Source organism: Tamlana sp. s12 (genome assembly GCF_016767215.1).
Lineage (GTDB): Bacteria > Bacteroidota > Bacteroidia > Flavobacteriales > Flavobacteriaceae > Pseudotamlana > Pseudotamlana agarivorans.
Map to the genome: position 1 here is coordinate 3,460,287 of NZ_CP068547.1, position 57,671 is coordinate 3,517,957.

At 34.7% G+C, this 57,671-nt stretch carries 45 protein-coding genes and 1 tRNA gene (1 of these 46 only partly in view); 5 read left to right on the plus strand and 41 right to left on the minus strand.

The features are described 5' to 3' along the window. Positions 1-211: 211 nt before the first annotated feature. Positions 212-1,450: an NAD(P)/FAD-dependent oxidoreductase gene (locus tag JJL45_RS14990; RefSeq protein WP_068603853.1), complete on the plus strand. Its 1,239-nt coding sequence runs from the start codon at positions 212-214 to the stop codon at positions 1,448-1,450. A gap of 24 nt (positions 1,451-1,474) precedes the next feature. Here JJL45_RS14990 and JJL45_RS14995 read toward each other — a convergent pair whose 3' ends face one another. Continuing rightward, positions 1,475-2,548 carry a putative zinc-binding metallopeptidase gene (locus tag JJL45_RS14995; RefSeq protein ID WP_068603854.1) on the minus strand — a complete coding sequence of 358 codons (1,074 nt, stop codon included), beginning with the start codon at positions 2,546-2,548 and terminating at the stop codon, positions 1,475-1,477. Between the two features lie 98 nt (positions 2,549-2,646). After that, positions 2,647-3,498 (minus strand): zinc-dependent peptidase, encoded by an 852-nt coding sequence (locus JJL45_RS15000; protein WP_068603856.1) that lies wholly within the window; start codon positions 3,496-3,498, stop codon positions 2,647-2,649. Positions 3,499-4,631: 1,133 nt separating this feature from the next. Here JJL45_RS15000 and JJL45_RS15005 point away from each other — a divergent pair. Genes JJL45_RS15005 through JJL45_RS15020 form a run of 4 tightly spaced genes read left to right on the plus strand, consistent with a single transcriptional unit; the run spans position 4,632 to position 6,277 of the window. Continuing rightward, the gene (locus JJL45_RS15005; protein WP_068603860.1) at positions 4,632-5,387 is read left to right on the plus strand and encodes a hypothetical protein; all 756 of its coding nucleotides are present in this window, start codon (positions 4,632-4,634) and stop codon (positions 5,385-5,387) included. Continuing rightward, positions 5,388-5,783: a DUF5675 family protein gene (locus tag JJL45_RS15010; RefSeq protein WP_068603861.1), complete on the plus strand. Its 396-nt coding sequence runs from the start codon at positions 5,388-5,390 to the stop codon at positions 5,781-5,783. It abuts the gene before it with no gap. A gap of 4 nt (positions 5,784-5,787) precedes the next feature. Beyond that, positions 5,788-6,036, plus strand: coding sequence for a hypothetical protein (locus JJL45_RS15015; RefSeq protein WP_068603863.1), 249 nt, complete (start codon positions 5,788-5,790; stop codon positions 6,034-6,036). A gap of 28 nt (positions 6,037-6,064) precedes the next feature. Continuing rightward, positions 6,065-6,277, plus strand: a complete 213-nt coding sequence (locus JJL45_RS15020) for a hypothetical protein (RefSeq protein ID WP_068603865.1) — start codon at positions 6,065-6,067, stop codon at positions 6,275-6,277. A gap of 21 nt (positions 6,278-6,298) precedes the next feature. Here JJL45_RS15020 and JJL45_RS16325 read toward each other — a convergent pair whose 3' ends face one another. From JJL45_RS16325 to JJL45_RS15205, 39 genes are all read right to left on the minus strand, one after another. Further along, complete coding sequence (locus JJL45_RS16325) at positions 6,299-6,718, minus strand: DUF6943 family protein (protein WP_068603867.1); 420 nt, start codon at positions 6,716-6,718, stop codon at positions 6,299-6,301. A gap of 1,214 nt (positions 6,719-7,932) precedes the next feature. Beyond that, a complete protein-coding gene (locus tag JJL45_RS15025; RefSeq protein ID WP_068603872.1) occupies positions 7,933-8,370 on the minus strand; it encodes a heavy-metal-associated domain-containing protein in 438 nt (145 codons plus the stop codon). Positions 8,371-8,403: 33 nt separating this feature from the next. Further along, the gene (locus tag JJL45_RS15030) at positions 8,404-10,179 is read right to left on the minus strand and encodes an efflux RND transporter periplasmic adaptor subunit (RefSeq protein WP_068603874.1); all 1,776 of its coding nucleotides are present in this window, start codon (positions 10,177-10,179) and stop codon (positions 8,404-8,406) included. After that, positions 10,169-10,651 (minus strand): DUF305 domain-containing protein, encoded by a 483-nt coding sequence (locus JJL45_RS15035; protein WP_068603875.1) that lies wholly within the window; start codon positions 10,649-10,651, stop codon positions 10,169-10,171. Before JJL45_RS15035 ends, JJL45_RS15030 begins: the two co-directional genes overlap by 11 nt. Positions 10,652-10,669: 18 nt before the next feature. Further along, positions 10,670-13,168, minus strand: a complete 2,499-nt coding sequence (locus JJL45_RS15040) for a heavy metal translocating P-type ATPase (RefSeq protein ID WP_068603877.1) — start codon at positions 13,166-13,168, stop codon at positions 10,670-10,672. 15 nt (positions 13,169-13,183) lie between these two features. Then, positions 13,184-15,526 carry a multicopper oxidase domain-containing protein gene (locus JJL45_RS15045; RefSeq protein WP_068603878.1) on the minus strand — a complete coding sequence of 781 codons (2,343 nt, stop codon included), beginning with the start codon at positions 15,524-15,526 and terminating at the stop codon, positions 13,184-13,186. Between the two features lie 3 nt (positions 15,527-15,529). Then, complete coding sequence (locus JJL45_RS15050) at positions 15,530-16,747, minus strand: TolC family protein (protein ID WP_068603881.1); 1,218 nt, start codon at positions 16,745-16,747, stop codon at positions 15,530-15,532. Then, entirely contained in the window at positions 16,744-20,472 is a 3,729-nt protein-coding gene (locus JJL45_RS15055; protein WP_068603883.1) for an efflux RND transporter permease subunit, read from the minus strand. The genes JJL45_RS15050 and JJL45_RS15055 overlap by 4 nt, the downstream gene beginning before the upstream one ends. Positions 20,473-20,580: 108 nt before the next feature. After that, positions 20,581-20,994: an HYC_CC_PP family protein gene (locus tag JJL45_RS15060; protein WP_082935956.1), complete on the minus strand. Its 414-nt coding sequence runs from the start codon at positions 20,992-20,994 to the stop codon at positions 20,581-20,583. 61 nt (positions 20,995-21,055) lie between these two features. Then, positions 21,056-23,008, minus strand: coding sequence for a heavy metal translocating P-type ATPase (locus tag JJL45_RS15065; protein WP_068603885.1), 1,953 nt, complete (start codon positions 23,006-23,008; stop codon positions 21,056-21,058). Continuing rightward, positions 23,005-23,367 (minus strand): DUF3703 domain-containing protein, encoded by a 363-nt coding sequence (locus tag JJL45_RS15070; RefSeq protein WP_068603887.1) that lies wholly within the window; start codon positions 23,365-23,367, stop codon positions 23,005-23,007. The genes JJL45_RS15065 and JJL45_RS15070 overlap by 4 nt, the downstream gene beginning before the upstream one ends. Positions 23,368-23,421: 54 nt before the next feature. After that, a complete protein-coding gene (locus JJL45_RS15075; RefSeq protein WP_068603888.1) occupies positions 23,422-23,838 on the minus strand; it encodes a Fur family transcriptional regulator in 417 nt (138 codons plus the stop codon). 2 nt (positions 23,839-23,840) lie between these two features. Beyond that, entirely contained in the window at positions 23,841-25,043 is a 1,203-nt protein-coding gene (locus JJL45_RS15080) for an efflux RND transporter periplasmic adaptor subunit (RefSeq protein ID WP_068603890.1), read from the minus strand. A gap of 63 nt (positions 25,044-25,106) precedes the next feature. Continuing rightward, on the minus strand, positions 25,107-29,441 hold the full coding sequence (locus JJL45_RS15085; protein ID WP_068603892.1) for a CusA/CzcA family heavy metal efflux RND transporter: 4,335 nt from the start codon (positions 29,439-29,441) through the stop codon (positions 25,107-25,109). Positions 29,442-29,562: 121 nt separating this feature from the next. Next, positions 29,563-30,039, minus strand: coding sequence for a hypothetical protein (locus JJL45_RS15090; protein WP_228530366.1), 477 nt, complete (start codon positions 30,037-30,039; stop codon positions 29,563-29,565). Positions 30,040-30,228: 189 nt separating this feature from the next. Next, on the minus strand, positions 30,229-31,170 hold the full coding sequence (locus JJL45_RS15095) for an endonuclease I family protein (protein ID WP_068603896.1): 942 nt from the start codon (positions 31,168-31,170) through the stop codon (positions 30,229-30,231). 162 nt (positions 31,171-31,332) lie between these two features. Then, complete coding sequence (locus tag JJL45_RS15100) at positions 31,333-34,185, minus strand: type I restriction endonuclease subunit R (RefSeq protein ID WP_068603898.1); 2,853 nt, start codon at positions 34,183-34,185, stop codon at positions 31,333-31,335. 6 nt (positions 34,186-34,191) lie between these two features. Beyond that, positions 34,192-35,103, minus strand: a complete 912-nt coding sequence (locus tag JJL45_RS15105; RefSeq protein WP_068603900.1) for an Abi family protein — start codon at positions 35,101-35,103, stop codon at positions 34,192-34,194. Beyond that, complete coding sequence (locus JJL45_RS16250) at positions 35,096-35,227, minus strand: hypothetical protein (RefSeq protein WP_262895015.1); 132 nt, start codon at positions 35,225-35,227, stop codon at positions 35,096-35,098. Before JJL45_RS16250 ends, JJL45_RS15105 begins: the two co-directional genes overlap by 8 nt. A 213-nt stretch (positions 35,228-35,440) precedes the next feature. Continuing rightward, the gene (locus JJL45_RS15110; RefSeq protein ID WP_068603902.1) at positions 35,441-36,748 is read right to left on the minus strand and encodes a Fic family protein; all 1,308 of its coding nucleotides are present in this window, start codon (positions 36,746-36,748) and stop codon (positions 35,441-35,443) included. A 194-nt stretch (positions 36,749-36,942) separates the two neighbouring features. Then, complete coding sequence (locus JJL45_RS15115) at positions 36,943-38,169, minus strand: restriction endonuclease subunit S (RefSeq protein ID WP_202664192.1); 1,227 nt, start codon at positions 38,167-38,169, stop codon at positions 36,943-36,945. Then, positions 38,169-39,770 carry a type I restriction-modification system subunit M gene (locus tag JJL45_RS15120; protein WP_068603907.1) on the minus strand — a complete coding sequence of 534 codons (1,602 nt, stop codon included), beginning with the start codon at positions 39,768-39,770 and terminating at the stop codon, positions 38,169-38,171. Before JJL45_RS15120 ends, JJL45_RS15115 begins: the two co-directional genes overlap by 1 nt. Before the next feature lie 222 nt (positions 39,771-39,992). Beyond that, positions 39,993-40,706 (minus strand): ATPase, encoded by a 714-nt coding sequence (locus tag JJL45_RS15125; RefSeq protein ID WP_068603908.1) that lies wholly within the window; start codon positions 40,704-40,706, stop codon positions 39,993-39,995. Continuing rightward, a complete protein-coding gene (locus JJL45_RS15130) occupies positions 40,703-41,368 on the minus strand; it encodes a hypothetical protein (RefSeq protein WP_150937165.1) in 666 nt (221 codons plus the stop codon). The genes JJL45_RS15125 and JJL45_RS15130 overlap by 4 nt, the downstream gene beginning before the upstream one ends. 136 nt (positions 41,369-41,504) lie before the next feature. Further along, positions 41,505-41,780: a helix-turn-helix domain-containing protein gene (locus JJL45_RS15135; protein ID WP_068603910.1), complete on the minus strand. Its 276-nt coding sequence runs from the start codon at positions 41,778-41,780 to the stop codon at positions 41,505-41,507. Between the two features lie 606 nt (positions 41,781-42,386). Continuing rightward, positions 42,387-43,232, minus strand: a complete 846-nt coding sequence (locus tag JJL45_RS15140; RefSeq protein WP_068603912.1) for an RteC domain-containing protein — start codon at positions 43,230-43,232, stop codon at positions 42,387-42,389. Between the two features lie 139 nt (positions 43,233-43,371). Next, positions 43,372-44,631, minus strand: a complete 1,260-nt coding sequence (locus tag JJL45_RS15145; protein ID WP_068603913.1) for a site-specific integrase — start codon at positions 44,629-44,631, stop codon at positions 43,372-43,374. Positions 44,632-44,852: 221 nt separating this feature from the next. Then, a tRNA-Arg gene (locus JJL45_RS15150) sits at positions 44,853-44,926 on the minus strand. A gap of 124 nt (positions 44,927-45,050) precedes the next feature. Then, the gene (locus JJL45_RS15155) at positions 45,051-45,500 is read right to left on the minus strand and encodes a GatB/YqeY domain-containing protein (protein ID WP_068603915.1); all 450 of its coding nucleotides are present in this window, start codon (positions 45,498-45,500) and stop codon (positions 45,051-45,053) included. Positions 45,501-45,640: 140 nt separating this feature from the next. After that, positions 45,641-47,629 carry a cell division protein FtsZ gene (gene ftsZ, locus JJL45_RS15160; protein WP_068603917.1) on the minus strand — a complete coding sequence of 663 codons (1,989 nt, stop codon included), beginning with the start codon at positions 47,627-47,629 and terminating at the stop codon, positions 45,641-45,643. Positions 47,630-47,734: 105 nt separating this feature from the next. Then, entirely contained in the window at positions 47,735-49,063 is a 1,329-nt protein-coding gene (ftsA, locus tag JJL45_RS15165; RefSeq protein WP_068603919.1) for a cell division protein FtsA, read from the minus strand. Between the two features lie 3 nt (positions 49,064-49,066). Beyond that, positions 49,067-49,759, minus strand: a complete 693-nt coding sequence (locus tag JJL45_RS15170; protein ID WP_317191965.1) for a cell division protein FtsQ/DivIB — start codon at positions 49,757-49,759, stop codon at positions 49,067-49,069. A 16-nt stretch (positions 49,760-49,775) separates the two neighbouring features. Further along, positions 49,776-51,128, minus strand: coding sequence for a UDP-N-acetylmuramate--L-alanine ligase (gene murC, locus JJL45_RS15175; protein WP_068603923.1), 1,353 nt, complete (start codon positions 51,126-51,128; stop codon positions 49,776-49,778). Continuing rightward, positions 51,129-52,217 (minus strand): undecaprenyldiphospho-muramoylpentapeptide beta-N-acetylglucosaminyltransferase, encoded by a 1,089-nt coding sequence (gene murG, locus JJL45_RS15180; RefSeq protein ID WP_068603924.1) that lies wholly within the window; start codon positions 52,215-52,217, stop codon positions 51,129-51,131. A 6-nt stretch (positions 52,218-52,223) separates the two neighbouring features. After that, positions 52,224-53,417 (minus strand): FtsW/RodA/SpoVE family cell cycle protein, encoded by a 1,194-nt coding sequence (locus JJL45_RS15185; protein WP_067150073.1) that lies wholly within the window; start codon positions 53,415-53,417, stop codon positions 52,224-52,226. Positions 53,418-53,428: 11 nt separating this feature from the next. Beyond that, entirely contained in the window at positions 53,429-54,820 is a 1,392-nt protein-coding gene (murD, locus tag JJL45_RS15190; protein ID WP_082935959.1) for a UDP-N-acetylmuramoyl-L-alanine--D-glutamate ligase, read from the minus strand. Positions 54,821-54,858: 38 nt separating this feature from the next. Then, complete coding sequence (gene mraY, locus JJL45_RS15195) at positions 54,859-56,100, minus strand: phospho-N-acetylmuramoyl-pentapeptide-transferase (RefSeq protein ID WP_068603925.1); 1,242 nt, start codon at positions 56,098-56,100, stop codon at positions 54,859-54,861. Between the two features lie 41 nt (positions 56,101-56,141). Then, positions 56,142-57,605, minus strand: a complete 1,464-nt coding sequence (locus JJL45_RS15200) for a UDP-N-acetylmuramoyl-L-alanyl-D-glutamate--2,6-diaminopimelate ligase (RefSeq protein WP_068603927.1) — start codon at positions 57,603-57,605, stop codon at positions 56,142-56,144. Continuing rightward, positions 57,602-57,671, minus strand: the end of a protein-coding gene (locus tag JJL45_RS15205; protein ID WP_068603928.1) for a penicillin-binding protein. The gene runs 1,949 nt beyond the window's last position; the window shows 70 of its 2,019 coding nt (coding positions 1,950-2,019); the start codon falls outside the window, past its right edge; the stop codon is at positions 57,602-57,604. The genes JJL45_RS15200 and JJL45_RS15205 overlap by 4 nt, the downstream gene beginning before the upstream one ends.

Sequence of the window (57,671 nt, forward strand, 5' to 3'; positions counted from 1 at the left end):
TTTAACACTATAATTATTCGTAGAGGGAGAGTTAGTAAATATAACAACTAATTATTTAACAACCTCAAAACCAAAGCTTTTAACTTCAATATTTAACACAAAATAAAATGACCCAACCAATTTATTTTCAATAATAGCCGATAGCTCGAATTCTATTGCTAAATTTCGCTTAATTTTGAGTTCTCATACAATGCTCACATAATTTTATAATATGAAATTAAATCAAATCGCCGTTGATGTTTTAGTTATAGGCGCAGGACCTTCAGGCTGTGTAGCCTCAGCTTACCTTAACAAGAAAGGCATTAAAGTTAAAGTTGTAGAAAAAAGCAAGTTCCCCCGTTTTGTAATTGGTGAAAGTTTACTTCCTAAATGCATGGAACATTTTGAAGAGGCTGGATTACTGCAAGTGTTAACAGACCACGGATTTGAGATTAAAAGAGGAGCGCGATTTTTAAGCAATGACATTGTATGTAACTTTGATTTCAGTAAAAAACACACACCTGGTTGGGATTGGACATGGCAAGTACCTCGTGCTGATTTTGATCAATTATTAGCAGATGAAATTCAAAAACAAGGTGTTGATTTGAGTTTTGAGCATGAAGTTGTAGATACAAAGTTTAATGATGAAGGCATTTCGATAACCACCATAAAAGACGAAAACGGTCAGCCGTATGAGGTTAAAGCAAAATACATTATTGACTCGAGTGGTTATGGGCGTGTATTACCGCGATTATTAGGCCTTGACAAACCTTCGTCTATTCCAGAACACTCCTCTATATTTACCCATGTTAAGGACATCAATAGACCTGAAGGAAAAGAAGGCACTTTAATTACTTTTGATGTTTTAGACCGCGATACCTGGTTTTGGGTGATACCTTTCTCTAACGGTGATACTAGTATTGGTTTTGTTGGAAAAACGGAACTCATTGAATCGTATGAAGGCGATATGGAAAACATGCTGAAGCTTTCAAAATACTACCATAAGCGTTTTGAGAATGTCGATTTTAAGTTTAAGCCCATCAGTATAAAAAACTATGCTAAATCGGTGACTCAACTGTTTGGAAAAGGCTATGTTTTAACCGGAAATAGTGCCGAATTTTTAGACCCTGTTTTTTCTTCGGGTGTTACTTTCGCTACCGAATCGGCTTTAAAATCGGCAAAATTAATTGTTACCGAACTCACTGAACGTCCTGTAAATTGGCAAACGGAATACAGCGATTATATCATGAAAGGCGTAAATGTTTTTGCCACATACGTTAAAGAATGGTACACCGGAAATCTGCAAACTTTATTTTTTCACCGACCAGAGAACCCTGAAATTAAAAAGCAAATTTGTGCTGTTTTAGCAGGCTATGTTTGGGATGAGACTAATCCGTTTGTAAAAAAACACGATAGATTAGTGAAAAATTTAGCGCATATCATTCACATGAATGAAGAACAAGAAAAGTAAGATTAAAGCTTAGGAAGCCACATATCATACCAACATTTTATTTTGACTTTTAAAACGTTGTAAAATGTTATGAATAAATTCTAGTTTTTCTTTCACCTTATCGGAAATCACAAAAGGATACACATCCTTAATTCCCATAGATCGATTAATACTATTTACCGCATAAAACAGTGGGGTTGTTTTTGCTAAAATGGTTTTAAAAGCTAAATTACCTTCATACGGATTAACCACCGAGAGCTTCATATGTGAAGCATTTCTAAAATTAGGATCTGCTTCTAAACCAAAATAAAAAGCGGTTTCCATAGTATCCATGATATGTAAATAGTGCGACCAAGTTTCGGCCCAATCCTCCCAAGGGTGGGAAGAAGCGTATTCACTTATAAAATTAGATTTCCAATTTTTTGACGCACCATTTTGGTAGTGATTAGACAAGGCCTGACCATAGTCGACCCGTTCATCACCAAACAGCTTTCTAAAATCTACAGTAAAATCTTCGTTATTTTTAAAAATAAGATCCCAATAATAATGCCCCACCTCATGCCTAAAATGCCCAATTAGCGTGCGATATTTTTCATTTAGAGACACTCTCATTTTTTCTCGACTTACAGCATCGGCTTCCGCTAGAAGAATGGTTACCACACCATTGGTATGACCCGTCATGACCTTGTCCCCATTCACATAAGTGTTGTTGGGTAAAAAATCGAAGAACAAACCAGTATCAGGACTTGTAAACTGGCTAACAACAGGAAGACCTAAACGCTCTAAAGCATACACTAGCCTATGTTTAGCGACTTCCATATTTTTAAAACGACTTGAATATTCTGGAACAGAAAGATCTGGAATAGTTCTGTTTAAATGACAAGAATTACAGAAAGTAGAATCACCTTCTGTTGCAACCAACCAATTACATACCTCTAATTCGTGGTTCTCACAATACTTATATGACTCCCCTTTTATTTCCCAAGATACATTTTCAGCTTGCTTAGCAAAAATTTCATTTTCAGCATCCAAATACCCCAAAACAGCATTACAATTTTCGCAAGAAGTATTTTCAAAAAACACAGGGAAATCGCAAGAACTACATTGAAAAACTTTCATAACAGAATGGTTTATAAATGAAAAACTTAAATCAGGGATTTAAAAATTGTATTATCAAATATAAACTAAATATCAATCAGAAAAACAGCACGTTAACTTTAATATCCCGCAAAATGAAAGTTGAGCATTTGTTTGGTTTTTCCGTAAACTTCGGGGAACTTGGCTTTAAACTCGGTAGGCGTTTCAATAAAAGTTTCCATAATGACCGCTAAGAATTCAAACTGATTGGTAAAGGCATATTTTCTAAAATAATGTGAATTAACCAACGCCTCTCTTAGATTAGGCTCATTAAGTAAGAGCTCGGTAAGTTCTTTAAAGGTATCACTAAAAATAGTGGAACTGATGTCACGTTCTTTCATACTATTTATATGAATCGCATGTGTAAACTCATGAATACCTAAATTTAGATTATCATTATCGACATCCAAACCCAATTTAAAATCTTTCCAACACAGCACAAGGGTGTTTAACCGTGGATTAAATTCCCCCTTATGATAGGTGTTATTCAGTTTTGAATAATAGACATCGGGATACACGATAATTTTTGATATGATACCAATGTAAAAATCCCTAAATCCGAAAGTTAGCATCACGGCTGTCGCCGAAATTAAAACCTCAACTTCATCGGTGATTTTAAACTGATCTCTACCAATGAAATCCTTATCTTTTATAAAACAAGCCACCCGATGCTCGAAATAACTTTGATGTTTTTTACTTAATCGATTATAAAAAGGAAAGCTCTTTTTTAGAATGTTTTTCTGATCCCTATTTAATTTTTTCTGAAAGAAATAAAAATGGGTATACCAAGGACGCATATTTCTTAACACATACCCCATTTCTAAGGTTTTAACCAAAAAATGCAAAATCATGTAAAACAATATGGCAAATAAAATACCTAATATAATTTGGCCACCTAGGGCTTCGTTTTGGATGATTATGGGGTAATGCATAAAACTTACTAAAACTCAATATTAAGCTATTTTTATGAAAAGAACTAATGGCAGGTACAATTCCGCCCTTAACTTTGAAAATTCGAATAAAACAAGAAGCTATACATCCCTCAACACTCCGTGTTGAAAATAAAAAAGCTTCACGTACAAATTCAAGTAAACTTGATTTGACAAAGGGATTGCATATCCCTCAACACTCCGTGTTGAAAAACAAAAAGTCTCACTTACAAATTCAAGTAAACTTGATTTGAATACAAGGGATTACATATCCCTCAACACGCCGTGTTGAAAATAAAAAAGTCTCACTTACAAATTCAAGTAAACTTGATTTGAATACAAGGGATTACATATCCCTCAACACTCCGTGTTGAAAATAAAAAAGTCTCACTTACAAATTCAAGTAAACTTGATTTGACTAAAAGGGATTGCATATCCCTCAACACTCCGTGTTGAAAATAAAAAAGCTTCACTTACAAATTCAAATAAACTTGATTTGACAAAGGGATTGCATATCCCTCAACACTCCGTGTTGAAAATAAAAAAGTCTCACTTACAAATTCAAGTAAACTTGATTTGCCGTGAGACTTTTTTATTTATCCGTGACCGCGAAGGGATTGTACCCCTTGTTGTAAGCCCTTTATAGCGCTAGGTTTATTTTTATACTAATAAAAAGGTAACCGAATAGCACACATATACTTTGTAATAGATTAGAAGTATTTTGAACTTCAATACTCAATAAAGATACGAAACAAAAGGCACTAGAATCATACAAACTGTATTAAAGTTGTTATAAATACTCTTTAACTATCTCTTTAGTTATGCCTGTGTAGTCTGCGAATTCTTCTACGGTAATGAATTGATGTTGGTCTTTGCCCAGGTAAATTTTTATGTCGTTTAATAACTTGCGTCCGTAGCGTTCACTTCTGCCTGTGATACGCTGAATGTCCTTTGGATATATGCAAGCTCTAATTATCTTCATTGGTACTTTATCTATGCTTTATCCGTACTGTTAGGTTGAGGAATCCATATTCTTTTTCGGAAGAAGTATTCACTAACGGCATGGGTGACGTCACTTTTTTGATTTGTTCTATAAATCTACTGTGTTTTGTTGAGAATTTAAAATATTAAATATTATGGCAAAACAAACAGGTATTATTAAATTAAAGGGAACTATCGGAGATATTTCCTTTTACAAAAGTGCAGACGGGCATTTAGCTCGTGCTAAAGGAGGTGTTGATGCGAGTAGAATTGCTACTGACCCCGCATTTCAAAGAACTCGTGAAAACGGTTCGGAGTTTGGTCGCGCAGGAAAAGGCGGCAAGGTTATTAGAAATGCCATCCGTATTCTTTTACAGAATGCTAAAGACAAACAAGTGGTAAGCCGTTTGACAAAAAACTTATTAGCCGTTGTTAAAACAGACCCAACTAATCCACGTGGTTCACGTACTATTCAAGATGGTAACATGACTGTTTTGGAGGGGTTCAATTTTAACGCCAACGCCAAACTTGGTGCTACCCTTTTTGCTCCATTTGTTACTGCTTTTGATCGTGTGACGGGTACCGCGACCACCGATTTAGCACCCTTCGCTCCTACTATTCGAATTGCTGCTCCTAATGGAACTACACATTTTAAAGTGGTTTCTGGTGCTGCTGAATTAGATTTCGTTAATGAAACTTCAACTTTCGAAAGTGATGAAACGGCTATTTTACCGTATGATGGTGCTGATACAGCTGCTATTAATTTGAGCGCCGATATTACAGAAAACTCCCTTCTACCTGTTTTACAGGTTGTTGGTGTTGAGTTTTTTCAAGAGGTAAACGGGCAAATGTACCCTCTAAAAAACGGTTCGTATAATGCCCTTATGGTGGCTACTATGGACACTGTATAGATTATGCTAATCTTGCACCGAACCTATTTTGAAGAGGGCACCAATGGTGCGCTCTTCTATAATAACACATTTCTAGGATTTACTATTGAGCTGCCTTGGCATGATAACAAAAGAAATATATCGTGCATAAAGGAAGGAACTTACACGGTTAAAAAAAGGTATTCTTCCAAATTCAAACATCACTTACAACTTATTGATGTCTATAATAGGAAGCTCATATTAATCCATCCTGGTAATGATGCAAAGAAAGACCTTAGGGGTTGTATCGCTCCTGTTACGCAGTTATCTGGTATCGGAAAAGGTGCCTTATCAAGAGCATTACACACCAAATTAATTTCGTTGTGTTATCAACACCTCGACCTCAACAATACATTAACACTCACTATAAAATCATAAAATCATGACTATTATTCAAAGATTAACAGGACCTACACCTAAATTTTTTAGAGTACTACGAAATATTGGCCTCGGCTTAGCTGCTGCAGGAGGAGCTATACTATCTGCCCCTATTTCACTACCTTCTTTAGTTGTAACTATTGCAACCTATCTAACAGTTGCAGGAACGGTTGCCACAGCTGTAAGTCAGACTGCGGTTACTGATACTTCAAACACAAATTTGAAAACTCAGAATTCAGATTCTAAAGTATAGAATTCGTTTAATTATTAATAGTAAAAAGGTGTCCTATTTCGATTTACATGCTAAACACACGATTATTGGTGGAACGGTTTTTTCGGCCTTACCTAATATAGGTTCCGATCAATTTTTAACCACATTTATCATGGCTGTGTTTGGTGCTGTGGTAAGTTTTATAGCATCTTTAATTTTGAAAAAATTATACCGAATTATTCAGATTAGATTGAAAAGTAAAACTAAAAAAGAGACTCCTTAAAAGTCTCTTTTTTTTTGCTATTTATATCATCTTTTTAAAAGCTCCCTTAATATAAGCCAATTTAAGTTGCTGGATTTTTTGAAGCAAAAACAGATACTCCGCTTCTTTTTGATTCAATATCTGCATTGTTTTAAGCTGTTTTTTAAGGATCAGGTTATTCATATTAAAGGCCTTGTTTATGATTTTTGAACAATCGTTTTTGGTTATAAAGGGTATCACACTCCCCTTTAGACAATATGAAAAATATTGCCCCAATTGAAGCATCATAGTTAAATGATACAGGTTGTTTTTAACTTCTTCTGAAGTTGTAATTATCACAAAACAATTTGGGCATGGCTGCTCTAACGGCTTTCCGCTATTTTGACCTTTATTCAAAATAAAAAAGTGTGGGTTTGAGTAGGTTCTTCCGATTTGGTGCGTCTTGATTTCAAAACTTAACATAGGTATACAATTTAAAATTAATTGCTTCGCTACGTTTGCTCAATCTTCTATTTGTTTCTTAACGGATTCGCGAATTCGCTTACGCTCATTTCGCGCCAATATTTTTTTAGAAAGAATAAAAAAGAAAGCCATGTCTGTTGTGGTGAGGATGAGGCTGTCAAGGTTTTTGGATCAAAGTTTTTTGAGTTTGAACATTAATTAAATAAAAGAAATCTATTAAAAAAATTTTTATTCAAAACCCGTAGGGCTTGACCTTTACAGCCTTGCGGGTTGGCTGATGGGATCCACATATATTTGCTTCCTTTTTTATTTTTATATACCTATTTACCTTAAATAATTATAATTTACTTAGACGTTGTATTACAACTAAAACTTCAAACTTTTCTGGGGAATTAACATTTAAAAAAACAGGTTTATTCGACTGGATTTAGAGATGGGTGGTACGAGAGTATAGGTGCCTTAATTATATGGTTAGGCCATAGCCTAGCTTATAATTAAGGTACTTGTACCGGACAACTTAAATGGCTTATTACTTTTTTAAACCTGACTGTTCTTTTTGATGAAGTGGTTGGTTAAAAAAGCAATGTGCCATAGTAAACGAAAGCTTCTTAAACCTGTTTTTTTATATCCTATTACTTGGGTGGTGGGGAAAAGTGGCCTTTAATATTTGTTAACGAAAAGAAACAAGCAAAGACTTGAGGTAAGGAATACCTGGACTTAACGATGGTTTTGTGCAGCTTGAATGAGATAACGAATATGATGTTCAATTATCGCAACTCTTGAAATGACCGACTGCTTAAAGCATGTTCAAAATATGGTTAAAAGTTCGGATGTGAGCGTGGGATAAGCGGCTATTTTACATAATGGCGTTATAACTACAGCTTTGGTAATGTGGTGGGTGTAGCGGCTGCTATTATAACTACCCGTTATGTAAATATAGCTTGGGGTTGTTTTTATGGCGCTGTATTTGTTTTGGTGTTTGGCAATAGCTTATTGCTTTTTTTAGCTCGACCTGGCGGCTCGAGACAGGTCGAGCTAAAAAAAGTAATGTGCTATTTGCGCGGTGGCTACAAATACCGTGATATAAAAACAACATGGCGGTGGCGCGGGGAACAACACAAAAGACAGAGGTGTTTTGCTTTTCGCAAAATGCTGGGTTTTGTGTTGTGGGGAATAAAAAAAGAGCCTTCCGAAAAAGACTCTTAAAATATAAATTAATGATCGTGATTTGAATGCCCTTCTTCCTTTTTATCTCCAGATTGATTCATCATCATTTCATGATCGTATTGACAACAACCTGGCAATTCCTTATAGGCTTCTTCACTACCTGCAACTTTTTCGGTGTCGTAACCTGAAGCTGCTATGGCCTTATGAATTGCCATGGCATCCGTTTTGCTTTCATCAAAAGAAACGTCAATTTTTTTCTTATCAACATCCCAGTTAGCACTTGCAACACCTTCTACACTATTGACCGCCTTTTCAATGGTATTTTTACACATACCACAATTACCTCTAACACCAAAGGATATGTCTGTATATGCCATTTCCTTTGACATTTCAGTAGTTGGAGTATCCATTTCTTTTTTGGTTTCGTTTTTACAACTTGTTAAACCTAATACTGCTATTACCGCTACGCTTAAAATTACTTTCATTGTTTTAAAATTTAATTATTACTACTTAATTTATTATTCTATGACTTGTTTTACTTCACCGCAAGTTATCATGGCACTACCAAAATATGGGTTAACTACTTTTTTTTCTCTACTCAACCAATATGCACCATTATTGTTATCTGCCATCGGACAAAATTCCACATAAACTTTCTCATTAACCCCAAACAGCTGTACTGCAGTTATTAGTTGTGTTGTGAGGTGTTTGAAATGGTTTCTTTGCTCATTTATATCTGAGGTTTTAGAAATGGACGTTGCAGAGGGTTTTATTTCTTTCATTAGTGACATCCAATGATTATGCGCCTCACCTTTAAGCAATTTCATATCTACCCGACTTAAACTAGATAATAATGAGGATGCTGTTTTGGAACTTCCTTCTGAGTCATCTTTTACTAACGCATCTTTTAATTTGATATAGTCGTTAAACACAGCTTTTAATTGTTCTTGAAATTTCTCTGAAACAGTTACACGTTTATTTATACCAGAACGCTCATTTTCGGTACTGGAATTATTTTTTTCCATTCCTGAATGTCCTTCATGACCTGTCATTGTTTTACCACCATGCTTATTCATCATAGATTTTTTACCTTGTAATTGTGCTGCTGCATCAACTGTAAATGTGCCATTGGTTACTATTTCATCACCACTACTCAACCCTTCTAGCACCTCATAATTAGCACCTATTTTACTACCTAAAGTCACTTCTTTCAATTCAAAAACAGGTTCATTAGGTGATGTTTTGATGTATACAACAGAGCGTTCGCCTGTCCAAAGCACTGCTGAAGCTGGAATGGTTATGGTTTCATTGGAATTGGCTTTACCACTTTTAATTTCTGCGGTTACAAACATACCTGGCTTAAAAAGGGCTTCCTTATTATTTAAAACTACTCGTAAATCTATAGTACGTGTATTAGTATTTAAAACAGGATCAATAAAGTCAACTTTTCCTTTAAAATCTTTATTAGGGTAAGCGTTTGAAATCACATTAATTTCTTGACCTTTTTTAAATTGTTGAATTTGATTTTCATACACATCAAAGTTTGCCCAAACCGTATTTAGGTTTGTTATATTAAACAAAGCTTGTCCTTGTTTAATATAATCGCCCTGTTCTACCAATTTTTTGGTAACTGTACCTGAAACCGTGGCGTGTACAGGGAAATTTTCAATGACTTTACCTGACGTTTCTATTTGGTTGATTTGGTTTTCAGAAAGTTTCCAAAGTTTTAATTTATTACGTACCGCTTTGTACAAGGTAGGTTGTGATTCTTTTAAGGAAGCTGCAGTAATCAATTCTTGTTGTGCTGCATACAGTTCTGGCGAATAAATAGAAGCCAACAATTGTCCTTTACGCACTTTTTCACCTGTAAAACTAATATTTAAGCGTTCTATTCTACCAGAAAAGTAACTGACCTGAACAACATTGGTTTCTTCGTTTTCGACTATTTTTCCTGATAGTTTAACGATTCCATCAGCTGTTAAATCTTTACCTACAACTGTAGTTTGAATATTAGCCAATGCCATCGCATTTTCAGTAAGTTTAAATTGATCTGCAAGTAAACCATCTGCTCCAGCTTCGGCAGGAATTAAATCCATACCACAAATAGGGCAATCGCCCGGTTCAGGTTGCATAATTTGTGGATGCATTGAGCAGGTCCACATTTGATTGGTTTCTGCAACCTCATCGTGATTATGAACTTTTTCTTGTTTAGACGAACCACTAAAAAGTAACCATCCCAACAAAAGGCCAGTGGCAACTAAGCCTATGTATATCACTATTTTATTATTTTTCATTTTCTAATCGTTTTATCATTCCTTTCATTTCTTCTATTTCTTTACGCTGTGCTTTAATGATATCTTCAGCCAATTTTTTAACTTCTGGGTCTTTTATATCTGCCCTTTCACTTGTTAAAATGGCTATAGAATGATGTGGAATCATGGCTTTCATCCAGAGTACATCACCAATTATTGGTGCTTGCGTTCTTACTAAACCTAATGCGCTTACAAACAGAATAAAACTTCCTGCAAGTATTGCTATATTCTTTTTTTTATCATTATACATTTTTCGCATAAAAAACCACATAATGACTGCCATTGTAGAAATCCCTAAACAGGTCATATAGAAACGTGTTAAGCTAAACCAAACATGATCTATTGCATACGTATTTAAATACATCGTTATATACATTGCTACAAAAGAGCAAGCCAACATTAAAAAGAAAGTTTTATAATTTCCCTTTTTATGATTATCCTTTGAATTTTTCATAATTATTTGATTTTATAGTTAAATTTTAATTGTTCTTAATCTTAAGGCATTGGCTATTACTGAAACCGAGCTGAAACTCATGGCTAATGCTGCAATCATTGGAGACAATAAAATGCCAAAAAATGGAAATAACACTCCCGCTGCAATAGGCACTCCTAAAGTGTTATAAATGAGGGCGAAAAATAAATTCTGTTTAATATTTCTCATAACAGCATGACTCAAGTTTTTTGCTTTCACAATACCATGTAAATCACCTTTAACTAATGTTATCATGGCACTTTCAATAGCTACAGATGTACCCGTTCCCATGGCAATACCAATGTCACTTTTAGCCAATGCTGGTGCATCATTAATACCATCACCTGCCATGGCAACTACTTTTCCTTTTTCTTGAAGTTTTTCTACTTCTTTAAGTTTATTTTCTGGAAGCATACTGGCTTTAAAATCTGCCAAATTAAGTTCTGCTGCTACAGCTTGTGCTGTATCGTAATTATCGCCTGTTAACATGATGACTTCAATACCATTACTTTGAAGTTCTTTAATGGCTTTTGCACTAGTTTCTTTAATTTTATCACCTATAACAACATACCCAATAACAGTTTCTCCCAATGATAAATATGACACTGTTTTACCTTGCTTTTGATAAGATTGAGCTTTGGCTTCCATTTTAGATGTGATGTCTGCCTTCGCATATTCCATCATTTTAGGGTTTCCTAATGCTACTTTTTTATCATTAATTATAGCTTCAACACCTTTTCCTGTGATGGCACTAAAATTATCTGATTTTAGTATTTCTACCTGATGCTCCTTTCCGTATTTTACAGTGGCTTCAGCTAAAGGATGTTCGCTATTCGTATTCAATGAAACCATGTATTGAAGTACTTCTTTCTCATTGACACCCTCTCCAAAAGCACCTATAGTTTCTACTGTTGGTTTACCTTCTGTGATCGTACCTGTTTTATCAACAATTAAAGTATCTACCTTATCCATTTTTTCAAGTGCTTCGGCATTTTTAATTAACACACCATTTTGAGCCCCTTTGCCTACACCAACCATTACAGACATTGGTGTTGCTAACCCTAAAGCACAAGGGCATGCAATAATTAGAACTGCTATGGCATTGACAAATGCGTATACATACACCGGCTCTGGCCCCCAAATGGCCCAAACAATACATGTAATTATAGAAATGAGTACGACCACTGGTACAAAAAATCCAGATACTTTATCTGCTAAATTTTGAATTGGAGCGCGACTTCTACTCGCATCGTTAACCATATGAATGATTTGTGAAAGTAACGTATCGCTTCCTACCTTTTCAGCTTTCATCAAAAAGGATTGATTGCCATTAATGGTTCCGCTACTAACTTTATCATCTTGTGATTTGTTCACAGGAATAGGTTCCCCTGTTATCATAGATTCATCGATGGTTGTTTCGCCTTCGGTAATCACACCATCAACAGGTATTTTATCACCAGGTTTTACTTTGAGAATATCATTTAATTCTATTTCATCGATACTGACTTCAATTTCTTCATCATCAACTATTTTTATAGCTTTATTAGGCGCTAACTTTAATAGTTCCTTAACTGCAGAATTGGTTTTACTATGAGCACGCGCTTCTAAAAGCTGGCCTAAAAGCACCAAGGTTAGAATTACTGTTGCTGCTTCAAAATAAACATGCACTGCACCCGATTCTGTTTTAAATTGCGCTGGAAATACATTTGGAAAAAACATACCAAAAACACTAAACAACCAAGCTACACCTGCTCCTATTCCAATAAGTGTAAACATATTTAGATTCCATGTTTTTATACTTTTGTAGGCACGCTCAAAAAACATCCATGTTGCATAAAACACGACTGGAATGGACAGAGCGAATTGCATCCAATTCCAATATTTTTGCTCCATAATGTCAAATAATGGATTATTGGTAAGCATCTCACTCATTGCAATAAGAAAAATTGGCAATGTAAAAGCAACGGCTATTTTAAACTTCTTCAATAACTTTTTATAGGCTTTCTCTTCTGCCGAACTATCGGCTTCCAAGGACACTAAATCCATTCCACATTTAGGACAAGCACCTGCTTCATCTTTTATAATTTCTGGATGCATAGGGCATGTCCATTGTTCTGAATTTAAAGTTGAAAGGTTTTGTTCTTCGACCAAATCCATGCCACAAACAGGACAGTCTCCTGGTTGGTCATAAGTTTTATCACCTTCGCAATGCATTGGACAATAAAATGTGCCTGTACCCTTACCTTTTGGCTTTGGCACTTTTTCCTCTTTGGTATGTTGGTATTCTCCTTGGTTATGAATACTGTAATTGCCGCCATCTTCCTCTAACGCTTTTTGAAACGTTTCTAAAGGAATATGAGAATCCATTTCGATGGTTGCTTCAGCCTTTTCTAAATTAACAGAAGCCTTTGACACACCTGAAACTTCTGATAGTGTTTTTTCTACGTGACCGCGACAACCGTTGCAGGTCATGCCGTGTATGTGATATGTATGTTTCATAATATTTTTTACAAATTAAAATCTTACTAAAAATCCTCCGCCCCAACCATATTGGTTGTTATAATTGCCTTGGATTGAAAAATTTCGTGATAGAATATAAGAGACTCCAACCAACCATTGGGTTTCACCTTCGTATGAACTATTATTTTCTAAATCATTTACCCATCCAAAATCTGCTCTGTATTCATACTCACCTTCAATAAATAGTTTTGGAAATAACAACAGTTCCCTGTCCAAACGTATTCTTGGGCGCAGTTGGTGGTCCAAACTAACATCTACATTAAATCTATAGGGAGTAAAATATTTAACACCTACCAATCCTACTGTATTAAATGTATCATAAGAATTAAGTGTTGTTGTTTCGGTATTTACCCCCGCATACACCCGTACCCAATCATTTAAGTATCGGTTATAATTCACCTCTACTTCAGCATTTTGGTCGTAATCAAACTCGGCACGTAAGCCAAATTCATTTCTAATATTACTGGAGATTAGATTTAATTCTGTAAAATTTGAACCAGCACGAGCACCTCCCCATGAATAATATTTGTCGGTTTCCATAATAGCTTTTTGAGCGGAATAGGGTTGCATTCTTTCATCCCTTGGTGTACCATAACTAACGACTCTTGCCATTCCACCCATCATATGATATAATACGTGACAATGAAAAAACCAATCGCCATTTTCTTCGTTCTGAAATTCAATAATTACTTTTTGCATTGGAGGTACATTAATCGTATGTTTCAATGGCGAACGTTCTCCGTTTTCATTAATAACCCTGAAGTAATGACCGTGAAGGTGCATTGGGTGATGCATCATTGTTAGGTTATTTAAGGTTACTCTAGTAACCTCTCCACCTTTAATTTTAATCTTATCCGTTTCAGATAATGGCACACCATTTAAACTCCAAACGTAGCGTTGCATATTACCCGTTAGATTGAGTAATATGTCATTTACAGGTAAATCTGATTTATAAGTTGTCGTTTCTTTTGCCTTCAAAAAATCATAGTTGAAATATGTTTTACGTGCATTGTAATCAAAGACCATACTATCTTTTGGCATCATGGATGTATCATGTTTCATAGGCATTGATTCTTTTTTTATGTCAATCTTATCCATATTATCCATCTTCATACTCGCTTGACCATCCATTTTCCGATCTTTCATCGACATCTTATTATTCATATCCATATTCATCTTGCCGTCTTTCATATTCATTTGCATTCCATACTTTTTCATTAAAGCTTCAGGCGTGTTTTTCTTTAAACTACCTACCATTGCAGGTGCACCCATTTTCATATCCATTTTTGCCATTTGCTTCATCATAGCAATTTTGTCTGGCCTATCTATTACAGTTGCTGGATAAAGTTTGCCGCTCCCCAAACGAATGGAGGTACTGCCGGAGCCATCTTGTACAGTTGCTGTAACCTCCAAAGTACCATCTGGAATAGTCACTATAATGTCATAGGTTTCTGCAATACCAAAGAGAAATCTACCTTTATGTACTGGTTCTACATCTATACCATCACTTGAAACGATTGTTGGATTACCAGCTCCAAAATCCATCCAATAATAACTCGATGCAGAAGCGTTGATAAAACGAAGTCTTACTTTTTCACCAGGCTTAAAATTTGGATACTCTGCTAGCTTTTTACCATTAGACAGAAAAGCAGGGTAATAAATATCTGCAATATCTGCACCTTCCATTCTATCACGCCAAAATTTAAATTGCGCGCCTAATGCACCTTCCTTTATCACTCTACCTAACGGTACAGCTGTTCCTTTTTTAACTTGATACCATTCGTTACCTCGTTTAAGGTTACGAAGCACATTCATTGGTTTTTCATTTGTCCAATCCGAAAGCACTACGACTAAATCTGTATCATATTCCAATGTTTTTTCTTTAGGCTGAATAACAATAGAGCCATATACTCCTTTCTGCTCTTGCAACATGGTGTGGGAATGATACCAATACGTACCAGATTGGTTGATAGGAATTCTATATTGAAATGTTGTACCAGGTTTTATTGGTGGCGTTGTTAAATAGGGAACGCCATCAAAAAAATTAGGAAGAATTAATCCGTGCCAATGCACAGAGGTTTCTTCATCCATTTTGTTGGTAACATTTATAACGGCGAGGTCTCCTTCATTAAATTCCAAAACTGGTCCAGGAATACTTCCATTGATAGTCATGGCTTTTGCAGTTACACCAGCAAGTGTCATTTCATTTTCTTCAATAGTGAGGTTATACTCTTTTATATTTCTTCCTTCTTCATTTCTGTCCTCGCCATTTGTCCCTACTTGGGCAAATGCAATTGATGTCAGAAATAAAAGAATAATCGTATTAAATGTTTTCATTGTTTACTGAATTAAATAATTAACTATTGTGCTTTGTACATAGTAACTTTTGATGGACTCTATTTGGTTCATTTGAAACTTGAGTTGTAGTTCTTGAATATCTAAAACATCATTAAAATCTATGGTTCCTGTTTCGTAACTTTTAATTAAAATATCCTCTGCGTCTTTAGCTTGTTTTAAATTCTTGGTTTGCGTTTCAAAACTTATTCTAGCAGAAATACGATCGTTAATCGCTTTGCTTAAAAGTGTTTCCAAGATGTTTAAACGTTCTTGCTTTTGAGTTTTTAATTCTTGCTGCGCTAACACATTTTGTTTCGTTTGAGACTTATATTTTTTATTAAAAATTGGAATTGAAAGTGTAACCATAGGCATTACAATATCTTTACCGTTATCGGAGAAATTCATGTCTGGTCTTGGCTCTACATTTATATAGTCCAAACCAAAACCAATCATTGGGCTACTTTCTTTTTGATTTAGTAACTCTGAGTGTTCTATGGATTGATATAGTTTATCATACTTCAACAATTCTGGGTGCAACTCTAGATTATTTGTACTCATTTCAAAGTCTTCTGAAGGCAACATTAAATTATCTACTACCACTACAGCGACATCACTTTTCCTATTCAAAAGCTTATTAAATTTAGTTTGTTCAGCTAAAAATTGTTGATGCAATACATCTTTTAATTGTTTCATTTCATTTTGACGCATTTGCAATCGCAATACATCTACAGCAGATGCTTTACCAACCTCAACAGCTGTTAATGCTAATGTTTCATAAGTTTCTAACAACTTGATATTTTCCTGTAACACTTCTTGCTTTGCTTTATTAGCATATAAATTATAATAAGATTGTGATACAGAAGCCATTAATTTTCGCTTAGCAATAACAATATCTTCAAATTTTGCATCAGCTAAAGCATTAACGTAATTTTCTCGTGAGGTAATTGAACCAAACCAGGGTATCATTTGTTTGGCCGACAATTTAAATCGCTGCGCCCCAGTACGTGTTTCTGGTTCACTTACAAAGTAACCTACCCCAAATTCTGTATTAGGAATGGTATTAACTTCATTGACTTTTTCTGAAACTATGCTGTATTGCAATTCAAACTTTTGTATTTCTGGATTGTTGTTCAATGCTTCATTAACAAGTGTTTCCAATTCCTGTGCATTAGAAATACTAAAAATGAATAAACCTAGTAGTGTATAAATTAGTCTTTTCATTTGTTTACTCTTTTTAACTTAAACTCTTCTCTCCAGCTATATAAAACAGGTACAATAAAATAAGAAGTAATATCAATTACCATACCTCCAAAAATTGGAATTGCCATAGGTATCATTATATCACTTCCTTTACCTGTGGATGTTAGTACAGGCAAAAGCGCCAAAATTGTAGTAACGGTTGTCATTAAACACGGGCGAATACGTTTTCCTGCTGCTTGCAAAGCAGCCATTCTAATATTCTTTTTATCAGTTGGTTTGTCTCGCTCAAAAGTTTGCGTGAGGTATGTTGCCATGACCACACCATCATCGGTAGCAATACCGAAAAGCGCAATAAACCCAACCCAAACAGCCACACTTAGATTGACCGTTTTCATATTAAATAGGTCCCTCATGTTTTCGCCAAACAAACTGAAGTTGAAAAACCAATCTTGACCATACAGCCATAGCATAATAAAACCACCAGCAAAAGCCACTGCTATTCCAGTAAATACCATTAATGAGGTGGTAACAGATTTAAATTGAAAATAAAGAATTAAGAAAATAATAATCAGGGCTAATGGAACAACGACAGACAATGTTTTTTCTGCTCTTAATTGATTTTCATAAGTTCCTGTGAATTTATAACTGATACCTTTTGGAACCGTCAATGCTCCTGAATCAATTTTCTGCTGAAATAAGGCTTGCGCATTTTCAACCACATCAACTTCTGCAAACCCATCTAATTTATCAAACAACACATACCCAACTAAAAAGGTATCTTCACTTTTTATGACTTGTGGACCTTGCTCATACCGGATGGTTGCCAATTCACTTAAAGGCACAGGACTTCCTTTTTCAACAGGAATATAAATACCTTTTATAGCTTCAGGGTTACTACGTAATTCTCTTGGATAACGTACACGAACAGCATAACGTTCTCTACCTTCAACAGTTTGGGTTAAAGCCATACCTCCTATGGCTACTTTTAGTACGTTTTGCACCGTTTCAATTGACACACCGTAGCGTGCTATTTTTTCTCTATCAATATCAATTAGCAAATACGGTTTTCCAACAATTCTATCTGCAAAAACAGCTTCAACTTTAACACCTTCTGCTTGTTTAAGAAGAGTTTCTAATTGCAAACCAAATGCTTCAATTTGTTTTAAATCTTGGCCTTTTACTTTTATGCCCATTGGTGCGCGCATACCTGTTTGAAGCATGACCAACCTGGTTTCTATGGGTTGTAATTTTGGTGCAGAAGTAACACCAGGTAGTTTGGTAACTCTAACAATTTCATTCCAAATATCGTCTGGTGATTGAATTTCTGGGCGCCAGTTTCTGTAGAACTCTCCGTTATCATCTTCAATTAATTGAGAACTTTTGATGTCACTTATATTGACATTTTTAGTGTTATTAGGATTTGCTATATAACCACCGGCTTGTAACTCAAATAATCCATCCTCATTTACTTTATAACGTTGTTTTTTTCCTTCGGAATCTCGCAGATATTCTGATTTGTATTGAATGATATTTTCATACATTGACAAAGGTGCAGGATCTAAAGCTGATTCGGTTCGACCAGCTTTTCCAACTACAGTTTCAATTTCTGGAATTGTAGCTACTGCCATATCTAATTGCTGAAGTACTCTTTTGTTTTCTTCCACCCCCGAATGAGGTAATGAGGTTGGCATTAACAAAAACGAACCTTCATTTAAAGACGGCATAAATTCCTTTCCTGTGTTATTCATTATCCAAATTCCAGAAATAAGCACCGTAGTTGGTATCATTAGAAACAAAATTTTATTAGCTAAAGCCCAGTTTAAAATCTGTTCGTAATACTTTCTAAAAATTGAAAATATCCCTAAAATTCCGAAGCAGATAATAGCTACAAAAATTAAGTTTATAAAGATACTTCTATCAAAACCTAGTGGTCTCCAATATTCTGCAAGAAGGAAAACAATAGCAGCACATGAAATAATAATATTTACAAGGTTGCTGTTTTTTTTGTTCAGTTTACCCAAAACACTCAATAATCCTGTAACCCCAAAAGCCACTAATATGGCACCTAACCAGTAACCAAATGCCATAAACACGATTCCTGCGACTATTAATACACCGTTTAAAATGTATTTATACGACTTTTTAAAGCTAGTTTTCCTGAATAAATAAGCTGCGAAAGGAGGGATTAAAAACAAAGCTATAACTAATGAGGCAGACAGCGCCATAGTTTTAGTAAAAGCAAGAGGTCTAAAGAGTTTCCCTTCTGCTCCAACCATAGTAAATACCGGAACAAAACTGATAATTGTAGTTAATACTGCAGTCAAAATAGCGCCAGATACTTCTGCTGTTGCATTATATATCACTTCATTTGTAGTTAACGCTGTACCGTCTTCTCTCAGGCGTAATTTATCATCATCAAGATGGCGAATCATATTCTCTGCAAGTATAACCCCTACATCTACCATGGTACCAATAGCGATAGCAATACCCGAAAGCGCCACAATATTAGCATCTACATGAAACAGTTTCATGGTAATAAAAACCATTAATACAGCAACAGGCAATAACCCAGAAATTAAAATGGATGCTCTTAAATTGAAAACCATTACAATAATAACCAGAATAGTAATTAATATTTCTAAGGTTAATGCTTCATTAAGAGTTCCTAAAGTTTCTTGAATCAATTCTGTTCGGTCATAAAATGGAACAATGGTTACTTGAGAAGTGCGGCCATCTGCCAGTACTTTTGTTGGCAACCCTCCTTTCAATTCTTCAATTTGTGATTTTACATTGTTAATGACTTCCATGGGATTAGCACCGTATCGTGCCACAACCACACCACCAACGACTTCTGCACCTTCCTTATCCAATAAACCTCTTCGGGTTGCTGGTCCCAATGATACTTTACCAATATCTTTAATTTTAATTGAAGTAAAATCTGCGGAAGTAACAACTGCATTTTCAATGTCTGAAATAGACTTTACATAGCCCAAGCCACGCACTAAATATTCGGCTTGATTGATTTCTAAAGTCTGCGCACCAATATCCTGATTACTACTTTTAACAGCTTTTACGATCTGATTTAAGCTTATGTTATATTGACGCATTAACTCCGGATTGACATCCACTTGATACTCCTGAACATACCCTCCAATAGAAGCTACTTCAGAAACGCCACTTGCTGAAGACAAAGCGTACTTTACATAGTAATCTTGAATACTACGCAATTCATGTAAATCCCAACCACCTGTAACTTTTCCGTTTTCATCACGTCCCTCCAGCGTATACCAAAATATTTGCCCTAAGCCAGTGGCATCTGGACCTAATGCAGGATTTACACCTTCGGGCAATAACCCACTTGGCAATGAATTGAGCTTTTCAAGTATGCGACTTCGACTCCAATAAAATTCTATATCTTCTTCAAATATGATATAGATGCTTGAAAAGCCAAACATTGAAGAACTACGAATGGTTTTTACTCCAGGAATACCAAGCAACGAAGTGGTTAATGGATAAGTAATTTGGTCTTCTATATCTTGGGGTGAACGACCATCCCACTTTGTAAATACTATTTGTTGATTTTCGCCAATATCTGGTATGGCATCAACAGCCACAGGATGACTTGGCAAAAATCCTGTATCCCAATTAAAAGGTGCATTTACCGTTCCCCAGCCCACAAAAAGGACGAGCAATAGCACGGCAACGAGTTTATTCTCGATAAGAAATTTGATTGCTTTATTAAGCATATTATTTGATTATTAAACAGTTAGACATTGGCATTGAGAAAACACCGAATACAACAAAATATCCTTATGACATACAGCCATAGGATAAAACAGTCTATTGTTTAAAAATCAAATTAAATAAGTCTCGTCGATTTTGAAGATTTCTTTTATGACGAGTGGCGGCTTGTATTCTTCAAAGGCAGATACATTACTATCTAAACCTTCAAAAAGATTAATGTATGTGTAAACGAAGGTGGCGATAAAAACTTGTTGCTCAAAAGTAATTTTGTCAAGTTGAAGTTGTAGTTCGTCTTGACCATCGACTACCAATTGCACATCATTACAGCAGTTCTTTTTAGTAATCGAACAACCTTCGGCTAATGGGTTTTGCATTTCCATTCCACAACCTTTCGCTTTATGGAATATAGCTGTTTCAACCAAATTACCCCCACAATAATGCATATTGAGCGTAAATGACAATGTAGAGAATAACACTACAAAAGCCATTAACACGGACATTATTTTATGGGTTACTTGCTTCATACTGAATGCGAAGTTACAAAATTTAATAATATGTTGATTTGATTAACAAAAGTTTAAACTATTAATCCCAATGCATGCGCTGCAACCTAACCGCATTCAAAATAGCCAATAATGCTACACCTACATCGGCAAAAACAGCTTCCCACATGGTAGCCAAACCACCTGCTCCTAAAATCATTACAATTACTTTTACCCCAAAAGCTAATACGATATTTTGCCAAACGATTTTACGTGTGGAACGACTAATTTTAATAGCCTTTACCACTTTTGAAGGTTGGTCTGTTTGAATAATAACATCTGCTGTTTCAATAGCGACATCGCTTCCTAAACCGCCCATTGCTATACCTATATCACTTGCTGCTAAAACTGGCGCATCATTAATACCATCACCAATAAATGCAATTTTGTTTTCGGGGTTTTGCTTTAAAAGTTCAACTTCATTTAATTTATCTTCTGGTAACAAACCACCTTTAGCCTTTTCAATATTTAATTCTCTTGCTACTTGTTGCGTAATGGAATCTTTATCTCCAGAGAGCATCATTATACTATTAATACCAACTTTATGTAAGGCTGTAATTGTTTCTTTTGCGTCTTCTTTTAATTGATCTGCAATAACCACATAACCTACGAATTTATTATCTATAGCAACTAATACAATGGACTCTACAATAGATTGGGTTTCGGTTGGTACATCGATTTTATTAGCAGTCATCAACGCTTTATTTCCAACTAAAACAATCTTACTATTTATGTTACCTTTTAATCCTTTTCCAGCTATTTCAGTAACGTCTGAAGCTTTATAAGCTGAACTTTCATCTTTATATTCTAAAATAGCCTTTGCGATGGGATGCGTGGATTGCTCCTCCATAGCCATTAGGTACTTCATAAATTCTTTTTCATCCCATCCAATAGCTTTGATTTCTTTTATTTTAAAAACACCTTTAGTAACCGTTCCTGTCTTGTCCATTACCAAAGTATTTACCTTGGTCATGACATCCAAGAACGAAGCGCCTTTAAATAAAATTCCATTTTTTGAAGCCGCTCCCAAGCCACCGAAATACCCCAAAGGAATAGAAATAACTAATGCACACGGACAAGAGATTACCAAGAATATTAAAGCTCTATATAACCAATCTCTAAAGACATAATCATCTACAAAAAAATACGGTAGTAACGTAACACCTATTGCTAAAAACACAACTATTGGGGTATATATTCTAGCAAATTTTCTAATGAACAATTCTGTTTTAGATTTACGAGATGTTGCATTCTGCACCATATCGAGAATACGGGCAATGGAACTATCCTTAAATTCTTTGGTGGTTTCTATTTCAATGACACCATCTAAATTGATGCTTCCTGCAAATACTTTTTCTCCTTTTAAAATCGTACTTGGTTTACTTTCTCCTGTTAATGCTGCTGTGTTGAATGAACCTTTGTCGGAAAGTAGAATACCATCTAAAGGGATTTTTTCGCCAACGCGTACTTGCACTTTTTCACCAATTTGAACCGTTTCTGGATTTACAGACACATAATCATTGTTTCGATATACTAAGGCTTCATTTGGTCTGACATCCAATAAAGCTTTTATATTTCCTTTTGCTCTGTTAACTGCTGCATTTTGAAATAACTCACCTACTGCGTAAAATAACATAACCGCAACACCTTCTGGGTATTCGCCAATAATGAATGCTCCAATAGTGGCTATAGACATTAATAAAAACTCTGTAAACACATCACCTTTTTTAATGCTCTCCCAACCCTCTTTAACTACAGGTAACCCCACTGGTAAATAAGCTATGCCATACCAAATAATACGCACCCAATCCTTGAAGAAGTTAACATCAAAATAATCTAAACCAATACCAATAATAAGCATTGAAAAACTTATGATTGCTGGAATATAGGCTTTAATATTACTTGAACTGCCACTATGATTGTGACCATCATCGTGACTATGTGGCTCTTCTGAATTTGGTTTTAAATCTCTTAAATTGACTTTCTTTTTTTTCATCTCATTTGCATTAAATTCTTAATATCATCAGGAATAGGCATAGGCTTTAATGGAGGCACATTGGCACCTCCGGTATTACCAAGAGGCACGTGGTTTATAAATGATTTCCAACCACCAACAAGCAACCTTAATATTTGTCCGAATACTTCTTTAGTATCTTTTTGCATCAAACCAAACTTTAGCATTAACCAATGCGAATTCATGTGCTGAACAGGGTAAGATTGGCCAATAATATGACTTCTTTCTAAATGATACCAAGCCTTGCTATACTGCTTAACTCTTAAATAGTAGCGATAATATTTCAATTCTTTATGGTAGACTCGTTTAAGATGTTTTGGAATTTTTACATTAAACTTCATGTCCTTATACTTTTGATTAAAAGTAGTTTAATAATTCGTGCAATGGAAGTGCAATTATTGTCCGCTACATTTATCACAAACACCTTTAACAACCAAGTTTACGTTTTCAGAAACGAAACCTTCAGGTACTTTAATTTGTGGAATTTTATGTTCTGTTAAACAAATGGTTTCACCACAGTTATTGCAATGAAAATGCAAATGTAAATCGGTTTCAATTTCGCAATTACATCCAATTTCACACAAAGCATATTTTGTAATTCCTGTTCCATCATCTATCTGATGTACAATAGCATTTTCCTCAAATGTTTTAATAGTTCTGTACAAGGTGGTTCTATCTGCTTTTTCAAAAGTATTTTCTATATCACTTAAGGTCACCGCTACTTGTTTATTTACAAGAAACTTATAAATTAATAAGCGCATTGCCGTAACGCGAATATTTTTTGACTCTAATAATTGTTCGATTGTTTGCATAATTAATGTGCGTGCTCTGCTTCTCCCTTTTTCATTTCTGCTATAAGGTAATAGGCATTATTATAAGCAAATTTTATATCTGGTTTAATTTCTTCCACAAATTGGATAGCTACCCAATCGCCATCTTTTGCGCCCAAAATCACTTCTACAGGTTTAAAAGCCCATGCTTCATTTTCCCTTTCAGCGGAAAACGCAAAAAATTTATTACCCTCTTTTACTATTGCACTTTCGGGCAAGGCCACTATTTCCGAATTTTCTATTAAGATTTTCCCTTGTATATACATTCCGGGAATAAGGCTATTTTTTTTATTTTCAATCTCTGCGTGCACATGTACCGCTTTAGGGTTGTCTTCAAATGTTTTACTTACCGAATAGATTTCTGCTGCTAGTTCTTCACCCTGCATTGTTTGGACATTAAAGATTACTTTTTGACCTTTTTTTACTTTATGCACATCTTTTTCAAACACCATTAAATCTGCATGAACGTGATCTGTATTTACGATTTCAAAAAGTTCGGTTTGGGGTTCTACAAATTGCCCTGTTTTGACTTCAACCTTTTGAACAAAACCATCTATTGGGCTTCGCAATGAAATACTTTGTACTATAGTTCCATTTCGTACAGCTAACGTATTAATATTTAATAGTTTCAACTGGGCCTCCAAACCATTTACCATAGCTTTGGAAGCCTCATATTCGGCTTCAGCTTTTTGAAAATTTGCACCAGAACCAACTCCTGCATCATATAATTTTTGCTGACGTTCGAAATTCTTCTTTAAAAAATTACTGTTGCTAAAAGCATTCAAATAATCGGTCTGTATTTTTATTATGTTAGGATGCGATAGATAGGCAACAACCTGACCTTTATTTACTTTATCACCTTCAATTACTTTTATTGATACGACATTTGCACCAACTACCGAAGTTATTGCCGCTTCACTTTGCGGAGGCACTTCTAATGTACCATTGGCTTCTACATAACCACTCATATTACGCATGGCTAGGGTGTCTATTTTCATTTTTAACGCATCAAACTGATTTTGAGATAGCATCACTTCTTCTTCATCATGGTGGTCATCATTTTCTGGCTTTGCATCTTCATTATGTGCATGACCATCACCGTCTTTATGGCTTTCTTTATTTCCGCACGCTGTTGCTATAATTGTTACTATAAAAAGTGTGAGGATTATATTTAGTATATTTTTCATTGTGTAAAATTTTGTAAGTGTATTGACCTTTATTTACAAATACCCATTATGGGCTTCATTTTCTTATTGATTAAAATATTGTAGTTGAAATATGCTTTCTAGATAGTTTACTAAAGCTATTTGTGCTTGCAGTTCTGATTGAATTGCTTCATTTATAAGTTGCGTGAAAGCTGAGTAATCAATTTCGCCTTCTCGATAAGCAAACAAAGCTCCTGTTTTTTGATCCTTAATAAGTGGTAATACCTCATTCTTATAGAACAGCCAGGTCGTTTCCCATTTTTTGTAATTCTCTTTGGCTTGATTAAATCTAGATTGCACTTCCTGTTGTTTAAACAGCATATTGGTTTCGGCAATTTGTTTATCGATTTGTGCAGTTCTAATCTGTGATTTAGTTGTACCAGATAAAAAAGGTATGGAGATACCTGCTTGATAGGTATAAAATCCAGAATTCCCATTAACTTTTTGCAAGCCACCTTGAATATTGAATTTTGGCAGGTTTTCAGCTTTAGCAGCTTTATAGTTTGCTTCGGCTTCTGCTACTTGAAGTTGCGAAAATGCATATAAAGGGTGCGCTTCTAAATTAAAGGTTTCTACATTTATTTCGCTCGCTATATCAATGTTATCTGATACCGTATAAAGTACATCTGAAACCAGCCAAAGGTTTAATTGCTGTAATGCCATAGTGTATTCACTTTTTGATTGCATTAACTTACTTCTTATCTGTAAGACTTGGTTTTTAGCAGCGGAATATTCCAATTTTGATATAGCTTCTACTTCATAATTTAATGCTACTGCATTTTCAAAGTTTACATAAATGGAATCCAGCTCTTTATATAGATTATAATTTCGCTTACTTTTAAAGGCATTTGCCCACATTTTTTTAACTTCCAACTCTAATTCCAACTCTGAAAGCTGAAAAGCTTTTTCTGCTAATTGAATACGTTGCTCAGATAATTTTTGTTTTGGTGCTATGCCAAATACATCAATATTTGACTGACCAAGACCAATAGTCGTGTAAATACCAGAATCATTCTTTAGTTCTTCTCCCCCTGTAAAAATTTGTGTGGTACCAAAATCGAAAGCCGTACCTTTTAACTGTTTCTGCTTATCAATTTCAAGCTGTCGTTGTTTTAAGCTTGGATAGTTTTTTTTGGCCAAGTTCATAGCTTCTTGCATAGAAATTGTAGGCAACTTGTCTGTTTCTTGCTGTGCGTTTCCAGATATTGGGAACAAAAAGATAAAAGCTATAATGGTAGTAACTGTAATTACTTTTTTGTTAGCTCTAAAATGGAATGATTTGTTTTCTACCCAATGATACAATATAGGTAAAACGAATAAGGTTAATAATGTAGAAGTTAACAAGCCACCTATTACAACTGTTGCTAAAGGCCGCTGTACTTCGGCTCCAGCTGATGCTGAAATTGCCATAGGTAAAAAGCCTAAAACATCTGTAAAAGCGGTTAACATAATAGGTCTAATTCTTCGTTTAGTTCCTTCTACAATTCTATCTTTTAAGTTTGTTACGCCCTCCTCTTTTAATTCATTAAGTCCACTAATCATAACCAAGCCGTTTAAAACAGCAACACCAAACAAAACAATAAACCCAACACCTGCCGAAATGCTAAATGGCATATCTCTTAACCACAATGCTACGACTCCACCAATGGTTGCCATAGGAATTGCGATATAGATCATTAAAGTTTGAGGTAAGGATTTTAAAGCAAAATAAATAAGAACAAAAATGAGTAAAAGCGCTATTGGCACAACCGTTAGCAGGCGATTACTGGCACGCTCTAAATTTTCAAAAGCTCCTCCATAGCGAATAAAATAACCTGAAGGCAGTTCTAATTTTGCATCTAGTTTAGTTTTAATTTCACCTACCAAGGATTTTACATCACGACCTCTTACATTAATCCCTACATAAGTTCTTCGGTTTGTATTGTCTCTACTGATTTGCATTGGACCAGCTTTGTAACTTATATCAGCTACTTCGCGAAGCGGAATTTGCGCACCAGAAGGCAAGTTGATATACAAATTTTGCACATCTGTTATGTCTTTACGATTACGAGAACTTAATCTAACCACCAAATCAAATCGCTTTTCACCTTCAAAAATAACACCTGCTGTACCACCTGCAAAGGCTGTTTGAACGATTTGATTTAAGGTATTTATTTGCAGTCCATATTGGGCTAATTTATTTCTGTTATAGGTGATTGTTAATTGTGGCAATCCGGTTGTAGCCTCTGCTTTCATATCGCCAATACCTTCTGTACCTGCTATAATTTTACTTATTTCTTCTGCCTTTTGCGACAATACATTGATATCTTCTCCATAGAGTTTTATAGCAATATCTTCTCTAACACCTTCAAGTAATTCATTAAAACGCATTTCAATAGGTTGTGTAAATTCATAATTTACTCCAGGCACCATTTCTACGGCTTTTTTCATTTGTTCGATGAGTTCATCTTTAGATGTTACAGTAGTCCATTCGCTTTTTGGTTTCAGTATTACAAATACATCTGCAATATCCATAGGCATGGGATCGGTTGGAATTTCGGCAACTCCAATACGACTAACAATTTTTTCGACTTCAGGAAATTTAGCTTTTACAATTTGCTCAATTTTTGTCGTTGTTTCAATAGTTTCTGTAAGGGAACTTCCTGGTTTTAAAATGGCATGGAAGGCAATGTCACCTTCATCCAATTGAGGAATGAATTCTCCACCCATTTTCGTGAACATAAAGACTGTAATACCAAATAGCATGACAGCAATGCCAATAATCCATTTTCCTTTATGTAAGGCTTTGACCAACAAGGGTTGGTATTTGTCCTCAACCCAATGCACAAATTTATCGCCATACGACAGTTTGTTATTTTTAGGTGCTCTTAAAATCAAGGCGGACATCATTGGTACATACGTCAAACAAAGTACCATGGCTCCAATCATTGCAAAAATAAATGTTAATGCCATTGGTTTGAACATCTTGCCCTCAATGCCTTCTAATGCTAATATAGGCAGGAATACTATTAGAATAATTAACTGACCAAAAAATGCAGCATTCATCATTTTTTTTGAAGCATCGGCAGCAACAGTATCACGTTCTTTTGATGTCAATTTTCGTTTTTTTAAGACTTGAGAAGCTATTAAAAAAACAGTGCTTTCTACAATAATTACTGCCCCGTCGACAATGATACCGAAATCTATGGCGCCTAGACTCATTAAATTAGCCCATACATCAAACACATTCATTAGTATAAATGCGAATAATAGCGATAAAGGAATTGTTGAAGCGACTATTAAACCACCTCTCCAATTACCTAATAAAAAAATTAGAACAAATATTACTATTAGTGCACCTTCAATAAGGTTTCCTGACACTGTTGAAGTTGTTTCTGCTATTAATTTACTACGGTCTAACAAGGGTTCGATAATCACACCTTCTGGCAATGATTTTTCGATTTGAGCCATTCGTTCTTTTACATTCTCGATAACATCATTTGAATTTGCACCTTTAAGCATCATTACTAACCCCCCAACAACTTCGCCTTCGCCATCTTGGGTTAATGCGCCATAACGAATAGCAGAACCAAATTGTACTTTAGCAATATCTCCAATGGTAATTGGAATATTATTGATGGTTTTCACGGTGATTTTTTTAATATCATCTAAGCTTCGTACCAAACCTTCACCTCTAATAAAATTAGCTTGATGGTTTTTCTCGATATATGCACCACCTGTGTTTTGATTGTTGGCTTCAAGGGCTTCAAAAACCTCGGTAATTGTTAAGCCGATCGCTTGGAGCTCGTTGGGGTCGACAGCGACTTCATATTGCTTAATTTTGCCACCAATGGCATTAACTTCAACAACTCCCTCTACCATTGCCATTTGACGTTGCACAATCCAATCTTGCATCGTTCGTAAATCGGTTACCGAATATTTGTCTTTATATTCCGGTTTTACTTTAAGTGTGTATTGATAAATTTCTCCCAAACCTGAAGAAATTGGTCCCATTGAGGGCTCACCAAAACCATTTGGTATTTGGTCTTTGACTTCGTTTAGTTTTTCAGCCACTAATTGACGTGGTAAATAGGTACCCATATCATCGTCGAAAACTATAGTAACTACAGATAAACCAAAACGAGAAATGGAACGAATTTCCTGAACCTGGGGCAAATTACTCATGGCCACTTCTACTGGATAGGTTACAAATTGCTCAATGTCCTCGGTCCCTAAATTAGGTGCTTGCGTAATCACTTGAACTTGGTTATTGGTAATATCTGGAACAGCATCGATGGGTACTTGGGTCATACTCCAAATGCCTGCTCCTATTATGGTAAGCGTTAGCAAACCAATAATGAATTTATTATTGATTGAAAAATCAATGATTTTATTAATCATAGAAAATGTTTTAATTCAGTTAAACTTTTCGATACAATGCTGATAAAAAAATAGAATTGCACGAAATGAAAAGAACCTTATAGGTTCAAAATTGGATAGAGTTATCCTTAAAAAAACTGAATTATGCCCTTGGAGGCTGGAAAAGCGATTCCAAATATCTGGAAGTAAAGTTTACTTTATGTAAGTTATACTGTTTTTTCTCTTCAAATTTTAGTTGATTGGTTATAGCCAAAGTGTTGTTCGCTATAATTAATACCAAAGGGTGGCAACATTGATTATGAGAATGGACTGGTATATTTTCCTTATCGTGGTTATGAGGATGCTCTTCATTTTTAGTATCACTGGCAAAGTAGTCTTCAACGACATATTCAAGGAAAGAGTCTCCATAGACTTTATGATCTTGATAATGGGCAATGATGCTTGAAATTTCTTTAATTGACCCACAAAAGTCCATATCTAAACTAATTCCTTGAAAAAGGAATAAAATAGACATCGATATGGAAAAGAATATTTTCATATAATTTAAACAAATATATAAATTAATTAATGCAATGGTTGTGCAAAAAACCTCATTCATTTTATGAACTTTTATTTTCAATTTTAAAATCTATGGAAAACACACATTGCTTTTAATGTATCATTACATTTTCAAAAAAAGAGTATTGAATAGAAAGCTATGGTTTGACCTTAACTTTAATAGGTTGGATGATGGTTTGATTGAATAAATTTAGAAAATAAATTCCTTAACACCTGTTAGTCATCTCTATTGGGGTTAATGTTTGTATGCCTATCTTTTAACCATGGGAACTACAAACCTCTTAGGTGCTATCTTGTTTGGCTGATTTTTAACACAGATATGAACCGATTTTATTATGGGATAAATTGCAATTTCAATTTGTGAAAAATCATCAATAGTGAAAATCCCCCAAGTATCAATAACTTTAGGACCATTCCAAATTAACGTTGCGAAATAAGGATTGTCGATAAATGGGTTTCTATTACCTTGGTACTCGGCTATTTTATTATTTCGGTATATTTCTTCTTGAGACACCGGATCTTGTTCGTTCCAAGTTAATAGGATATCGGGCAAAGCATCGTTTTTAGAGTAATTGATGGAACCACCTGCAACGGCGGTTGGCAAGCATTGTGTTGGGTAACGTAGATACATATACATGATTATTCTAGCGACATCACCTACCCACTCTTCTCCTGGATAAAAATCACCCATACTAGTTACTGTTGCATTACCAGAACCAACATTGTACATTCTATTGCTACGGTATGAATTCATATCGCTATCGGCTGGCTTTAGATTATGTACATCGGTACCAGCACCTGCATAACTGGTTGCTAATTTTGGTGCTGCTAATGATTTTGGAAAAACATGTTCTCTTGTCCAATAGCCTTTACAAGAGTTTGTATGACAGGATAGATTTTTACTTCGGGTTCTGTGATTTCTAATATTAGAATCGGCATTATTGTTACCATAAACGAGTAGCACCTCAGCAGAATTTACTACCACTAAATCACTTTCTTTTAAGATATCCCAAGTATCGGTACTTGTTGAGGTATAAGGTATTTGGTCTGTATGCGTTTGTATAATTAGGTTTGAAAGCTGCTCCTTTATTTCGATTGGGGTTTTAGTGAAGTCGATGCTATTGTAATACTCTGGGATTTGAGCAAAACAACATAACGGGAAAAGAAAAAGTAGATTCAGTAATTTAGGCAATTGATAGGGGTTACATTTTAAGGGTGTAAATTAGTTGATTTTGGCAGTTAAAACAAGATTTATGATGTTGAGATATCCCACTGCGTTCGATATGAAAAGTGTATTTGCCCCCCATAAGAAAACTCAACTCGGAATTTATTCCTTACATGCTACTGTGTTTCATTAATTATCCATTCCGTTGATGAATGTTTGAATGAAATCTTTAATTTTTTGAGTTACTCTTGTACTTATAGATTCTCTATGCAATACACTTGGGCGTTTTTCTAGGGCGGCAATAACCTCATCTTCAGTAGCCATTCTTCCTGTAAAAAGAAAATCGTTTATAATGTTTTCTACCTTCTCTTGCTTTAAAGCTTCGGTTGTACTTAATTCGGCTAATGCATTTTTAGTTTCTTCTTTCCAATAAGTTTTAAATTCATCTTCTACATTATCGTTATCGGTGATTTTAGGCAGATTGTTTTGGATGAATTTTTCTATTAAAACGCGCTTGCTTCTTAATTCTGATTCGCCTGCTATTAAATCGATAATTTGCTTTTTCTGTTTCGCCTGGTCTTTAGGTTTGGCATCTTTTAATTTGGCTAACAGTTTCATAATGTATGCTACATTGATTTCATCGCGATGGATTAATTCTAATTCGAAATCAATTTCATCTAATATAGATACCGATTCTTTTTGGCTATTGGTTTTAATTTTATCGTAGAGGTCTAAATACTTACTTGTATAATCTGCGAATTCCTGATCTTTCATATAGGTATCATCAAAAGTGAATTCGACGAAAGAAGACAGGATGTTTTTTAACCGCATGATTTCACGAAAGGCTTTGGCAAACTCTAATTCATCATTTTCGGTAACTAAATCGTTTACACTGTCTACCGTTGGCGCAATACTCATTAAGACCTTGTAAGCTTCATTAAATTTCTTTATTTGCTCTTCATATGGCGCTATAATTATAGTTTCTTGAGCATTCTTATCTGAAAACAAAGCAATGGCGTCGTCGGTGTTTTGTTTTAGGTTACGAAAGGATAAAATGTTTCCTTGAGATTTCTTTTCGTTTAAGATTCTGTTAGTGCGGGAATAGGCTTGAATTAAGCCATGGTAATTTAAATTTTTATCTACGTAAAGGGTGTTTAAGGTCTTACTATCAAAACCAGTAAGAAACATGTTTACCACCAATAAAATATCAATTTGTTTGTTTTTTACACGTTGCGAAATGTCCTTTTTATAGCTAAGAAAGGTTTTACCGTCTTTAGCCGAATGTTTAGAGCCAAATTGCAGGTTATAATCTGTAATGTATTCGTCTAATTTATCTTTATGAGGCATGATGCCATAGGCTGCTCTAGGTTCTGCTGCCATGGGTTGATCTGGAAAATCTTCTTCTGGAATTTCACCAGTAGCCTCCTTATCTTCTGGATTTGGGGCATAGGAAAAAATTGTTGCAATATTTAGACGGTGTTCTCCAGCTTCTTTTTTAGCCTTTAATAGCTCGTAATATTTAATTAGAATATCGACACTGCTTACACAAAACATGGCTGTAAATGCTCTGTGATGTGTTTTACGGTTGTGGTTTGCTATGATGTAATTGGTAATGGAATTTAAATATTCATTACTTTCATATACTTCTTGCTTATTGATATCTTCAACTTTAACATCTTCTATGCCTTCTTTATTTTTGAAAACATTGTAATATTCAATTGAAAATTTTAAAACATTTTCATCTCTAATAGCATCTGTGATTACGTATTGGTGTAAACACTCGTGAAATAGGTTTGCGGTGGTTTGTTTTATGCTTTTTTTACTAATGGCATTTTTAACAAAAATAGGTGTACCCGTGAAGCCAAATAATTGATGGTTGGTAAAGAAATTAACAATACGTCTATGAGTATCGCCAAATTGAGAACGGTGACACTCATCGAAAATAAAGACTATTTTTTCGTCTTTTAAAGCTTCGATTTGTTTTTTAAATTTGGCTTTAGATATGGCACTATTCAATTTTTGTATGGTGGTTACTAAAAGTGGCCTACTGTTATCTAAAAATTGTTTTACTAGTGTTTTGGTATCTTCGGTACCATCTATACTTTCTTTATCGAATGCCTGAAATTCTCTAACGGTTTGGTCGTCTAAATCTTGTCTGTCTACCACAAAAACAACCTTTTTAATTTTAGGGTTATGTGTTAATATTTGACTTGCTTTAAAGGATGTAAGTGTTTTACCCGATCCTGTTGTGTGCCAGATATAGCCGTTTTTATCGCTATTTTTCACCCTATCAATAATTGATTCGACTGCATAAAACTGATATGGCCTAAGTACCATAAGAGTTTTATCGCTTTCATGCAGTACCACGTATTTAGTTATCATTTTTGCGATGTGACAAGGCTCTAAAAAGATATTGGCAAAGGGCTCTAATTGTGTGATTTTTTTATTCTTTTCATCGCTCCAGAACGAAGTAAATTTGAAGCTTTGTTTTTGACTATTCGCATAATACTTAGTATCGACCCCATTACTTATAACAAAAATTTGTACGTAATTGAACAGTGCATTATTGAAAGCAAAGGATTCCTTTTGGTAGCGTTGAATTTGATTAAAGGCTTCTTTAAGTTCGATACCTCTTCGCTTTAGCTCAATTTGAACTAGAGGCAATCCGTTTATTAGAACAGTTACATCGTAACGGTTTTCTCGTTTGCCATTTATAGTTACTTGATTGGTAACCTGGAACTGATTTTGACACCAGAAATCTTGATTGATAAACTCGATATATGCCTTGTCGCCATTATCTTTTTGAAGGACATATTTATCGCGTAATGTTTTCGCCTTATCGAAAACATTACCTTTAGAAAGGTGTAATAGAATACGGTTAAACTCTGGTGTGGTAAAGGTGGTTTTATTATGCTTTTCTAATTGTGTTTTTAGGTTGCTTAATAAATCATCTTCCGTTTTAATAGTAATTGGTTTATGACCTAGCGCTATTAACTGGCTTACTAAATTATTTTCGAGTACTTGTTCTGGTTGGGTTGTCATAAATTATTATTTCCACAAAGGTTCATTTTGCCAATTGGGTTTCATACCTAAAGCGTTTGGGTCGACGTTAGGGTATTTAACAAACAGGGCATTCAATTTATTAGCGAATTCATTTTTAGGCAAAATCGTATTTAGCATATACCTCATTAAACACATGTGCACATATAGTTTTGAAAACTCATGTTGTTTAGGCACATTTAAAGGGTCTAGTATCCAAGAGTTTGGAGGTTTAGGCAATAATTTTACGGTACCTGGTAAATTACGGTTCCATAATCTTGAATGGTGCGCACAAAAGTTACGAATTTGAGCAATAGACTGTAACCAACTTGGCAAATAGGTATGATTTACAGCACCAAAATCTTTAGCTATATCATTTTTAGCTTTAACACCATTTTTTAAATTACCATACAACTTTGATAATGCACCAAAACTGGTTTGCTCTAAAGATTTCCATGCTGGTGGAAACCTACCATCTTCCTTATGTTTTTTAAGGTGTTTTTTTATTGATTCGTCTTTAGTACGGGTTATTTCTTCTTCTAAATTAGAAAGTGTTTTTACTAAGGCCTTACAATCATTAAATAGTTCGAAATTTTGAAACCACCAAGGATCTGATTCATGGGATAAATAGTAAATTAATTTGGTACGTAAACTAATTTCAATTTTCTCTATCACATCAAAAAGCAGGAGCCTGAGTTCGGCGTCAAAATTATATAAAGCAATAGCGTCTTCGAATTTACTATTAGGTTTAAATATATGTTTTTCTTTATCGGATTGCATGACATACCAATATTCACCTAAACGGTAATAGCTAATATTTATCAAGTATTTTTCGGCAATACGTGGGTGCTTAATAATTAAACCACGCTCTTGTAGTTGCTCTACTTGTTGGGAAAGTGTAAATGCAGGTTTACTAAACATAAGGTTGATTTTGAGCTAAACGTACCTTATAAAAAGCAAAAGACACACCCTGGGACGCTGTTCTAATGGGTAGCGTGGTGTGTACTGTTGCCACAAAAGTATACTTTTTATACCATTTAGCCATAGGTATTAACATTTTTATTAAAGTTTTTAAATTTTATGCTACACAAACATTTGCTGTAACAAGCCCTTTTTAAAGCTTTGTGCCTTTTCTTGAAGCCTTATTTTTGTTGCTTGAACTTCACTAAGTAAGGCGACCTCGAGTACTTGTTCTGGTTGGGTTGTTATTCGTTTCCTCTTTTAAATACTTCGAGATTCTTTAATAATCTCGAAGTATTTACACGATTTTATGTTTTTTTAAAAGTTCATTAAAGTGAATAGATTTTATAAAATTTCTTTTTACTTTATTGACTGGAATAATTTCTAAAAACCCTAATTCAACCAAACCTTTTAAATCTGTTCTGGCAGTGTAATTAGAGACATTAAACCTGTTTTCTATTTCTTTAGTATTAAAAACTATTTCTGGATTGTCGTACACTAATTTAAGTAACTGAGCTTGACGTTCGTTAATATTTGGAATTTTAATAAAACGTGCAATTTTAAAATGATTTTTCTGCTTTTCTTGAATATAATTTTTTAAAGCCTCGAAAGCTTTCTCCATAACTTTTAAGTTATAGGTAATGAAATAAGACAAATCATTTTCATCGTTTTCGGTATAAATAAACGCCTTCTCGTATTGATTTTTAGTATCTTGAATTATTTTAGATATAGACAAATACTCTGTTAACCAATAGCCTTTTTTTAGTAAGTACCAATAAAACAAAGCCCTTGCAGTACGTCCATTACCATCTGTAAAAGGATGGATAAAACCAATCATAAAATGAATAATTATACCTTTTAGCAAGGGGTGAATAAAATTATCTTTATCTACATCTTCATTAAAAAACACACATAATTCATTTATTAGATCTGGCACCTCTTTATAGTGTGGTGGTGTATGTACTACTTCGCTTTTTAAATGATCGACCACATAAATATCGTTACTTGTTCTAAAAGCACCTTCTTCGCTTTTAGTCTCTAAAGTATCTTTAGAAATTAAACGGTGTATCTCTAATAAATTTTGAGGTGTTAAGTTTTCTAATTTATTTTGTGTAATATGCTTGATTGTAAGGTAATTATTCACAATCATTTGCTCAGATTTTGTATGCGGTTTAATTTCTTTACGCAACATTTCTTTTGCATGTTTTCTAGTAGTGTTAGCTCCTTCTATTTGGCTACTAGAAATAGCTTCTTCCATAATAGAACTTACTAAATACCGTGTTTTGTCTTCTTCTGGAATAATGTTTTTAGCGCCCATATAGCCACCAATATTCATGTCGAAAAAATGTACTACTTTTTGTATGTAATCTGTATTTACATATTTAAAAGTGTAATTACCAAAAGCTAAAGAATCGGACTTTAAAAGCCTACTTAGCTTAACAATATTCCAAAGCTCATGTGGTTTAAACTTGGTTTTTTTGTACTTTACTTTATCCCAATACAAATAGTCATCATTAATACTTTTAATGGTACTTAGTATCTCTGACTCTTGCAGGTTAGTGACCACTTTTTTAGAGAACTCAAATTTTGGTGCTTGTTCTATCATGGAGGTAAAACTACTAAAAACTTCGAGATTTAACAATAATCTCGAAGTTTTTAGTGGTTGTTTTATAAATAAACCCTGGTTTCGTATTTTTCATGAAGCATTGTGAAGGTGGTGAAGCCATCTGTTTGTTGATTCCTAATTACTTGCATTCGTGAGATTGCTTCATGTTTCTAAATAAGGACTTCGCAATGACCTCACACAAACATTTGCTGTAATAAGCCCTTTTTAAAGCTTTGTGCCTTTTCTATTTTGGTGGTTACGGCTTTAATTTTGTTTGTAATATCAGTCAAGAAACTTACTATTTTATATTGTTCATCTAAGCTCGGAATTTGAACTTCAATATCTTCCAAATACTTAAAATATAAATTTGAAACATTAGCTCCTTCAACAACTCTTGCAAATTTTTCTCTCAATTTTGCATTAAAGTAATACGTTATAAATAAACCATTCTCTTCTGTATTATAAACAGAAATCATTTCACCTATTGCAATATTAGGAAAGGGTAAATAACTACAGTTAGCAAAATCTAAAGGATCTTCTCCCACACGAGGTACTAACACTTCACCTCCCTTACTAAATTTTAAATTACTAGGCTCAATATTTGTATATGATTTTATGTCTATTATAACTTCATCATAAGTACTATACAACTCTCCATATCTTACACAAGGGGTAGGTGCATCATCAGATAAAGAAAATTTAGGTGCGCTCTTTCCGTAATAGAAATAACCAAATTCATCTATCCTACCCTTTCTCCACTTTGGAAAGGCATTACCATTATCATCTTTAAATCTTAATTCTTGATTAAAGATTTTTTGCATTACCCCTTTTTTGTATTGCTCTAAAAGGTCTTTCTTTTTGGTTAGTTTGGTAATTTTATCATCTACATCGGTAAGGAATGCTGCTATTTTTTGTTGTTCTGGAATATTTGGAATATTTATACTTATTTTCGATAAGTCAGTAGAATTAATCGCTGGATAACTTGTACCTGTACATCTAACTAAAACCTTATTTACAAACTTTTCTGTATGTAAATATTGATAGAGATATTCAGAAACTTGCTTTGTCCTTATTTGAGCATAACCAGTAGATGCAACATAATCATTTACATTTTTATCAAAGAAATAATTGTTCTTTTGATAAGGTCTAACTGTTTGATAAATAATATCATCTTTTCTTAACAATCTTTGTGCTCTACTTGGTGCATCAGATTTATTAATTCTTTCTTCTTTAGACAACAGACCATTTTTCACACTTTCTAAATCTATATAAATAAAAGATTCAGGAAGCTCTTCACTTTTAGGATTAAAAGTCGCAACTTTTTTTAGTTCAACCTTTTTATAATCTAAATCAAACTCTGAAAACCTCAACTGTGGTATATTTCGACTAGGCACAATAGAACTTAATTGTTTTTCCATCATTAAAAAGGCGTTTTAATATTTAGCTCAGCACAATAAGAAGCGATGCGTTTATCTGTTTCAGCAATTTCTAAATCTAAAGCTTGTATCTCTTCTGCAACTGCATTAATATCGATGGGCTCTTCTTCTTCAAAGGTATCGACATAACGGGGGATGTTGAGGTTGTAATCGTTATCGGCTATTTCTTGTAAGGTGGCTCTATAACTGTACTTGTCTTTCACCTCCCTATTGGCATAGGTGTTTGTGATTTCGGCAATATGCTCTGGTAATAGCTTATTTTGATTGCCTTGTTTTTCGAAATGATTGGAGGCGTCTATAAACAGAACATCTTCGTTTGCCTCTCGGCATTTTTTAAGTACCAGGATACAGGTTGGTATGCCGGTGCCAAAAAAGATGTTTGCCGGTAAACCTATAACGGCATCGATATAATTGCGGTCTTCTATTAAATATCGCCTAATATGGCCCTCGGCACTTCCTCTAAATAACACGCCGTGTGGCAGTACGGTTGCCATGATTCCGTTTTCGTCTAAATGATGTACCATGTGTTGCACGAATGCGAAATCGGCTTTGGTTTTTGGGGCTAGTTTACCGTATTGGCTAAACCTATCGTCTGTACTAAAAATGCCTTTTGCCGACCAGTTTGCAGAAAAAGGTGGGTTTGCTACAATGGCTTCTGCTTTTAAATCGATATCGAGATGCTGTGGTTCTTCTAGGGTGTCTTCCTGCTTGATGTCGAACTTGGAGTAGTGTACTTCGTGCAGAATCATATTCATACGTGCTAAGTTGTAAGTGGTACGGTTAAGTTCTTGACCGTAAAACATACCTACATCGTCTACTTCTTTAGCTACACGTAGTAATAAGGACCCACTACCACATGTTGGATCGTACACCGATTTGATTCGTTTTTTACGTGTGGTTACAATTTTTGCTAATATGGTTGATACTTCTTGAGGGGTATAAAATTCGCCTGCTTTTTTACCTGCTCCTGCCGCAAACTCACCGATTAAATATTCGTAGGCATCGCCTAACAAATCGCTTTCTGTATCTTGTAACTGAAAGTCTATTTCATCTAAATGGGTAATGATTTTGGCTATGATTTCATTTTTAGCTTTTACGGTTTTCCCTAATTTGGAAGATGTTAGGTCTAAGTCTTCGAAGAGTCGGATGAAATCGTCTTCGGAGTCGGTACCCATTGTACTTTGTTCGATATTATTTAGGATGTGTTCTAAATCTTCGATAATAAAAAACTGTGTTGCTTCGTCGTTATCGTTGGTTTGTATATCACTTAGGTTATTTCCTTTTTGAGCAATAGAGGTAAATAATTCGCTGGGTTTTAAGAAGTAGCCTAAATTTTTAATACATGCTTTTTTAACAGCATCGATATATAATTTGCCATCTGCAGTATTCTCGTCTATTTGCTCGTAGGTTATATTGTCTGGTTCTAAAATCTCATCGGCATATAGGTGTAGTTTTTCGGAAAGGTATTTAAAGAATATAAAGCCTAAGATGTAATTTCTGTAATCGTCTGCATCCATCTTGCCTCTTAACAAGTTAGCTATAGCCCATAATTGTTTTTCGAGTTGTTTTTTCTGTTCTTCTGACATTGATTGTATTGGATTGTATAAGAAAGCTTAAAAATAGGATATTTAATTGTATTGGGATGGGTGGTTTTGGAGGGAAATTTGCAGTGGATAGAAAGTCCTTTATATTTTCCTTGCGATTACTCCCTATTTTAATCACAACGGGTTTATAGACTCTTGGCATAAATTTCATTGTTAGAAAAAGAAATTGAACACACCAAAAACTAGAAATTACGACGAACTACATTATTTTCTCTTATCCCTAGTATTGTCATCAAAAGCAATAAGATTAAACATACTGCGCATTCGGGAACGAACACGCTCGCCGTATTTTTCTTCTAACTCTTGAGCGTTGAGGTTGGTGGTAATGTGGGTGAAAATTTTTCTTTTAGATGTTTGGCTGGGAATATGACCAGAATCGCAAAAGAGATCGTAACGTGACAAAATAATTTCCCCCATGACATTGCAGTCGGTACCGTAATGTTTTCCTTTTTGTTCGACTCCTAAATCGTCGAAACAGTAAGTATCCTGGTCGGTGTAATCTTCAATAGTTTTATACCCAATGTTATTAAAACTAAACACAATGTTTCTTGCTGGAATACATTTGAATGGTCGTTTATGAGGTGCGACAAAAGGAAGGAGTTTCATTAATGTTGTTTTACCACAGCCCACGGGACCCGATAAAAGAATACCTTTTTGGATATCGATACCCAGGTTGACACAAAAGGCCTCGTCATGCACATAATAACTTATTAATTTTAATAGCACTTCATGGTCTTCTTGATGGATTTTAAAATGCTTGCCAAAAAGCAATTTACCTTTAGCTTCTAGGTAGATTAAAATTTTCTGAAAGTTATAATTGATTTGATTTCCCTTTAATTCGCCCAACTGATAGGTAATTGCACCTTCAACGATAATGTGCGGTTTTTGTGCATTGAAAATGGTTGTTGAATGATTCATAGCGGTTGGTTATAATTTTTATTGCGGATAGTATGCAGGCTGTCTGTTGCTTTTTGTTCGACATTTTTTGTTTTCTCTAAAGCTTCAGCTTGAAGCATCCAGCTTTGTGCTGCTGCTTGCCAATTTTCTATTTGACTTTTTCCTTTTTTCCAACCTACAGACTCGTAATGATTGAAAAATTTCGCGGCATGATTAGTATGCCAATTTTTTGAAATAAAAAAATCAGTAACATTTTCTAAATTTTTTGGTTTAAAAATGTTTACCGGTTTTTTATGTTTAGTATTGTTTATATAACGCCCCGATACTTGTACAGGGCTTGTACCATTTTTGGTACAATGCCGCACCTCTACTTGTTCTGTACTTGTACCTAAATCGAACATCTTAATTTTACTTCCCATTTGCGGGTTCCTTGAAGGCAGATATTTAAAATATTGCCAGGTATCTAAATCCCTCATGCATTTATGATAGGTTCCTTTAGAGCCTATTTTAGACAACAACATAACATCGTTACGGTTTATAAAAAACTCATCAGCAAATCGGGCATTATTCCAGAAATGAAAAAGCGCCATATACATGCTTACATGGGTCGTGTTTAATCTGCTATCTGATGAAAACACATTAAAGACTTGATTTAAATGGCTTATATAATTAATGGATTGCATAGCTCTTTATTTAAATTACGGCATGACTAATACCCTCCAATTTCATAAAACTGGAGGTTTAGCATTGATTAAAACTTAAGAGAGAGAATTTAAAAGCGATTGCTTTTTAAATATAAAACTGGAGAACTAAATCTATTTAGGAACCTTGAATGTGATTACTTTCGAGGATTTCATTAATTAAGTGGGCATTGTAATAAATGACACTTCCAAATTTTGTGTAGGGTAAAGTACCATTGATTCTAAGATTTTGAAGTGTTCCTGCTGATATACTTAGCATCTTTCGAACTTCTGATGACTTAATCCATTTTTTAGGTTTTTCGTTCTGAGGCTCGGCCATTAAGTTTTGGATATCACCAAGTAATTCTGATTTAAATTCATTTAAATCCTCTAGCGTTAAAATTTTAATGCTCATAGTTTCGTTAATAATTGAGTTTAAAAGTTTACCTTTTTAAAAAAAGGTTTTTAATGGTTAGTATTAGTTGAATTTGACTTTCGTTTGGCAAATTTGCAACTCCTTTTTGGAAATTATCCACAATGATATCGAAGTTGGGATTATATGTGTTCAGTAATGTTTAGTATAATTTGTAACATATTATATTACTATATAATTGAGCTTTTAAACTTATTCCAACAAAATCCATGTGTATGATTTTATTTACAAACAAATTTACCTATACACAAGTTGGGTACTAGTTGGGTGTTTATGACTATAAACAATAAACCTAAAAAACATAGTTGTCTATTAATGGTTTAGACTATTTTACTTTAGCAAACAGAACTATAAAACACATTTAAAAGTCAATAAATTACGGGAAACCCGCAGCAAGAAAATCAAGTAACATGCAAACATGTTCGTGATTTTAGAGTATTACCTCCAAATAGAACTTAATTAGAATAAAATGAATTAAAAATTTTTATTTTTTTTTCTTAATAAAATACCATAGCTCTACAAAAAATTACTTTCTAAGGCTAAATGCTCATTATTTTTAGCTAAAAAACGTATGAAATGTAAAAGGATTTACCTTCTCGTTTCTAACGAATTTTCAATCCTATTTTCTAAAGTTTCTTTTAAATTGTCTATAAACTTAGTTTTTTGTGTTCGGGATTGTAGTTCGTAATAAACTCTGGAATAATCATCTAATTTCAAGCTAAAAGCTTCCTTTAAAAAAGTTGCTAATTCCTTTAATGTGACATTCCCATTATTTATAGCATTACTTGAATGCAGCGCATACAATAACTCCACTAAATCACTTTTGGTTGCCGTCCATTTTAAATTATTATTAAAACCTTTATGGCTATTTAAAACCTGCTGACTATAGTTTGTCATCTCCTGCTTTACATACATAATAATCTCTTCATTTGCCATAATAGTGGCAAGAATGGTATCATGGCTTGTTGAAAAATTATTGTCTGTACAGAAATACGCAGCTTCTGGATAGAGTTTTAAATCGATTTCACTTCTAGTGAAATATTGTTGATCATACATCGAGCTCTCCGTTCGGTAATAGTTATAAAAACTAATATTTGAATCGATATACTCTTGAAGACCTACAATATAACTTTTGTAGTATTTTAAAATGGCCTTATCTGAAATTGTTGGTTTTCTATTTTCTAAATTATAAAGCTGAGAAAAGGTAATAACTTTGCTCAAGACATAAGGCTTTATGTGTTTAAAAAACTCTATTTCCTTTTGTTGATTGAGTAAATTACTATTAGAATAATGTTGTTTAAGTTCTTTAAGAGCTTTGTAAGACACTGAATAACTTCGCTCTAATTTTTGGATGGTATCATCGTTGGATTGATCAATGTCTTCTAGTTTTTGATTTAAAAGGTTTGTAATAGTTTTGTAAATCGTTAATTCCATAGTTTTGGGTTGGTTATTTAGTTTAATATAAATTGAGGCCTAAAACTAACAACTCCTAAATAACAAACAACTTTAATTTGTATGAAAAAAAAGCAAGACAAATAAAACTATCTTGCTTTTTAAAACATAACACCCTTCTTTAACCTAATTTGGAAGCACTATCATTATTTTTAGATTTACCTTCTAATTGCTGCCTTAAATTGTTCATATCTTGGCTTAGCTTGTCTTCTAATACACGGGCGTATATTTGAGTGGTTGCTATTTTAGTGTGGCCAAGCAATTTGGAAACAGTTTCAATTGGCATACCATTACTTAATGTGACCGTTGTAGCAAATGTATGTCTTGCCATGTGAAAAGTTAGATTCTTTTTAATACCACAGATATCTGCTAACTCCTTCAAATAAGCATTTAGTTTTTGGTTTGTAATTATTGGAAATAAGGTTTGAGCACTAGTGGTTAACGGATGATTTTCATACTTTTTTATGAGGTTTTCTGCTTGTTGCAATAAGGGGATTTTAACCTTAGATTTCGTTTTTTGTCGGTGTGTAACAATCCAAGTACTGCCATCCATTCCCTTAACTAAATTAGAATCTGTTAGCTGCATAATATCGACATAACTAATACCGGTATAACAACTAAAGACAAACAAATCGCGAACACGCTCTAATCGCTCTATCTTAAATGAAAGCGTTTCAAGATTAGACAATTCATTTTCTGAAAGGAATTCTCTTTCTTTTTTCTCATATACTTGTTTCCACTTAACAAAGGGGTCTTTTTCAATCCACTCGATATGATAAGCTAAAGTTATAATCTTACGAAACCGTTGGATATGTTTCATTACCGTATTTTGACTCATAGTCCTTGGATGCCCCTTTGGCCAATAATCGTATAAGTAACTTTCAAAGTCACATAGAAATTTATAATCTAATTGGTTTAAATAAATATCTGTAGTTCTTCTGCTCTTAAGTAAAAATCGATTTATATAATTTTCGGTAACACCAAAATTTTCTATAGATCCTTTTGCTAAAGTATTTTCTATTTTTTTAGCATGATATTTAAGGAGCTCTTGAAGGCTTTTGGACTCATTAGTCTCACCTGTGTAATGTGATTTTATAAGATGAGCTGTTATGAGTTCACCTTTAAACTTTAAATCTTGATAAATTTGAAAAAGCTTGGTGTGGGTCTGGTCGATTGATTGATTTATTTGCCGAGCCTGAATTGAATTGCCTCTAACCCTTTTTTTACTAGAATCCCAGAGTGAAACAGTTACTTTACGTTTTAAACTTATATTTAAACGCTTACCATTTACAGTAATTCTAGCATAAATTAATGCTTCATTGTTTATAGCCCTTGAAGTTTGTAACCAAAAGAGTATAGAAAAAGTGTTTTGCTTTTGCATAGTTGTCGTAATTAAAATGATTAAGTACGAAAGTCAATTCAACTATACTATTACAAAGTTTCTTTAAGGTGTCTGCTAAGCAGACACCTTAAAAAAAAGGTAACCGATTGGCAACCATTTAAGATGGAATTATACCAATTCAAATGGATTGCCATAATTCTCAAAACCTTTGTAATTCATAAGAATTACATGGTTTTAATGCTTTTTAAACAAGCTACTTGTGACCGCGAAGGGATTCGAACCCCCAACCCTCAGAGCCGAAATCTGATATTCTATCCAGTTGAACTACGCAGCCATTTTAATTTTTAGTTATTGGTTGTTAGTTATTGGTTATTGGTGAATAATAGCAACAACTTTTAACTTTTAACTTTTAACTTTTAACTTTTAACTTTTAACTTTTAACTTTTAACTTTTAAAACTTAAGACAACCGTGATTTTACAACATTAGAAATGGTTTTGCCATCAGCCTTTCCTGCTAACTCTTGAGTTACCACGCCCATAACTTTACCCATATCTTTCATACCTACAGCACCTAATTTCGAAATTGTCGCATCAACAATTTTCACGATTTCTTCTTCTGGCAGTGCTTCAGGTAAAAATTGTGCGATAACCTCTGCTTCTGCTAACTCTGGATCAGCTAAGTCTTGTCGGCCTTGCTCAATATAAATAGCCGCACTATCACGACGTTGTTTTACTTGTTTTTGAAGTATTTTTAACTCTTGCTCTTCAGTTAATTCCTCTTTAGCGCCACTTTCAGTTTGGGCTAATAAAATGGCAGATTTCACTGCGCGTAAGGCTGTTAAAGCGGTTTGATTTTTAGATTTCATGGCTTCCTTTAAAGCCGTCATTATTTCTACTTGTAAACTCATTTCAATCGTGTATTGGAGTATGCGAAGATACTAAGAAAAAATGAAGCTCTTATACCTACGATTATCAAATTTTACCCATAAAAAAACCGAAAAGTTATTTTTATTACTTTTCGGTTTTCAACAAAGTTAGTCACCTCGTTCTAATCTACATTGTCATGTAAAAAAGAGTTATTGCTTCTTAATTTGATATCATCGTTATCGTCAAAACCAATACTTGTCCTAGACATATTGGTCTCAGAAGAATGCTTAGCAGCTTTTAAATCGACACCTTGACGTTTATAAGCTGGAACCTTTTCAATATCGTCAATTTTAGAACTATTAAACTTATAATTGAAGTCTTTCATTTTGCGTCGGCGCTCTTCAGCACGTTCTTTAAGCAATTCTGAAATTGGCGTGTTCATAGGGTCTACCTCTTCAACCTCCTCTTCTTTAGTCGTTTTAGTAGGCACCGTTTTTCTTTCAAAAACAACATCTTCTTCTTCGATATCTAAAACATGTGATATCTTAGATTGTGATGTGTTTTTTGAAGGCTCAACATCATCATAATCATCTAGAGCATAACGAACATCACCATTTTCGTTGGTTTCATTTACAGGAACTACCTCTACATAACTTTTTACAGGAATATCCTTAACATCCTCTTCAATTAATTCGTGAGAGATGATGTCTTCAACTTCTTCTTCTATCTCCTCTGTTTTAGAAGAAATAGGCATATCAAAAGTCAACGTGATTTGTTGCTCTTCTTCAATAAAATCAGAAACCACCTCGATTTCTTTTTCTTCTGAAGGCGTAGACACATCACGAGACACGGTATTAATTACAAAATCATCTTCATCATCAATAAGTTCTTCACGTAACTTATCGGTCACTTCTTCATAAGTCACTCCAATATTTCTAATGATTTCTGACGTAGGAATTAAATCAATATTTTTTTTTGGAGCTGCTTGTCTTGGTACTTGTGGTTTAGTTTCCTGTACATCGTCCTCTAAAGTATGACGCACCACAACAGGCTCTTTTTTCACCTTCATTTCTACCTGAGGCGGAATAACTATCGGGTCCTTGTCTTGAGCCTCTGTTTCTTTATCTTCACCAAGAATATGCTTTACTTTTTTGGTTTCGGTATTAGAAATTTCATCTTGCTGTTCGATATTAAAACCCGTAGCAATAATGGTTACAGCGATAGATTCTTCTAAACCTTCATCTTCACCAACTCCCATAATGATTTCAGCACTGTGACCGGCTTCATTTTGGATATGGTCGTTAATTTCACCAATTTCATCAATAGTAATTTCCTGAGTACCAGAAACAATAAGCAGCAATACTTTTTTTGCACCAGTAATTTTATTATCGTTTAATAAAGGTGAATCAAGCGCTTTTCTAATAGCTTCTTGCGCACGATTTTGTCCTGAAGCTAACGAAGATCCCATAATAGCCGTTCCGCTATTACTCAACACTGTTTTAGCATCACGTAAATCAATATTTTGTGTGTAGTGGTGTGTAATAACTTCGGCTATACCACGAGCAGCTGTAGCTAAAACTTCATCTGCTTTCGAGAATCCAGCTTTAAAACCTAAATTACCATAAACTTCACGTAGTTTATTGTTGTTTATTACAATTAACGAATCGACAACAGCTCTAAGGTTTTCGATACCTTTTTGAGATTGTTCAAGACGCATTTTACCCTCAAACTGAAATGGCATCGTCACAATACCTACCGTTAAAATGTTTCTATCTTTAGCCATTTTAGCGATAATTGGAGCCGCTCCAGTACCTGTTCCACCACCCATTCCTGCTGTAATGAACACCATTTTGGTATTAGAGTCTAACATTTCAGCAATTTCTTCTACACTCTCTTCAGCTGATTTCTCTCCAATTTCAGGATTAGCCCCGGCTCCCAAACCTTCGGTGAGATGTAATCCTAATTGAATTTTGTTTGGAACACCACTATTTTCAAGAGCTTGAGCATCGGTATTACAGATATAAAAATCTACGCCTTTAATACCTTGCTGGAACATGTGATTGATGGCATTGCTTCCGCCGCCACCAACGCCTATTACTTTAATAACATTCGACCTGTTTTTAGGGAGATCAAATGCGATGTTTGTTTCGAATTTTTCATTGCTGCTCATAAATTCTGTTTTACTAGGGTTTGTACTTAATATTTTATTCTATGGATCAATATAAATGCCTTGCGGCAAAATCTTAAAATTGTTAACTAGACAATTTTTACTTTCTTATTCGGCGTCGTCTAAAAAATCTTTAAGACGATCGGTTAATTTATCGAGAAACGAACGGCGCTCTTTTGGAGCTTTTATCACAGGCTCATCCTCTATTTCTGGTTGCTCATTAACAACCTCTTCTTCCTCAATAATCTCTTCTTCTTGTTGTTCTACTTTTTTTCTTTCTTGGCGTTTTAGTCCGTCTAAAACTAAACCAACTGCTGTGGCATATAAGGGACTTGTAATATCATCATCACTATCACCTGCTAAATGCTCGTTAGGATAGCCTATACGAGTATCCATACCAGTAATGTATTCCACCAATTGTTTTAAGTGTTTCAATTGACTTCCACCACCTGTTAAAACAATACCGCCTATGAGTTTTTTCTTTTGTTCCTCATGACCGTAGTTTTTAATTTCGGCATATACTTGTTCTATAATTTCCACAACACGAGCATGGATGATTTTAGACAAGTTTTTAAGGGTAATCTCTTTCGGTTCACGACCTCTTAAACCAGGAATGGAAACGATTTCGTTATCTCTATTTTCACCTGGCCAGGCCGACCCAAATTTTATTTTTAATAATTCGGCTTGCTTTTCAATAATCGAGCAACCTTCTTTAATATCTTCAGTAATAACATTTCCTCCAAAAGGAATTACTGCAGTGTGACGAATAATACCATCTCTAAAAATGGCTAAATCTGTGGTTCCGCCACCTATGTCAATTAAAGCCACACCGGCTTCTTTTTCTTCTTGAGTTAACACAGCATTAGAAGATGCTAATGGCTCTAAAGTGATGCCTTCTAAATTAAGACCGGCACTTTTAATACAGCGCCCTACATTTCTAATTGATGACACTTGACCTACAACCACATGAAAATTAGCTTCTAAGCGTCCGCCATACATTCCAATAGGTTCTTTTATTTCAGCTTGACCATCAACTTTATATTCTTGAGGCAAAACATGAATAATTTCTTCCCCAGGAAGCATTACCAATTTGTGTACCTGATTTATAAGCATTTCTATATCGTTATCATCAATAACCGTTTCGGAATTCGATCTTGTGATATAATCGCTATGCTGTAAACTTCTGATATGCTGACCTGCAATACCCACCGTTACATCTTCGATTTTTATATCTGAAGAAGCTTCAGCTTCCTGAACGGCCTGCTGAATGGACTGAATGGTTTGTGTAATATTATTGACAACACCACGATGTACCCCTAAGCTTTTAGACTTTCCTATACCTAAAATCTCTAATTTTCCGTAGTCATTTTTACGGCCAATCATGGCCACAATTTTTGTGGTTCCTATGTCTAATCCTACTGCTAAATTATGCTCCATAGTCTAAATTTTGGTACATATTACTTGGTTATCAAACTGTAAATTAACTTTACTATAGTCTTTCAATATATTATCCTTAAGCGCTTTTTTGTAAAAAGCTTTTAGGTTATTAATTTTTTTATCTAAAGCGTTTACCGAGCCTAACTGTACGGTAAAATCACACTTTCTAAGTTTTAGAAAAAGTTGTTTACTTTCGTCTTGTCGAATCTCATAAACATGTTTTTTTAAAAAGTCGTCATTGTTTATTTTCAGGGCAATTTGATAGACACTTTTCAAATTATTTTTTTCAACATAACCCGTAACCAAAGGCACTCTTGCAGAATAATTGTTGGACAACGGCATGTACTGACCGTCGGCATCAACATAATAAGACGCATTCGTGTTAACTCTTGCAATAGGTGTTTTTTGTTCTATTTCGGCATTAAGTGTCCCGTTTATAGCAACATACACTTCTGCAGTCTTAATCATGGGATTAGATTTGAGCGCTTTCTCTAATTCATTCAAAGCTAAAGTTTCTTTCGCCACGTTTGAAGCCTTGCCGTAATTTTGTATTAACAATTTACTAACAGCCTTACTGGTTATAAAAAGATTGTTTTCGCCCACGAACTTCACCCGTGGTTCAGATACAGGCCGCACAGCATTTCTTCCTGACGCAAAAGCGAAAAGAAAAATCACTAAGCCAAAAATGCCAATCATTTTTATGTAATTCCAATTAATTTTCAAGGCTAAACTCGTTTTTAATACGTTTTACTTCGGCGCCAATATCACCTGCTCCAATGGTTAAAACCACCTGAGCTTCGCTATTATGAATCGCGTTTAACAACTCATCCTTGGTTACAAGTTGTTTTTTATCATTATTAACTTTCCCTAACAACCAGTTCGAGGTTACACCTTCGATAGGCAACTCTCTTGCTGGGTAAATATCGAGTAATAATAACTCGTCAAATTTCGACAAACTTTCGGCAAAATCATCAATAAAATCGCGCGTTCTGCTAAATAAATGTGGTTGAAAAATGGCTAATACTTTTTTATTTGGATACATTTCTCTAACCGCCTGATGCACTGCACTTATTTCCTGCGGATGATGCGCATAATCATCAATAAAAACAAAATCTTCGGTTTTTATCTGATAAGAAAATCTACGCTTCACCCCTTTGTAAGTTGCCAATCCCTTGGCGAGCTGCTGGTAGGAGCAACCATATTCTACAGCCATCGCCAAGGCTATTAAGGCGTTCGACAAATTATGTCGACCTGGTAGGTTAAATTCTAAATCCTTAATCGTGTCCTTTGGTGTTTTTACATCAAATATGTAAGCACCGTTTTGTATTCTAATATTTTGAACCGTATAATCTGAATCATCTTCAATACCATAGGTTATTCCATCCAAGGGCAGTCCATTTTTTACAAATAGTTTACCGTTTGACTTCAATCTTTCTGAAAAAGCTACAAACGATTTTTTTAATTCTGCGGCATCACCATAAATATCTAAATGATCGGCATCCATAGAGGTGATACAGGCAAAATCTGGTGACAAGGTTAAAAACGAACGATCAAATTCATCGGCCTCTACCACAGATACTTCTGTACCGTTTAATATGAGGTTTGAATTGTAATTTTCACTTATTCCCCCTAAAAATGCGGTTAAAGGCACCTCACAAGTATTGAGCAAATGCCCTAAAATACTCGTTGTTGTTGTTTTTCCGTGCGTTCCTGCAACTGCCAAACAGAACGTATGCTCGGTAATTAGCCCTAGAATCTGAGAACGCTTTACCACATCAAACCCATTGTCTTTAAAGAAATTTAATTCTTTATGGTCTTTAGGCACAGCTGGCGTATAGACTACAAGTGTATGTTCCGGATTTAGAAACGCCTTATCGACAAGTTCGATATTGTCTTCAAAATGCACGTCCATACCCAAATCCACAAGTGAGTTTGTGATGTCGGTTTGCGTTTTATCGTAACCCGCTACTTGTTTCTTATTAGCAAGAAAATAACGCGCAATAGCGCTCATGCCGATACCGCCAATACCAATAAAATAGACCCTATGTATGGTGTTTAAATTCATTTATTTTTTGAGTAGTTTTTCAACTTCATTAACAATATCTTTTGTTGCATCAACCAATGCTAATTTTCTTATATTTTGACCCAATTCTTTCTTTCTTTCAGGCTGAGCGATAAGTTGTGAAAACTTATTTTCAAAATCAGCATTTAAATCTTCTTCCTTTATAATCAAAGCGGCATCCTGATTAACTACGGCCATAGCATTTTTCGTTTGATGATCTTCAGCCACATTAGGCGATGGGATAAAAACTACAGGTTTACCAACAATGCAAAGCTCTGAAACCGAACCTGCTCCTGCTCTTGATATAACCACATCTGCAGCAGCATAAGCATAATCCATATTGTTTAAAAACTCATGCACTTGCACGTTTTTGGTATTATCATATAATTTATATTTATCGTAGTACAATTTCCCGCACTGCCATATGATTTGCACATTCTGTGTGTCAAAAAAATCAAGTTCTTTTTCAATCAATTCATTGATACGTCTTGCTCCCAAACTACCACCAATAACTAAAAGCGTGCATTTGCCTTCTTTAAGGTCGAAAAACTTTTTAGCCTCCTCTACTTTATTATCAATATGCAATAAACCTTTACGAACAGGGTTTCCTGTTTTTACAATTTTTTCTTTTGGAAAAAAACGATCCAAACCATCGTAAGCCACACAAATTTTGTTAGCTTTTTTTGCTAACAACTTATTAGTAATACCTGGGTAGGAATTCTGCTCCTGAATAAGCACAGGAATGTTAGCTAATTCGGCCATCTTCAATAAAGGTCCACTAGCAAACCCTCCTGTACCAATCACCACATCGGGTTTAAATGATTTAATGATTTTTCGAGCTCCCCATAAACTACTAATCACTTTAAAAGGAAAACTCAAATTCTTTAAGGTAAAACTACGTTGAACCCCTGTTATCCAAAGCCCTTTTATAGGATATCCCGCTTGAGGCACTTTTTCCATCTCCATTCTATCCTTGGCTCCAACGAACAAAATTTCGGAATCAGGATAGCGTGACTTGATCTCATTGGCAATCGCAATAGCAGGATAAATATGCCCTCCTGTACCTCCGCCTGACATTATAACTCTATACATATGCTTTTAAATTGCTTCTGATAAAACATCTAAAGGATTTTCTTCTCCTAATTCTTTTTCTTTTATTTCTTCTCTTTTAGCACTTACGCTTAAAATAATTCCCACAGCCAAGCAGGTCATCCAAATTGAAGTTCCCCCGCTACTCAACAATGGTAATGTCTGCCCTGTTACAGGAAATAACTCAACGGCAACAGCCATGTTTATTATAGCTTGAAAAACGATAGGCAACCCAACACCGAGCACTACTAATTTCCCGAAAACGGATTCTGATTTTTGAGCTACTATGACAATTCTAAATAAGAACCACAAGTACAAAAACATAACAAAAAACCCGCCCAGCAAACCATATTCCTCAATAATGATTGCAAAAATAAAATCTGATGACGATTGTGGCAAGAAGTTCTTCTGTGAACTTTTACCAGGACCAACACCCCAAATTTCACCGGATGCTATAGCTATTTTAGCTTTTTCTATTTGATAATCGGCTTCGGTATCTTCAGGGTTAGAAAAACTTTCAATACGCCCCATCCAAGTATCAATTCTATTAGGCATAGCTTCCGGAAATGCTTTGGCTATTAAAATAAACAATGATAAAACCAATACCCCAGTACCAATAATAACCGCCAAATAACGCAATGGATATCCGCCTAAAAAAACCAACACAACAACCATGGTAAACATGATAGCTGTGGTTGAAAAATTTGCTGGCAAAATGAGAATCAACACTAAAAACACAGGCATCCACAAGGGCAAAATAGTCTCTTTAAAACTGATTTTTTTATCATAAACCTTAGATAAGTAACGTGCGATATAAACCATTAATACCACTCCTGCTAGAGTGGAAGTCTGAAACGACATCCCCACAAAAGGTATTTGAATCCATCGGCTAGCATTAGCACCTCCAATCGTAGTCCCTTGTAACATGGTTAACACCAACAAAAGCAAAACAATTGGCACCATAACAAGCGACAACCCCTTAAAATAGTTATAAGGAATTTTATGCACCCCATAAATGATGGCAAAACCCAAAGCCAAGTGAAAAAAGTGCTTTATAAAAAATGAGAAGGTATTTGTACCCACTCCTTTATAAGCCAAATTACTGGCCGCACTATACACTGGCAAAAATGACACTATTGCCAAAAGTGCGACAATAGCCCAAATTAACCGATCACCTTTTATGTTTTTAAATATGGATTGCAAATTTTTATTTTTTACAGATTTCTTACCGCTTCTTTAAATTGACGTCCTCGATCTTCATAATTTTCAAATAAATCGAAGCTTGCACAAGCAGGTGACAATAGCACATTATCTCCAGTTTCAGCTAATTTGTAAGCTATTTTTACGGCTTCACTCATATACTGAGTTTCTACAATAACATCAACCATGTTACCAAAAGTGTTTAATAATTTCTCATTGTCAACACCTAAGCAAATGATGGCTTTTACTTTTTCATTTACGAAAGAAAACAACTCTTGATAATTATTTCCTTTATCGACACCTCCCACTATCCAAACGGTAGGAGCTCCCATGCTCTCTAAAGCATAGTATGTTGCATTAACATTCGTTGCTTTAGAATCGTTAATATATTGTACTTTATTTATTTTAAGAACTTGTTCCAAACGGTGTTCTACACCTTGAAAGTTCTCTAAACTCTCACGAATGGTTTGTTTTCTGATCTTTAATAAGTGCGCCACAGTAGAAGCTGCCATAGCATTTTTAACGTTGTGCTTTCCTTCTAATGTAAGATTTGATGTTGGCATAATGATCTGATTATTATTTATTGTTATTTTAATATTCTCTTTTTCTAAACATGCGCCATTTTCTATATTTTTTTCTAATGAAAACGGCAATAAAATGGCTTTAACCGGGTACTTTTTAAGATGATTTACAATGACTTCATCATCGGCATCATAAATCAAATAATCGGCTTCTGTTTGATTCTCTGTAATTCTAAATTTTGATTCGATATAATTTTCAAACTTGTAATCATAGCGATCTAAATGATCTGGTGTTATGTTTGTAATCACAGCGATATGCGGCCTAAAATCGATGATATCATCCAACTGAAAACTACTGATCTCTAACACGTAATTCGGATAATCATCTTCCAGAATCTGCTTAGCAAAACTATCACCTATATTACCGGCCAGCCCCACATTTAGCTCTTGTTTCAACAAGTGATGCGTTAAAGTAGCTGTAGTCGTTTTTCCGTTACTACCTGTAATGCCTACCAGGGTTGCCTCAGTGAATTTTGAAGCAAATTCAATTTCTGAAACTACTTTAATTCCAGCCTTTCTAATCTGCTTAATCAACGCCACCTTATCAGGAATTCCAGGACTTTTCATAACCACATCAGCCTTCAATATTTTAGACTCGGTATGATTTTCATCCTCCCAATCAATCTCATTTTCTATAAGAACCTCTTTATACTTGTCTTTTATTTTTCCCTTATCGGAAACAAAAACATCATAACCCTTTGCCTTTCCCAAAAGCGCCGTACCTACACCACTCTCGCCACCACCTAAAACGACTAAAAAGCCTTTTCCAGCTCCTTCTGTTGAGGAACTCTGCTCACTATCTTGTTTTATTTGATTCTTTTTCATTTTATAAAGCTTACACTTTCGTGGAAATGATAAATTGGTTACCTAATTTTTAATGTTACTATTGAAAGAATGGCTAATATGATTCCTACAATCCAAAATCGTGTTACAATTTTACTTTCGTGATAGCCTTCCTTCTGATAATGATGATGCAATGGTGACATTTTCAATAATCGCCTGCCTTCGCCATACTTTTTCTTAGTGTATTTAAACCACCCCACCTGCATAACAACTGATAAGTTTTCAGCTAAAAACACACCACAAAGCACAGGAATCAACCACTCCTTTCTTACCGCAATAGCTATAACTGCTATAATACCTCCAATGGTTAAACTCCCTGTATCTCCCATAAAAACTTGAGCGGGATAAGTGTTATACCATAAAAATCCGATTAAGGCTCCTACAAAGGCTGCGATATAAATCGTTATTTCTTCAACACGAGGGATGTACATGATATTTAAGTAATCGGCAAAAACAATATTACCCGAAACCCAGGCAAAAATCCCCAGTGTCAATACAATAATAGAAGACGTCCCTGCTGCTAAACCATCAATCCCATCGGTTAAATTTGCTCCATTAGAAACCGCTGTGATGATGAAAATTGTAACCAACACAAAAACAATCCATGCATATTTTTCTAAAGAAGGATCGATCCAAGTGATGACTTTAGCATAATCAAATTCATTATTTTTTATAAATGGAATGGTGGTATACGCCGATTTCTTCTCCGGTTTAAATAATTTAGTGGCTGCAATATTTGGATTTTGAGCTAAAAGCTCCTGACGCACCTCTGGTGGCACTTGCTCCTTCATGGTTACATCTTTATGAAAATACAAGGTTGCCCCTACAATAAGTCCTAAGCCAACTTGCCCTAATACCTTAAACTTTCCTTTAAGACCTTCTTTATCATTTTTAAACTTCTTAATATAATCATCTAAAAACCCAATAACCCCCATCCAAACGGTTGTAACAATTAAAAGAATGATGTAAATATTACTTAGTTTACAAAGTAAAAGCACCGGAATTAGCGTAGCCAGAATGATAATAATTCCACCCATGGTTGGCGTTCCTGCCTTTTCCTGCTGCCCTTCTAAACCTAAATCACGAATTGTCTCACCTACTTGTTGCCTCATTAACATATTAATGATACGCTTACCATAAATCGTTGAAATTAAAAGAGACAAAATCACAGCCAAGGCAGCTCTAAAAGTTATAAAACCAAAAAGCGAAGCCCCAGGTAACTGAAACTGCTTTTCTAGATACTCAAACAAGTAGTACAACATCTTTTTTCTATTTTTTGGTTACTTTAGTTTACTTACCTCTTTTACTTTTCCAACTGATTTAATAATTCCCCAACGGTTTCCAAATCGTCAAAATGAGAACGCACTCCATTTATTTCTTGATAAGTCTCATGACCTTTACCCGCTATTAAAATGATATCATTAGGGTTCGCCATTTGACAAGCGGTTTTTATAGCCTGCCTTCTATCCTGAATGGTTAATGTTTTTTTAAAATTTTGTGGTTCAACGCCATTTTCTATTTCTCTTAAAATATCTTCTGGGTTTTCAGTTCTAGGGTTATCACTTGTAAAAATGACTTTATCACTTAAAACCGAAGCGATGTTTCCCATTTCAGGGCGTTTTGTACGATCTCTATCACCTCCACAACCCACTACAGTAAAAAGCTCTTCATTTTTTGTACGAATGCCGTTTATGGTTTCTAACACATTTTTCAAGGCATCGGGCGTATGTGCATAATCAACAATAGCCGTTATTTTTTGATCAGACACTATATATTGAAAACGCCCACTTACACTCTCTAAATCGCTTATCAAACGCAGTATCTCGACTTTTTCAAGACCTAATAATTCTGCTGTAGCATAAATAGCTAACACATTGTAGGCATTAAACTTACCAATTAGGCGAGTCCACAGCTCACTATCATTCACCTTCAAAAGCAATCCGCTAAATTGATTTTCTAGAATCTGACATTTATAATCTGCATACTGTTTTAAAGCGTAAGTAAATTTTCTTGCTTTAGTATTTTGCAGCATGAACAAACCATTTTTATCATCCACATTAACAACAGCAAAAGCGTCTTTTGAGAGTCCGTCGAAAAAACGTTTTTTCACGTCTCTATATTCAGCAAACGTTTTATGGTAGTCTAAATGATCGTGGGTGATGTTTGTAAAAATACCGCCTTCAAAATTCAATCCTTCTGTACGACACTGATGAATACCATGAGAACTCACTTCCATAAAACAAAATTCAACACCAGTTTCATTCATTTCTTTCAAATAAGCATTGATTGTTAATGAATCGGGCGTTGTATGTGTCGCTTTATACTCTTTAGCGTCTACCATAATTTTTACCGTAGACAACAACCCTACTTTATAGCCAGCCTTTTTAAACAACTGATACAATAAACTTGCGATGGTCGTTTTACCATTAGTTCCTGTTACTCCAACCAGTCTTAAATTCTCTGATGGATTACCGTAATAATTTGCTGCTATGATAGCTAATGCCTTATGTGAATTATCAACTTCAACATACGCAACACCTTCCTCTAAATGTTCTGGAAGCACTTCGCAAACGACGCTTTTAGCACCATTTTTAATAGCTACATCAATAAACTTATGCCCATCTACAACAACACCATTTATAGCTACAAATAAATCGTTAACCCCAATGTTACGTGAATCAAACGCTACAGCGTTAACTTCTGTGTTGGTTCCACCTGTAACAGAATTTATTGCAACTTTATATAATATGTCTTTTAATGCGATCATGATGCTTTTAAAACAATGGTTTGGTTATTTTTCAGTTTGGTATCTTTTGAAATAGACTGTCCGTCA

Excerpts from the sequence above, each read along its gene's own strand:
- mraY (WP_068603925.1), bottom strand. The coding sequence starts at position 56,100 with ATGTTGTACTACTTGTTTGAGTATCTAGAAAAGCAGTTTCAGTTACCT.
- JJL45_RS15045 (WP_068603878.1), bottom strand. The coding sequence starts at position 15,526 with ATGAAAACATTTAATACGATTATTCTTTTATTTCTGACATCAATTGCA.
- JJL45_RS15030 (WP_068603874.1), bottom strand. The coding sequence starts at position 10,179 with ATGAAAAATAATAAAATAGTGATATACATAGGCTTAGTTGCCACTGGC.
- JJL45_RS15055 (WP_068603883.1), bottom strand. The coding sequence starts at position 20,472 with ATGCTTAATAAAGCAATCAAATTTCTTATCGAGAATAAACTCGTTGCC.
- JJL45_RS15000 (WP_068603856.1), bottom strand. The coding sequence starts at position 3,498 with ATGCATTACCCCATAATCATCCAAAACGAAGCCCTAGGTGGCCAAATT.
- JJL45_RS15050 (WP_068603881.1), bottom strand. The coding sequence starts at position 16,747 with ATGAAAAGACTAATTTATACACTACTAGGTTTATTCATTTTTAGTATT.
- JJL45_RS15110 (WP_068603902.1), bottom strand. The coding sequence starts at position 36,748 with ATGATAGAACAAGCACCAAAATTTGAGTTCTCTAAAAAAGTGGTCACT.
- JJL45_RS16325 (WP_068603867.1), bottom strand. The coding sequence starts at position 6,718 with ATGTTAAGTTTTGAAATCAAGACGCACCAAATCGGAAGAACCTACTCA.
- JJL45_RS15125 (WP_068603908.1), bottom strand. The coding sequence starts at position 40,706 with ATGAATCATTCAACAACCATTTTCAATGCACAAAAACCGCACATTATC.
- murG (WP_068603924.1), bottom strand. The coding sequence starts at position 52,217 with ATGTATAGAGTTATAATGTCAGGCGGAGGTACAGGAGGGCATATTTAT.
- JJL45_RS15040 (WP_068603877.1), bottom strand. The coding sequence starts at position 13,168 with ATGAAACATACATATCACATACACGGCATGACCTGCAACGGTTGTCGC.
- JJL45_RS15035 (WP_068603875.1), bottom strand. The coding sequence starts at position 10,651 with ATGAAAAATTCAAAGGATAATCATAAAAAGGGAAATTATAAAACTTTC.
- JJL45_RS15100 (WP_068603898.1), bottom strand. The coding sequence starts at position 34,185 with ATGACAACCCAACCAGAACAAGTACTCGAAAATAATTTAGTAAGCCAG.
- JJL45_RS15085 (WP_068603892.1), bottom strand. The coding sequence starts at position 29,441 with ATGATTAATAAAATCATTGATTTTTCAATCAATAATAAATTCATTATT.
- ftsZ (WP_068603917.1), bottom strand. The coding sequence starts at position 47,629 with ATGAGCAGCAATGAAAAATTCGAAACAAACATCGCATTTGATCTCCCT.
- JJL45_RS15200 (WP_068603927.1), bottom strand. The coding sequence starts at position 57,605 with ATGATCGCATTAAAAGACATATTATATAAAGTTGCAATAAATTCTGTT.
- JJL45_RS15105 (WP_068603900.1), bottom strand. The coding sequence starts at position 35,103 with ATGTTTAGTAAACCTGCATTTACACTTTCCCAACAAGTAGAGCAACTA.
- JJL45_RS15130 (WP_150937165.1), bottom strand. The coding sequence starts at position 41,368 with ATGCAATCCATTAATTATATAAGCCATTTAAATCAAGTCTTTAATGTG.
- JJL45_RS14995 (WP_068603854.1), bottom strand. The coding sequence starts at position 2,548 with ATGAAAGTTTTTCAATGTAGTTCTTGCGATTTCCCTGTGTTTTTTGAA.
- JJL45_RS15155 (WP_068603915.1), bottom strand. The coding sequence starts at position 45,500 with ATGAGTTTACAAGTAGAAATAATGACGGCTTTAAAGGAAGCCATGAAA.
- JJL45_RS15115 (WP_202664192.1), bottom strand. The coding sequence starts at position 38,169 with ATGATGGAAAAACAATTAAGTTCTATTGTGCCTAGTCGAAATATACCA.
- JJL45_RS15005 (WP_068603860.1), top strand. The coding sequence starts at position 4,632 with ATGGCAAAACAAACAGGTATTATTAAATTAAAGGGAACTATCGGAGAT.
- ftsA (WP_068603919.1), bottom strand. The coding sequence starts at position 49,063 with ATGGAGCATAATTTAGCAGTAGGATTAGACATAGGAACCACAAAAATT.
- JJL45_RS15060 (WP_082935956.1), bottom strand. The coding sequence starts at position 20,994 with ATGAAGCAAGTAACCCATAAAATAATGTCCGTGTTAATGGCTTTTGTA.
- JJL45_RS15075 (WP_068603888.1), bottom strand. The coding sequence starts at position 23,838 with ATGCAAACAATCGAACAATTATTAGAGTCAAAAAATATTCGCGTTACG.
- JJL45_RS15135 (WP_068603910.1), bottom strand. The coding sequence starts at position 41,780 with ATGAGCATTAAAATTTTAACGCTAGAGGATTTAAATGAATTTAAATCA.
- JJL45_RS15015 (WP_068603863.1), top strand. The coding sequence starts at position 5,788 with ATGACTATTATTCAAAGATTAACAGGACCTACACCTAAATTTTTTAGA.
- JJL45_RS15120 (WP_068603907.1), bottom strand. The coding sequence starts at position 39,770 with ATGTCAGAAGAACAGAAAAAACAACTCGAAAAACAATTATGGGCTATA.
- JJL45_RS15025 (WP_068603872.1), bottom strand. The coding sequence starts at position 8,370 with ATGAAAGTAATTTTAAGCGTAGCGGTAATAGCAGTATTAGGTTTAACA.
- JJL45_RS15145 (WP_068603913.1), bottom strand. The coding sequence starts at position 44,631 with ATGCAAAAGCAAAACACTTTTTCTATACTCTTTTGGTTACAAACTTCA.
- JJL45_RS16250 (WP_262895015.1), bottom strand. The coding sequence starts at position 35,227 with ATGGCTAAATGGTATAAAAAGTATACTTTTGTGGCAACAGTACACACC.
- JJL45_RS15070 (WP_068603887.1), bottom strand. The coding sequence starts at position 23,367 with ATGAAGTTTAATGTAAAAATTCCAAAACATCTTAAACGAGTCTACCAT.
- JJL45_RS15170 (WP_317191965.1), bottom strand. The coding sequence starts at position 49,759 with ATGATTGGCATTTTTGGCTTAGTGATTTTTCTTTTCGCTTTTGCGTCA.
- JJL45_RS14990 (WP_068603853.1), top strand. The coding sequence starts at position 212 with ATGAAATTAAATCAAATCGCCGTTGATGTTTTAGTTATAGGCGCAGGA.
- murD (WP_082935959.1), bottom strand. The coding sequence starts at position 54,820 with ATGAAAAAGAATCAAATAAAACAAGATAGTGAGCAGAGTTCCTCAACA.
- murC (WP_068603923.1), bottom strand. The coding sequence starts at position 51,128 with ATGAATTTAAACACCATACATAGGGTCTATTTTATTGGTATTGGCGGT.
- JJL45_RS15080 (WP_068603890.1), bottom strand. The coding sequence starts at position 25,043 with ATGAAAAATATACTAAATATAATCCTCACACTTTTTATAGTAACAATT.
- JJL45_RS15140 (WP_068603912.1), bottom strand. The coding sequence starts at position 43,232 with ATGGAATTAACGATTTACAAAACTATTACAAACCTTTTAAATCAAAAA.
- JJL45_RS15065 (WP_068603885.1), bottom strand. The coding sequence starts at position 23,008 with ATGAAAAAAAAGAAAGTCAATTTAAGAGATTTAAAACCAAATTCAGAA.